Consider the following 57,671-nt stretch of genomic DNA (forward strand, 5'->3'; position numbering starts at 1 on the left):
GTACCGGATGGGCCTCGCGCTCACCCCGGCTGCCGGGAGGGCAGTCGTCAGGCGCGCGAAGCGCGTCAAGCCCGCTGCCGCAAGGTAAGCAGGAATCTCCCGGCTTCAGCCGGGAGAGCACTTCAATCCTGCGAAATACTGACCGAGCTGCGGCAATGGACGCTGGTGAAAGAAATCTTCAGGGTGAGGAAAGCGCGCAATGAGTTCTGACGTGCACGGAAACGGAAGAGCGGATGACGGGCGCACGCCGGAGGCGAGTGGTGTGGACCACGAATTCCTCGCGCTGGAACGAGAATTGGCGCTCTTTCTGCGCCGGGCCCGCGCGTCCTCCGGCGACATGGCCCGCGAAGTCCACCCCGATCTGGAGCCGGCGGCGTACGGGCTGCTCGTACGGCTCGACGAGGTGGACAGGCAGCGGGCCACGGAACTGGCCGCGTGGTTCGGTGTGGGCAAGGCGACGATGAGCCGGCAGCTGCGGGCCCTGGAAAGCCTCGGCCTCGTCACGCGCGAGCCGGACCCGGCTGACGGCCGGGCTTCGCTGGTCGCGCTCACCGACGAGGGGCGGGCTCGCTTCCGGCGGGTACGGGACGCGCGGCGCGCCCGGTACGTACGCAAGCTGGCCGGCTGGGACCGGGCGGAGGTGGCGGAACTGGCGCGGCTGCTGCACCAGTTGAATGAGCGGGCGGAGGGGTAGCGGGCTGAGGGTGCGGGTGGCCGCCGCGCGGGGCCTTTCCCTACCCGCCCCTTCCCAGTCCTCAAGCGCCGGACGGGCTGAAGTCGCCGGGGCTAGCGGGGGCTCCGCCCCAGACCCCGCTCCTCATACGCCGGAGGGGCTGGATGGTGCCGGACGGGCCGAGAAGGCGCCCAGGGCCTCCCTCACACCTCCGCGAAAATCACCGCCGCGTCATCATGCCGCTTCCAGCGGCGCACCAGCGGTGTAGTCGTCTCCTCGTGCTCCAGCGCCCGCACGCGGTCGATCAGGCCCTGCGCGCCCTCCTTGCGCAGTACGCCCACGCACTCCGCCCAGTCCCCCGCGCCGAACATGTCCACCCACCGCGTCACCCCGTCGCTCAGTGCCGCCAGCGCCCGCACCTCCGCCCGGGCGGTCACTCCCGTCACCGCCCGCGCCGCCACCGCCGGATCCGCGGCGGCCGTGAAGAAGCCGCCCTCGGTGTTGCGCAGGGCGTCGGTCGCGGCGAGCGAGGAGAGCACCTCCGGGGGGACGAGGTCCAGGCGGTCGTCGAGCACCGCGCGCACCGTGCCGTCCGGGGACTCCAGCAGCAGTGCCGAGTCCGACAGCACCAGGTGTTCGATCTCGTCCGCGCCCCAGCGTGCCAGGACCACCGTCGCCTGGGGCGTACGCACGTGAGAAAGGTCACATGTGTCGCGGTGGGCGTCGGCGGTGCGGCGAATTGCCTCCGCCAGGACCTCGGCAAGGGTCAAATCCGGCCGTGAAGCGGACAATTCGATCAGCGTGCCACCGAGCCCCGCCGTGAACCAGGGCACTGAATGGCGGCACCCGTAGTCGCCCGTCGGAGGCGTCACGCCGTCCAGCAGAACGAGCGCCCCGCCCTGGCCGGCGGCAGGCAGAGCGACAGACGCCCAGTCCTCGTTGGGGCGTTCGGGATCGCCGGGGGCCGTGGCCAGTTCGAAGCGCATGCGGCCAAGTCTGCCTGAGGGCGCGGCAAGGGCACCGGGTCCCGGCCGATGGCTTCCCCGCGGCGCCCAATTGGCCCGTACCAGCAGGTCGTAGACGGGTTTATGGGCGGAATGACACACTCCGCGAAGCTGCGGGGGCGCATCCTGCCAAAGGCCGGGCGGAACTTCCAACCGGCGCTCCGTACGTCCGCGAGAAGAATGAGATCGGGAGTTGTTCGCCAACTCCTGAGTGATGTTCACTCGTTCGGGTGGCGGAGCGCGTGCTGCGCGCCTTCTTCCCAAAAGCACTGGAATGGTCTGAAGCCATTCGAGCCGTTACTGGGGTGGTGCGGGGCGCTCTTGAGTGACCGGTCGTCACCTCGGCCACGTGAGCAGACGAGTCAAGCAAGAATGCGAGCACCGGTGCAGAAAAAGCGGCCTCGGGGCGATAGCGGTAATGGCGAGCGGACCGAACGCACCGTACGGGTACGCAGTCGGCTGGTCGCCGGCGTGGCCGTCGTCGGCGTCACCGTCCTCGCCGCCGGTACGCCCGCCATCCTCAGCGCCTCCTCCGAACTCTCCGAATCCCAGCGCCTGGTCACTCTCGCCGAGCTGAACCGGCAGGCAGTCACGCTCGCCCACTCCCTCGCTGACGAACGCGACGACGTCACCGCGTACATCGCGGCCGGACGCGGCGGCGAAGGCACAGGTGGCGAAGCCGACGGCAAGGGCGCCGCGGGGCTCTCACAGAGCCGCAGCGCCCGCGTCGACCGCCAGATGGACGAGATCGAGCTCGCAGCCCCCGCCGGCCTGCGCCGCGACCTGGCCAGGATTCCCGGCATCCGCAGGGACGCCCTGAGCGGCGAAGGCACCGCCCTGGAGGCACACAAGGCGTACAGCGGGGCGATCGAGAAGCTCCAGGACCTCGCCGACGAGCTCGCCGACAAGACGCCCCCGCGCGCCGCCGAGGCCACCCGCGCGCCCGCCGCGCTCGGCCAGGCCGTCGAGCAGGCCGCAGCCACCCGCGGACTGCTGCTCGCCGCGCTGTCCGTGCCGCGCGAGAACACCGGCAACCGCATCGACCCCATCACGGGACTCCTCGTCCCCGCCGAGGAAGATCCGAACTCCGAGAGCGTCCGGACCCGCAACGCCCTCAGCGCCGCGGCCCAGCAGTCGCGCGTACGCGAACTCGCCGCGCTCGCGGACTTCGACCAGGCGGCCGGGCACGCCGCCCGCGAGTCCCTCAAGACCACCGTCACGGGACCCGACGTCAAGACGGCCGAGCAGTTCCTCACGAGCCTCACCGACCAGCCCCAGCTCTCCGACGCCGAGCTCAGCACCGACCGCGCCAAGGCCGAGGCCGCACTGTCGGCCCGTATCAACCTGATGCGCGGCGTCGAGTCGTCCATCGGCTCGGCTCAGGTCGCCCGCCTCTCCCAGCTGCGCGACGACGACGTCACCGCGCTGGAGATCCGGATCGCGATGGCCGGCGCCTGCCTGCTGTTCGCCGTCGGCGTCAGCACCGCAGTCGCCCGTACGCTCACCCGCCCGCTGGCCGTGCTGCGCCTCGGCGCGGCGAGGCTGGCCGCCGAACCGGAGGCGCAGGCCGGAGACGAGGCCGTCGAGCCGGTCCGCTTCACCGGCCGCAACGACGAGTTCGCCCAGGTCGTACGGTCCCTGAACACGCTGCACGGCCGGCTCGCCGAGGTCGGCGCCCGCGCGGAGAAGCTCGCCGGTGACCGTACGCACCTGATCGGCCAGCGCGAGACCCTCGCCACCCAGCGCGCCGAACTCCAGGAGCAGGTCGCCGAGGCCGCCGCGCAGCTCGAGCGCATGCGCCACACGGTCAACTCCACCTTCGTCAACCTCTCGATGCGTACGCTCGGCGTCGTCGAGCGCCAGCTCAGCGTCATCGAGACCCTGGAAGAGCGCGAGCAGGACCCGGAGCGCCTCGCGACCCTCTTCAAGCTCGACCACATGGCGACCGTCATGCGCCGCCACGGCGAGAACCTGCTGGTCCTGGCCGGTACGGAGCACGGGCAGGGGCAGCAGGCCCCGGTGCCGCTCGTCGACGTACTGCGCGCTGCCGTCAGTGAGATCGAGCGGTACGAGCGGGTGGCCATCCAGTCGATCCCGCCGCACGCCCAGGTCGCCGGCTTCGCCGCCAACGACCTCAGCCACCTCCTCGCCGAACTCCTGGAGAACGCCACCTCGTTCTCCCCGCCGGACGCCAAGGTCGAGCTCTCCGGCTGGCTGCTGGAGAGCGGCGAGGTCATGCTCTCCGTCCAGGACGAGGGCATCGGCGTGCCGCCGGACCGGCTCACCGACCTGAACGCGCGGCTCGCCGCTCCGGGTTCGTACGAGCCGGGCGACGGCATCGACGGCGGCATCGGCCTGCACGTGGCCGCGCTGCTGGCGGCACGGCACGGCGTACGGGTGACGCTGCGGGAGCAGAAGCAGGGCGGCATCGCCGCTGTCGTCGTACTGCCTGACGCACTGCTGCCGTCCGCGCCGCCGATGGCCGCGCCGCCAGTGGTGCCGATGGCCGGGGACGCCCCCACGCTGAACCTCCCCGGGTCGGTCGCGGAGGCCAACTCCAACGCGCTGCCGGGGCGCTCCGATGCGCTTCCGGTGGTCGACCCGCTGGTGGTGGCGGCAGAGCGGACGATCCGCGAGGACGCGGAGAACTCGGAACAGCCGGAACAGGGCGCGGAGAACTCGGAGCTCGATACGCCCGCACCCGGCCCGTACGACATCGGCCCCGACACGCACGAGCGCGCCGCCGACGGGAACGCCGACACCCCGGCCCCTGTCGACGAAGAGACCTGGACCATGCGGCTGCCCCAGCAGGCCACCGCGCCCCAGAACGAGATGGACGCGCAGACGGCGGAAGCCGACGACGCCCCCGCCCCGACAAAGGTCGAGCCGGTCACCGACAAGGGACTGCCCAAGCGCACCCCCAAGGTCGTGCAGTCCGGCCCCGCAGAGCCCAAGGAGCGCTCCGGCAGCGTCGACGCGGATGCCCTGCGGCGTCGGCTCGGCGGCTTTCACCAGGGCTCGATCAAGGGCCGCCGCGACGTCGAGGCAGAGATAGCCAACACCGGAACAGAGACAGAGACGAAAACAGAGACAGAAAAAGAGACCGATACCGATTCCAAGGGGGACACAGTTGAGGAGGCACGCAGTTGACTGCGTCCAGCACGTTCGGGCTGAGTAGTGAAGCCCGTAATCTCCATTGGCTGTTGAGCAACCTCGTCGACGAGGTACCGGGTCTTCTCTCGGTCGCCGTCGTGTCGTCCGACGGGCTGCTCCTCCTGTCCTCCGACCCGGAGCAGAACGTCGGACCGACCGCCCCCGCCGTCCGCCAGGACGGCCCGAAGGGTTCGAGCGCCGACCTGGCGACCATCGTCTCCGGCCTCGCCAGCCTCACCCAGGGCGCGGCGAAGCTGATGGACGGCGGCGACGTCAAGCAGACGATGATCGCAATGGAGTCGGGCAGCGTCTTCGTCATGGCGATCAGCGACGGCTCGCTGCTCGGCGTGCACGGCTCGCCGGACTGCGACATGAGCGTCGTGGCGTACCACATGGCGCTCTTCGTCGGCCGCGCCGGCCACGTCCTCACCCCCGAACTCCGCAGTGAGCTGCGCAAATCGTTGGAGAGCGCCCTGTGACGCCGTCCACCACCGCCAAACTTCCGGTACGGGGCGACGGCCGCAGGCCCGCCCGCGTACGCCCGTACTCGCTCACCGGCGGTCGCACCCGCTTCACGCACGTCCTGCTCGTCGAGACGTTCGTCGCGGCGATCGAAGCGTCCGAGGAGCGGCGCGAGCTGACCAACGGCGGCCTCCAGACGCGCGTCATGCCGGAGATGCGGGCGATCGTCGAGCTGTGCCGCCGCATGCGTACGGTCGCGGAGATCTCCGCACTGCTGAAGATGCCGCTGGGCGTCGTCCGCGTGCTGCTCAGCGACTTGGCCGACCAGGGAAAGATCCGTGTGTACGGGACCGGGCACGCGCCCGGCCAGCCGAACCGCGCGCTGCTCGAAAGGGTGCTGAGTGGACTCCGCCGTCTCTGAAACCGAGACCGGGAACGGGACCGGGACCCAGCCTGAGACCTTCCATGCCCGCGCCACCGGGCACACACCGCCGGTCCCGCCCCAGCCTCAGGTGCCCCTGTCGACCCTCCCGCCCGAGGCGGACGAGGGCGCCCGGGACTGGCAGACCGACCGCACCCGTGCCCCGATAGCCACCAAGATCGTGGTCGCGGGCGGCTTCGGCGTCGGCAAGACCACGTTCGTCGGTTCGGTCTCCGAGATCACCCCGCTCAAGACCGAGGCGGTGATGACCACGGCGAGTGAGGAGACGGATGATCTCACCGCTACGCCGGACAAGACCCACACCACCGTGGCGATGGACTTCGGCCGTGTCACCCTCGACGACGACCTCGTGCTGTACGTCTTCGGGACGCCCGGGCAGCAGCGGTTCTGGTTCATGTGGGACGACCTGGTGCGCGGCGCGATCGGCGCGGTCGTCATGGCCGACACGCGCCGGCTGTCCGACTGCTTCCCGGCGCTCGACTACTTCGAGAGCTGCGGGCTGCCGTACATCGTCGCCGTAAACCACTTCGAGGGAACGGCGGCGTACGAGGCCGAGGACGTCAGGGAAGCCCTGACCGTGCCGCCGCACGTACCGGTCGTGATCATGGACGCACGCAAGCGGATCACGGTGGTCGAGTCGCTGCTCGCCCTCGTCGGCCACGCGCTCGCTGTCACGCCCGAATAGTGCCGTACCCCCGAATAGCTACTCAACGGAGAACCCCGCCATGCGGAAGATACTCATAGTCGGAGCCGGCCAGTCCGGTCTCCAGCTCGCCCTCGGACTCCAGACCCGCGGGTACGAGGTCACCCTGATGTCCAACCGCACGGCGGACGAGATCCGGTCGGGCCGGGTCATGTCGACGCAGTGCATGTTCCACACCGCCCTCCAGCACGAGCGCGACCTCCAGATCAACTTCTGGGAGTCCCAGGCGCCGAAGATCGAGGGCCTCGGCGTCTCGGTCGCGGCCCCCGACTCCTCCCGCGCGGTCGACTGGCTCGGAAAGCTCGACGGTTACGCCCAGTCCGTCGACCAGCGCGTGAAGATGGCCGGCTGGATGGAGACGTTCGCGCAGCGCGGCGGGCAGTTCGTCATCCACGGCGCGGCGGTCTCCGACCTCGACTACTTCTCCCGTACGTACGACCTGGTCATGGTGTCGGCGGGCAAGGGCGAGCTCGTCTCGATGTTCGGCCGCGACGCGTCCCGTTCGCCGTACGACGCCCCGCAGCGCGCACTGGCTGTGGCGTACGTCCACGGGCTCGGCCCGCGCCCCGAGCACCCGGAGTCCGAAGCCGTCCGCTGCAACCTGGTGCCGGGGGTCGGCGAGCTGTTCGTCATGCCGACGCTCACCACCTCAGGCCGCGCGGACATCCTCTTCTGGGAGGGCGTCCCGGGCGGTCCCGTGGACGCGTTCAAGGGGGTCAAGGACCCCTCCGAGCACCTCTCGCTCACCCTGGAACTGATGGAGAAGTTCCTGCCGTGGGAGTACGCGCGCGCGACGAAGGTCGAACTGACCGACGCGAACGGCACGCTGGCCGGCCGGTACGCACCGACGGTGCGCAACCCGATCGGCCGGCTGCCGGGCGGGGGCCTCGTCCTCGGTGTCGCGGACGTGGTTGTCGCGAACGACCCGATCACGGGCCAGGGCTCCAACTCCGCGTCGAAGTGCGCGGCGTCGTACCTCTCCTCCATCACGTCCCATGGCGACAAGCCCTTCGACGAGGCGTGGATGCGGTCGACGTTCGACCGCTACTGGGACACGGCGCAGCACGTCACCAAGTGGACGAACGCGATGCTCGGCGTTCCGCCGGAGCACGTCCTGAACCTGATCGGTGCGGCGGGCGGCCTCCAGCCGGTGGCCGACCGCTTCGCGAACGGCTTCAACGACCCGGCGGACTTCGAGAACTTCTTCTACGACCCGGAGAAGACGTCGGCGTACCTGGCCTCGGTCGCCGGAGCGTAACGGCCGCCGTCGACGTCAGATCTGGATATCGCGGACCCCCAGCCTGAATGGGCTGGGGGTCCGCCTCGTCGGATTCCTTCAACGGGAGTCGAGTGGCCCGCCGCAACCCACCGGAGAACAGCTACGCCCCCACCCCCGGCGCCGACTCCTCCCCGTACCCCCTGTCCTCGCCCGCAGAGGCGCCGCGCGGAAGCTTCGGCGGGGTGTAGGACGGGAGCGGCTTCAGCAGTGGGTCCGGGCGGACCGCGCCCAGCAGCGGGTTCGCCGCGATCGGGGAGACCTTGACCCGGGCCCCGGGGCGCGGCGCCTGCACGACCAGCCCCTTGCCGATGTAGATCGCCACATGCGTCGCCTTGGGGAAGTAGATCACGAGGTCACCGGGGCGCAGCTCCCGCAACGACACCTTCGGCAGCTGCCGCCACTGCTCCTGGCTCGTCCGGGGGATCTCCCGCCCGGCATGCGCCCAGGCCTGCGACGTGAGGCCCGAGCAGTCGAAGGACCCCGGCCCCTCCGCACCCCACACGTACGGCTTCCCGATCTGCCGTACGGCGTACTCCAGCGCCCGGCCGCCCAGCCGCGACGGTGCCCGTGTGGCGGCCGAGCCAGGGTTGCCGAGCGCGCCCGAGGCGAGCAGGTCGCGCTGCGCCACGCCGGTGTTCCGCTCCTCCAGCCGCGCCAGATCGGCGAGCTGTTCCTCGGTCAGCGAGGCCAGCAGCTCCTCGACCTCCCCCAGCCGCGCCCGTACCGCGTCGCGCTGCTTCTTCTGCTTTCTGGCGAGCGTCTGCTGCTTGTCCAGCGCGTACCGCGCCCTGGTCGCCAGCTCGTCCGCCCGCCGCTCGCCGCTCTCCAGCCGCGCGATCGTCGCCGCCCGGTCGTCGGCCGCCCGCCGGAGTACGTGGCCCTGGTCCAGCGCGTGCTGCGGGTCCTTCGCCAGCAGCAGCCGCAGGTAGGGGGAGAGGTCGCTACGGCCCTGGTACTGCTCGCGGGCCAGCCGGCCCGCCGCGTCCCGGCTCTCGGCAAGCGCGATCCGGGCCCTGGACAGGCCCTTGGTCACCTTCTTGACCTCACGCAGCTGCTTCTTGACGGACTCCTCCGTCGCTTTGTACGTCTCGCCGGCCTCTTCGGCCCGCTGGTACAGCTTCTGGAGCTCCGTCAGCAGCTTCGCGACGGTCGCCTTCCCGGGCGCCGGCGCCGGCGAGGGAAGCGGTGGGGAGGGAGGCCGAGGCGGCGTGGGAGCGCCCGGTGCCGCCGCGGTGGCTGGGGCCGGTAGTGCCGTGAGCACCGTGGCGGCGGCCAGCGCCACCGTACAGACGGACTGGGCGAGTCTGCCTGACACATCATCACCTCCGGTTTGCGGCCGGGCGGTCCGGCCCTTAGGTGATGATGTGCGGTGGTGTCGAGGCCGCGAGCGGGTTACTGGGCGGTTTGGGCCAACGCCGTCACCCGTCGAGGGGCAATCCGCAACGCCACCGGCGTGTCTCCCACGCTCCTGCCCCGCCCTCCGGACCTCACCCGCCGTGCGTACGGGTTCAGCCGTTGAGCGGCGCTCCCGCCAGCTTGGCCAGCTGCGCGTCGATGGCTTCCTTCGGCAGCTCCGTCTTGCCCGTGAGGCTCAGCGCGTAGAAGGACACGAGCGTGTTGCCCTTGCGCACCGCCACCAGCTGGGAGGTGCCGGATTCGCCGTCCAGTTCGCTCGTCAGGGTGAAGGCGACCGCCTCGTCACCAGTGGTGAACGTGCCCGGGGCGACCTTGGTCACCTTCGTCTTGTCCGAGCCGGCGATCATGGTGAAGCCGTCGGCGCATGCCTCACCCGCGGTGCGCAGCCCGGCGAGCGCTTCCTGGGCGCCCTTGCCGTCGTACGAGCCCAGTGTGTCGGACATGAGCACCATGTTGCCGAGGCCGGCCAGGCCTGCCTCCACCTTCTCCTCGGTCGAGGCGTCCTTGCCCGGCTTCGCGGGCACGCTGGAGATCCTGCGCGGCGCGGTCGCGGCGGGAGTTCCGACGGGCCGCAGCGCCATCGCGTCGACGAGCGGCTTGCACTCGGCCTTGTCGGCGGTGGCGGTCTTCGCCGCGGCGACGTCGGCCTTCGAGGGCATGGTGACCTTGTGGTTCTTCAGGTCACCCTCTGCCAGAACGAGCTTGTCCAGCTCGGCCTGCGACAGGGTCTTCGCTGCGGGCTCGGCGGCCGCGCTCTCCTTGCCCTTGCCCTCGGGGGCGGCATCGACGGGCTTGTCGGACCCGCAGGCGGTGACGAGCAGAGCCAGCGAGATCGCGGAGGCGGCGACGGCGGTACGGCGGACAGTGGTGCGACGCATGAGACAGCATTCCTCTGGTTCGGTGAGCTGCGGTGAACAACGGTCCCCCCGCGCGAGATTCACCCATCCCGGTGACACGCGGAATCTGTTGTGACCAGTGAATCTACGGCCTGCGTCGCCCTGATGATCAACGAATTTCGCCCATCCGCGCGATCGTGACGCCTGCGCAATCCCAGAGGGATTCAATCGAAACGCGTTCCCGTGCAACCCTTCAACGCTTCAGTCCAGGGGGAGCGCGTAGAAGTTGCGGCCACGCCACAGCACGGCTCCGCTGCCGGACGTCTGCGCCCGGTACGGGGCCCGGGTGTCCGGCGCCCCCGGCGCCGTGACACCGGAGTCCTGGAACTTCCACAGCCGCCGGCCGTCGCGCGCGCCGATCGCGGTGGCCTGCGTCGCGTTCAGCGCGAAGACGGTGCGGCCGCTGTCGCTGAGGGTGACCCGGGGGGTGGCCCGCCCGGGGTACTCCGTGGAGCGCTTCCACTGCTGGGTGCCGGATGTGGTGTCGACGGCGTACACGTCGTTGTAGCCGTTGGCGACGTACAGCGTCTTCTCGCGTACGACGCCGTGGCCGAAGCCGAAGGGGGCGGCGTCGGCGGGGCCCGAGTACCTGAGCTTCCAGAGCTTCTTGCCGCTGCGGGTGTCGTACGCCCGCAAGCGGCCGTCGTCCGCCGCATAGAGCCGGCCTGACGGGTCGTCGGTGGCTCCCGCGTCGGGGCGTACGCCGGGGAAGAACTTGCGCCACAGGGTCTTGCCGGTCCTGCGGTCGATGAGGACGAAGGCTGCCTTGCCCTTCGCCTTCTTCTTCTGGTCCGCGGTGAGGGAGTCGGTGTCCTGGCATACGAGCAGGCTGCCGGGGCGGATGCCGACCGCCTCGTAGCGGGGGACGGTGCCGGGGCGGCCGTTCGGCATCTCGGTGCGCCACAGTTCCTTGCGTGCGGCCATGTCGTACGCGAAGAGGTAGGTCCGTGTGCGCGTCACCTTGTCCTTCTTCCCGTCGAGGGTCTCGACCTTCCCGGAGAACCAGACGACGGGGCCGTCCGCGGCCACCTTCCCGCCCAGGGTGACCCGGGTGTCCTGCCGGCCCTCGGCGAGGAGGGGCTCGTACGGCGCACGGTGCTTGACCAGCCCGTCCTTCGCGGACAGCCAGAGGAAGTCGGACGCGGTGACGATGAAGCAGTGGCTGTCGTCGGCGGCCTCGGGGCCGTATCTCGTACCGGCGGCCTTCTGCTCCCAGAGCGGGCGGCCGGTACGCATATCCAGCGCGGTTGTCAGTTCCTTGCCGGGGATCAGGAGCACCTGGTCGCGCCAGATGCGGGGGGTGGGACCGCCGGGCGTGAGGGTGAGGGGGTGCTGGTAGTGCCAGAGGGGGTCGGGGGCAACACCGGGCAGCGGTTTGCGGCGGGCGGCCGGCTTGGCGTCGTCCCCGTCCACCGGCAGTGTGGGCGCGTTGTCCTCGTCGCCGCCGGAGAAGGCCAGGGCTCCGCCGCCGCCCACGACGAGCCCCGCGGCGCCGGCCGCGATGCCGGTGAACAGGCCACGCCGGGTCAGTCCGCCGGGGAGGGGGCGGGGGCCTGCGCCGGTGCGGGCGGGTGCGGTCGCCGGCATCGGTGCGAGTTGGGCAGGTTGTTGCTGCTGCTGCGTCGGCTGCGTGGGAGCTGGGGGTACGGCGGTCGCGGGGGGCAGGGCGAGGGCTGTGGCGGGGTGGGTGAGGGCGGGCGCGGGCGCGCGCCGCGGTGCGCGCAGGCGCCGGGTCAGTCCGCTGTCGACGTCTGCGGCGCCGGTGGGGCCTGCGGCGCTTTCCCCTACCCGCCCCTCCCCGGAACTGGGGGCAGGCCCCCAGACCCCCGGACCATACAGACGCCCTACGGACGTGTCCTCAATCGCCGGACGGGCTTGATTTGTCCCCGGCTCCAGCGCCGCCGCCTGTTCCGCCAGGGCTGCGGTCACGGGGGACGGCAGCCACCAGTGGCGGGCCAGTGCTGCCGCGCCCTCCAGGGCCAGCTCCGCTGCCAGCGCGCCAGGGGCCGGGCGGTCCGCCGGGGACTTGGCCAGGCAGCGGGCGATGAGCGTGCGCAGTTCCTCCGGCACGGCGGCCAGTTCGGGTTCCGCGTGCGCGATGCGGTCGGCGGCCGCGTCCTGCGGGCCCGCCGCCCACGGCGTCGCCCCGGTAGCGGCGTACGCCAGCAGCAGCCCGAGGACGAAGATGTCGGACGCGGGGCCCGGCTCCTGGCCCGCCAGCTGCTCCGGGGTGAGGTAGCCGAGGCGTACGGACAACTGGCCGCCGGGGCCCGCTTCGGCGGCCGCCGCCGCGCCCAGCGCGCCGAACGCCGTCAGGCGCGGCCCGTCGGCGGCCAGCAGCACGGTGTCGGCGGCGAGGCCGTGGAGTACGGCGCCGGTGGCGTGCACGCGGGACAGGGTTTCGGCGAGCGCGGCGCCCAGAATGCGTACGGCCCGCTCCGGCAGCGGCCCGGCGAGCGCGACCGCCTCGGCGAGGGTCAGCGCGGGGACGTAAGCGGTCGCCGTCCACAGTTCGGCGCCGTCGGGGCCATCGGTTCGCGACGCCAGCGGGGCCTGTACCCAGCCACCGGCCAGCCGTTCGGCCGTCTGTGCCTCCGCCTGGAAGCGGCGGCGGAACGCGGGCAGGCCCGCCAGCTCCGGCCGCGCCACCGCGACCACGGCCGTCGCACCGTCGTCAGGGGCCTGCGCCAGGTACTGCACGGCGCTCGCGGTCTCGCGCAGGCGCAACAGCAGGGCGTACGGCCCGACTCGGCGTGGATCGTCCTGACGCAGCGCCTCCAAGGCGCACCCCCCGTGGTCACCGTGATCACCGCGATCACCGTGCCGGAGCCGCTGGCGCTCTGCGGTCACAGTGGCAACGTCCGGCACAACCGCCGATCTTATGAGGTGCTGTCCGGTTTCGACCAGGGCCACCGGGGCCGGTGGCGCTCGCGCCCGTCCGGCGCGTACTCGTACTTCCAGCCGCGCTGAAGCCCCAGCCGCTTGCTGTACCCGGCGGGAACGCGCAGATAGGCGTGCACGGTCGGCGGCCCGCCGTCCTCGTCCGGCACGGGCACCTCGTACCACTTCGGCGGGTGTCCGGTCGGCCCGACCAGGACCGGCAGCACCCGCCCGTCCAGGGGGCCGCCGACGAAGGGCGTGTTCTCGCTTCTCACGTTGCCAGTGTTACAGGGTCACAGGAGGTGCGCCGCCTCCGCGATCACCGGGATCACGCGCCGTGCCAGCACCCCTGCCGGGCCGTCCGCCGTCTCCGTCGCCAGCGCCGCCTTCGTCACGGCCGCCGTCTGGGCGTCCGTCGCCGCGGTCACGGCCAGCAGGGCGATGAAGTGGTCGACCAGCCAGTCCCGCAGCTCGCCGGCCGGCGGCTGCTTGCCCTCGTCCAGCCAGATGAGGGAGGCCGCCTCGACGGCCGTGATCCAGGTGCGGACCATCATCCGCAGCCGCGGCCCGGCCGTACCCGCGACGCCGAGGTGCGTCAGGATCTGCTCGGCCGCAGCGCGCCGGACCCCGTCGACGGTCGCGGTCGTACGGGACGTCTCAGCGACGCTGCCGCCCTGGAGCAGCGCGCTGAACCCCGTGTCGTGCTGGCCGACGAAGGTCAGGTAGCGGTCGAGGGCGCGGGTGAGGCGCCGGGTGAGCGGGCCCGTCTGCGGCTCGGCGAAGCACAGCTTCAGCTCGTCGGCGGCGGAGCCGAGCGCGGCCTCGTACAACTGCTGCTTGCCGCCCGGGAAGTAGCGGTACACGAGCGGCCGCGACACCCCGGCGGCCTCCGCCACGTCGTCCAGCGAGACCTCCTCGGGCGCCCGGTGCGCGAAGAGCGACAGGGCGGCGCCGAGGAGCTGACTGCGACGCTCCTCGACGCTGAGTCTGCGGTACGCGGGGGTGGCTGGGGTGGTCGCTGCCGGGGTCATGTGGGCAGCGTAACTCCACATTTCACCGTTTACGCGAGGAGTCCCGAGCTCTTCCAGAGCCTGCGGCCGACGCCCTGGAGCACACCGATGTCGTCCAGGAAGTCGGTGAGCCGCCTGGCGCCGTTCTGCATGACCTCCGTGCGGTGGCCGCTCGCCTTCACCTGGGCGACGGCCTCGCGGCGGTCGAGGCCGACGTTCTCGTACACCTTCGGATTGACGAAGCAGGTGGAGAAGACACGGGCCGCCTCGCCGCAGCTCACGCGGGTGAGTTCGCGCTCCCAGGCGGGCGCGGTCACCATCTGGCGGCGCAGCTCCTCGCGGGCGTACCGGACATGGCGCGCCTCCTCGACCACGTGGATGCGGGTCACGCCGCGCACGAGGGTCTGGACGCGCTCGTCGGGAAACGTCAGCCGCTGCATCCAGTCGAGGATCTCCTCGCCGAGGAGGGTGGCCGCGAAGGATCCGGGGGTTGTCGAGACGGTCTTCAGGACGCGCGCCAGGTTGTGGTAGAAGCGCGGCACCGGGTACGCGGGTGCGCCGCCCTTCTGGATCATCTTGGCGAACATCATCGAGTGCCGGCATTCGTCGGCGATCTCGGTGAGCGCGTAGCGCACGTGATTGCTGGTCAGGGACTTGTCGTAGATGTGCCGGACCAGCAGCTGCATCAGGATGATCTCGAACCAGATGCCGAGGGACGCGAGCGACGCGGCCTCGTGCCTGGCCAGGTCCATGCGCTGCTCCTCGGACATCTTCCGCCAGAGCGGAGTGTCGTAGAGCGAAACGAGCTCGGGCGGCCAGAACCACTTGCCTTCCTCGGCCGGGGCGTTCCAGTCGAGTTCCGTCTCAGGGTCGAAGGAGTGCTTGGCGGACGACTCCAGCAGGCGCTCGGCGACCTGCTCACGGTCTTTGAGGAGGCCGAGTGCGTCCCTGAGTACGTCGCGTTCGGTCACTGTCGTCATGGCGGGGGCACCTCACGGGTGGGTTACCGGCGGTCACGGCTGCGTTCGCTCTTATGAGACTGCTTGTCAGCAAGACAGTCAATCCCCTGTGCGCGACTTGTTGACCCGTCGTCTATCAACGTGTGAGTCTGCCAACTGTCCAGTGCGTTATGGGATATGAGGCAAGGAGGCGTCAGTGTCGACGCACGAGCTCTACACCAAGGCCCCCTCGGACCCGCTGTGGCAGGTGCCGGCCTCCGGCGCGGCGCGCTTCAGCTGGGAGTACGACGAAGGGCGCGCCCGCCTCCTCGCCCTCTACCAGAAGGGCAAGGACAAGCAGTGGGACGGCGCGACCCGCATCGACTGGGACGTCGAGGTCGACCCGTACGATCCGCTCGGCACCCCCGACGAGTCGCTCAGCCTCTACGGCACCCGCCACTGGGCGAAGATGACCGAGAAGGACAAGGGCGAACTGCGCCGCCACTATTCCTCCTGGCAGTTCAGTCAGTTCCTGCACGGCGAGCAGGGCGCGATGGTGTGCGCGGCCCGGATCGTCGAGTCCGTCCCCGACCTCGACGCGAAGCTGTACTCCGCGACCCAGACCATGGACGAGGCCAGGCACGCGGAGATCTACAGCCGCTTCCTGCACGAGAAGGTCGGGATGCTCTACCCGGTCAACGACAGCCTCCAGGGACTGCTGGGCGACACCCTCCGCGACTCCCGCTGGGACATGCCGTACCTGGGCATGCAGGTCCTCATCGAGGGTCTCGCCCTCGCCGCCTTCGGCATGATCCGCGACACCACGGACAAACCCCTGCCCAAGCAGATCCTCGCGTACGTCATGCAGGACGAGGCCCGGCATGTGGCCTTCGGCCGGATGGCGCTGCGCGACTACTACAAGCAGCTTTCCGACGCCGAACTGCGCGAGCGCGAGGAGTTCGTCATCGAGGGCTGTTACTTGATGCGCGACCGGCTGCGCGGCGTCGAAGTCCTGGAGAACTTCGGCATCTCCAAGCAGGAGGCGCAGGAGTACTCCGAACAGTCCGAGTTCCTGCACCTCTTCCGCAAGCTCCTCTTCAGCCGCATCGTGCCGTGCGTCAAGGACATCGGCCTGTGGGGGCCGCGCCTTCAGAAGGCCTACCTCGACATGGGCGTCTTCGAGATGGGTGATTCGAATCTGGACCTCCTCATGACCCAGGACGAGGAGATCGCCGAAGCACTCGACAAGCAGCGTTTCGAGGCGGAGGACGCGGAACGGGTGGCGGAGATCGAGGCGGCGATCGCGGCCGGGGCGGACGAGGAGCGCTTGAACGGTTCGTAGCGGGCCGTCCGGCTCAAAAGAGGTGTACGGCCGGGCGCCTCGCCCGGCACGATGGCGGCCATGACCACGAACGCGAACGTGCCCGCAGCCCGCCGGAGCCTCGAAGCGCTCGCCCTCGGTGACGCCTTCGGCGAGCGCTGGTTCCCCCTCTTCCGCGATCGGCAGCAGGCGTTCGAGGAGATCCGGGACCGGCGCGTCCCCGAAGAGCCCCTCTGGCACTGGACCGACGACACCGCGATGGCGCGCGCCGTCATGCGGGTGCTCGACGAGCACGGTGAGATCCGCCAGACGCCGCTGGCGAGGTCGTACGCCCATACCTTCATGGCCGACCAGGCGCGCGGCTACGGCAGCGGAATGCACGAGCTGCTCCCGCAGCTCATCGAGGACCCCCCGGCCGGACGCTCAGTCGTCCAGCGCCGCCCGCATCACCGCCCGCGCGATCGGCGCCGCGCTGCCCCCGCCGCTGATGTCGGCGCGGTCCGCCGACGCGTCCTCCACGACGACCGCCACCGCGACCGCCGGCTGGCCGTCGCCGTGCTCCTGCGCCCAGGAGATGAACCAGGCGTACGGCGTCCCGGTGTTGTCGATGCCGTGCTGCGCCGTGCCCGTCTTGCCGCCGACCCTGACCCCGGGGATGGCGGCGTTCGTGCCTGTCCCGTTCTGTACGACGTCGACCATCATCTGCTGGAGCTGCAGGGCGGTGGCCGGGTTCATCGCCTGGTGCAGGGACTTCTGGCTGTTCTGCGCGACGACGTCGCCGTCCGACTGCGTCACCTTGTCCACCAGGTACGGGGACTTGAGCTCGCCGCCGTTGGCGACCGCCGCCGCGACCATCGCCATCTGGAGCGGCGTCGCCCTGGTGTTGTACTGGCCGATGGAGGACAGGGCGAGCTGGTCGGCGGTCATGCTGGTGTCGAAGTTGCTCCTGGACACCCCGGACGGGATCTTCAGCCCGCCGTCGTTGAACCCGAACTTCCGTACGGTGTCGAGCATTCCGGCCAGCCCCACCCGCACGCCCAGATTCGCCATCACCGTGTTGCAGGAGACCCGGATCGCGTACTCCAGCGACGCGTTGCGGCAGCCGCGCGCCTCGTTGGGGAGTGTGGTGCTGGTGCCGGGCAGGACGTACGGCTCCGGTGTCTTCGTCGGCGCGTCGATGTCCGTCACCACCTCGGTGTCGAGCGCCGCCGCAGCCGTCACGACCTTGAAGGTGGAGCCGGGCGGGTACGTCTGCCGGATGGCCCGGTTGAGCATCGGCTGACTCGGCGAGCCGTTCAGCCGCGCCCACGCGTCGGTGACCCGCTTCCCGGTCCCGGAGAGCTCCTGCGGATCGTACGACGGGCTGCTGACCAGCCCCAGGATCTTCCCCGTGGAGGGCTGGATCGCCGCGACTGCGCCCTTCCTGCCGCCCAGCCCCCTGTACGCCGCCCGCTGGACCGCGCCCTTGATGGTGGTGACGGCGTGGCCGCCGGGCTGGCGCGAGCGCGTGATCTCGTTCCACAGGGGGAGCGGGGCGAGCATCGAGTCGGTGCCCGAGAGGACGTCGTCCTCGGCGTTCTCGATGAAGGTCGTGCCGTACGTCTGGGAGGCGTAGCCGGTGACGGGCGCGTACAACGGCCCGTGGAGGTACGTTCTTTCGTACCGCAGCTGCTCACCGCTGTCCCTGGACCCGGTGACCGGCTTCCCGTCGACGATGATGTTGCCGCGCTCCTGCTGGTAACGGCCGATCGTCTTGCGCCGGTTGGCGGGATTGTCGTCGAGCGACTCAGCCTGGAAGACCTGGATACGGGCGGCGTTCAGCAGCAGCGCGACGAGCAGCAGCAGGCAGAACCCGGCCGCTCGCCTGATGTAGCGGATCACTGGTCGTCCTCCACGACGGGGGCGATGATGCCGGTCTCGACGTGCTCCGGATGCGGACTCCGGGCCGAGTCGCTGACCCGGATCAGCAGCGCCACGATGATCCAGTTGGTGACGACGGACGAGCCGCCCTGCGCGAGGAACGGCATCGCCATGCCGGTCAGCGGGATCAGTCCCATCACGCCGCCCGCGATGACGAACACCTGGAGCGCGAGGATCGAGGCGAGGCCGATCGAGAGCAGCCGCCCGAACGGGTCGCGCAGCGCCAGGCCCGCGCGGTAGCCGCGGGCGACGAGCAGGGCGTAGAGCAGGAAGATCGCGGTGAGGCCCGACAGGCCGAGTTCCTCGCCCGCCGTCGCCAGGATGAAGTCGGACTTGGCGGCGAAGCCGATGAGGACGGATTCCCCGGCGCCGAGCCCCGCACCGAGCATGCCGCCCGCCGCGAAGGCGAAGAGCGACTGGGCGAGCTGGCTGGGGCCCTGGCCGGCGTCGATGGAGGCGAAGGGGTTCAGCCAGTCCTCGACGCGGCTGTTGACGTGCGGTTCGAGCGATCCGACGACGAAGGCGCCGACCGCCGCGAGCAGCAGGCCGACGGCGATCCAGCCGGTGCGGCCGGTCGCGACGTACAGCAGGATCACGAAGAGGCCGAAGAAGAGGAGTGACGTGCCGAGGTCGCGTTCCAGGACGAGTACGCCGACGCTGAGCAGCCAGATGGCGACGATCGGTCCGAGCACGCGGCCGGTGGGGAGCTGGAGCTTCCAGATCTTGCGGCCGGTGTAGGCGAGGGCGTTGCGGTTGGCGGCGAGGTAGGCGGCGAAGAAGACGGCGAGCAGGATCTTCGCGAACTCGCCGGGCTGGAAGGAGAAGCCGCCGACGCGGATCCAGATCTTCGCGCCGTTGATGGCCGGGAAGAAGATCGGCACGGTCATCAGGACGAGGGCGGCGGCGACCGAGATGTACGCGTACCGCTGGAGGACGCGGTGGTCGCGGAGCAGGATCACGACGCCGATGAAGAGCGCGACACCGAGGGTGGACCAGACGAGCTGGGTGGGGGCCGCCTGGTCCCTGGGCGTTTCGAGGTCGAGGCGGTAGATCAGCACCAGGCCGAGGCCGTTGAGGAGGACCGCGATGGGGAGGAGGAGCGGGTCGGCGTACGGGGCGCGGAAGCGGACGGCGAGGTGGGCGAGGAGCGCGAGGACGCCGAGGCCCGCGCCGTAGCCGGCGGCGTCTGGGGGTACGGCGCCGTCCTTGGTGAGGCCCACGTCGATGTACCCGTACACGGCGATGAGGACGGCGCCGACGAGGAGCGAGAGTTCGACGCCGCGCCGCTTGGGGAGGCGTACGTCGGGCGGGGGCGCGTCCACCGTCGTTGCGGTCATGTCAGGCAACGTAGCAAGCCGGCAGGCCGTATCTCCGTATATGTCCGCTCACGCCCGGGGGGTGCGCGCGGCGGGGGCCGAACTCTCCGGGCGTGAGCGGGGGGCTAACGGCGCGTCAGCACCAGCGCGGGGCGGCGCCGATGTTCGCGATGTAGTGCGCCGAGCCCCAGGCCCAGGTGCCGTCGGTCAGCAGATACCAGCGGTTGTTCCCCTGCACGTTGTCGCCGCGGGTCTTGCAGAAGATGTGAACGATAGCCCCGTAGGGCTTGCTGCCGATGACCCGGCTGCTGCGGGTGGGCTTGTCGCGCAGCAGCAGCCCGGACCTGGCTGTGACGCGGCCCTTGTACAGGCGGGCACTCTGGCTCTCGGCGCTCTGGGTACTCTCGGCGCGCTCGGCCGGGGGCTTGACGGGGTCCGCTGCGGCGAACGAGGGGCCCGCGGCGGTGAGGGCGGCGACGGCGCCGGCGGCGACGTACAGGCCGAGCCTGGGGAGCGGAGACCGGGGGAGCAGGGGCATGTTGGCTCCTGACAAGTGAGAGGCCTTCGCCGCGGCGAAGGGCGGCGGGGGACTCCGGTCCGTAACGAACCGGTCCCCGACTCGCGCGATTCACACTAATTTCGACACCTACTGATCGCAAACTGTCACTCTGCGTGCGCGGTGCCGCTGGCCGGCTACGGGGCCTCCGGGACCTCCGGCAGCTTCAGCGTCGCCACCGCCCCGCCGTCCGGCGCGTTCGCGAAGGTCAGTTCGGCGCCGATGGCCTCCGCCTGCCCCACGGCGATCGTCAGGCCGAGACCGTGCCCCTTGCCGCCGGCGCGCGGCTCCGTCCTGAAGCGCTGCGGGCCGTGCTCCACCAGGTATGCGGGGAAGCCATCGCCGTGATCGCGCACGGTCACCACGGGTCCGTCCACGGTCAGTTCGACCGGCTCGCGGCCGTGCTGGTGCGCGTTGCCGATCAGGTTGCCCAGCACGCGCTCCAGCCGCCGCCGGTCGGTCTCGACGCAGGCATCCCGTACGATCCGGAACTCGGTCGGCGTCCCCGGCCCGCGCGCCACGCGCTCCGCCAGTGGCCCGATCCGGTGCACATCGAGGCTGATCTGCTCACTGCCCGCGTCGAGCCGGGAGATCTCCAGCAGGTCCTCGGTCAGCAGCCGCATCGCGCGCACCCGGTCCTGTACGAGCTGGGTCGGCCGGCCGGGTGGCAGCAGCTCCGCCGCCGCGTGCAGACCGGTCAGCGGGGTGCGCAGTTCGTGGGCCACATCGGCGGTGAAACGCTGCTCGCTCTGCAGCTTGCCCTGGAGGGTGGAGGCCATCGCGTCCAGCGCGCCGGCGACCGTGGCCACCTCGTCCTGCGGGCGCGAAGAGGCCTTCGTACGCGGGTCGTTGACACGGGCGTCGAGGTCACCCGCGCTGATCCGGCGCGCCACCGAGGCGGTCTGGTGCAGGCGGCGCGTCACGCGGGTGACGGCGAAGACGCCGACGAGCAGCGTCGCGGAGATGGCGAGGAAGGACGAGCCGACGATGGCCCGGTCCAGGCCCATGATCGTACTGACGCCCTGGGTGTAGTCGATCTCGGCGGCCATGGCGCGCCGGCCGGCCGGGGCCGCCGCCCACATGGTGGGGCGGCCGTCGTGCTCGCTGACGAGCGTGCCGTGCCGGCCGGAGAGGGCGAGCTCGCGCAGCTGGGCGGGCAGTCCGTCCGGGTCGAGGCCGGTGTCCGGCGGCAGCGGATCGCCGGCTTCGTACGCCCGTGTCGCCTCCTCCAGCCTGGTGAGCGCCTTCTCGCGGGCCTGGTTGAGCGTCTGGTGCGTCACGGAGACGTGCACGAGTGCGCCGAGCAGCGCTGCGAGCGCGCAGCACATCACGGTGATGAAGGCCGCGGCCTTCCAGGTGAGGCGCCCGGTCCAGGCGGGCAGACGAGGTCTCATGGGCGACCGCCCGGCCCGTTGAGGGGTGTCGTGGGGGTGGCTGCGGGGTGCGGAGTGGCTGTCGGGGTCGGCGTGGGGGTCGTGTGTGAGTGGGTGTGGGACGGCAGCGGGTCGCCTCCGTCCTTGTGCACCCGCAGGATCTCGTCGCGGGTGGGCAGCATGGCGTGCTGGTGGCCGTCCCAGGACCAGGCCGTCCTGTACTCGTACCCCGGCAGGTTCGAAGGCGCCCGGATGATGAGGTCCCGGCCCGCCAGCGAGACCCCGATCACGGCGTCGCTGGTGCCCATGATGCGGGTCAGCCGGCCCTTCTCGGCCAGGTAGCAGCGCACCGCGAGCTGGCCCCTGGGCATGGAGACGCCGAGGATCAGCTCGGCTTTGCCGTCGCCGGTGAGGTCGCGGTAGTACGCCTTGAGTACCGGGCAGGACTTCGGTCGCGTGTCGCACTCCCGGAGCTGCCTGACCGTCTGCTCGTACCTCCCGTCAGGCCCGCTGAGAGCGTCGGGATGCGCCGCCTGCTCCGCCTGGGCGACGGCCACCGGCCTCACCCTGCGCACATCGTCACCCGGCACCTTGATCCCGCGAACCGTCTCCGTCTCGCCCTCGCCGTAGTCCATCGGAGGGACCGTGGCGGCCGGCCGCTCCGGCCACAGGCGGGTGGGTCCGACGGCGGTGGGCGTGGGTCCGGCGCTTTCGAGCTCCCCCGCGTCGGCGCAGCCGGACAACGCGGCTGCCACTGCTGCCGCGGCGGCGGTCAGCAGCAGTGCCGCTCGGGCGGTGCGGTGCGCGCTCAAGGCTCCCTCTCTGCGGAGTGGCTTTATTTACTTCACGACCGGCGGCTCAGCGCTGGTACGGATTCTGCCCCGGCTGCTGCTGGTGCGCCTGCCCGTAACCGCCGTCGGCCTGCTCCTGCGCCTGGAGCTGCTGCGCCTGCTCCTGGGTCACCTTCTGCTCGGCGCCGCAGAAGGTGCACTGGGTCGTGTACTTCGTGGAGTACGGGAACAGCGGAACGAAGAACAGCGTGAACTTGGCTACGCGCTTCCTGAGCGTGTGCGCCGCCGGATTCCCGCAGCTTCCGCACACCAGTGTGAGTATGGCCAGTTGGTAGAGGTAGCTCTTGCTGCCAAAGATGATCATTAGGTGGTCCCGTCCGTCCGTACGCGATCGCTTGTTGCCGAGTCTGCACCAACCGGGCCGGGGCAGGACTCACGCACCCTCCGGCGGGGCCAGGTCGGGGCGCAGCCGGTGCCACGACGGCTGGCGCAGGAGCCCCGCCTTCGTCCGGGTGTTGTACGCGACTTCGCCGACCAGGCGCGGCAGCACCCACCGCGCCCCCGCGACGGGCGGCGCCTCGGCGAACGGGCACTCGTCGACGGCGGCTACGCGCAACAGCTCGGCGAGCAGCGCCCGTTCGCGGTCGTTCCACCCCGTCCCCACGCTCCCGATGAACCGCAGGACCCCACCCTCGTACTCGCCAAGGAGCAGCGCTCCCGGAAGCCCGGAGAGGCGGCCCCGGCCGGGTACCCAGCCACCGACGATCGCGTCCACCGTCCGGACGTTGCGGATCTTGATCCAGTCGCGGGATCGCACCCCCGGTGTGTACACGGAGTCGAGCCGCTTGCAGACCACGCCCTCCAGGCCCCCCTCCTTGGTCGCGCGGAGCGCCTCCTCACCGTGCCCGACGATCACGCCGGGCGTCGACCAGTGCGATCCCCGCAGACCGAGGCTCTCCAGCTCCCGCCGGCGCTCGCGGTACGGCAGCCTGATGAGGCTGCGGCCCCGCAGGTGCAGGGCGTCGAACAGCATCAGATGGGCCGGTACGTCCGGCGCCAGGCGGGCGGCCTTCGCAGGCGATCCGGACAGCCCCATCCGGGCCTGCAGACGCTCGAAGTCCGGACGGCCGTCGTCGTCGAGCGCGACGATCTCGCCGTCCAGTACGGCCGGAACCCCCGCGCTGAGGGCGGTGCCCAGCGGCAGCAGCTCGGGGTAGGCGGGCGTGATGTCCGCACCGGATCTGGCCCGCAGCATCAGTGAGCCGTCACCCGGCAGATAGACAACAGCCCGCTGACCGTCGTGCTTGCTCTCGAACGCCCACCGCCCCTGCTCCCGCGCCGGCGGCAGCGTGCCCGGTGTCGCGAGCATGGGCTCGATCCGGGGCAGCGTGACCATGGCCGATCACGCCCGGGGCAGCGGCCCGGCCCGGCCCGGATCGAGCAGCGGGCCGAGCAGGTCGCCGTACCGCTCCAGCCGTACGCCGATGTCCGCCGCCCGGAAGACCAGCCGCCCGGGCTCCGCCCGCCCCTCCTCGACCTCCTCCCAGGTCACCGGCGCCGACACGGTCGGCTCCTCCCTGGCCCGGAGCGTGTACGGCGCGGCAGTCGTCTTCGCGGCGGCGTTCTGGCTGAAGTCGACAAAGACCTTCCCCGGTCGCAGCGCCCGCGTCATCCGGTGCACGACCAGCTCCCCGAGCGCCTGCTGCGCCTGGACCGCGAGCCCTTTCGCGTACGCCGAGACGTCCTCCGACGGCGTCGGCTCCAGCGCCGCGCACAGATGCATCCCCTTGGACCCCGAGGTCTTCGCGTACGCCTTGATACCGTCCGCCGCCAGGCGCTCCCGCAGCCACAGCGCGACCTCGCAGCACTCCGCGACGCCCGCCGGCGGCCCGGGGTCGAGGTCGATGACCAGCCGGTCCGCAATGCCGGGATCCGGGGCCAGCCACTGCGGCGTATGGAACTCCACCACCAGGTTCGCCGCCCAGATCAGCGTCGGCAGGTCCTGGATGAGGACCTGGCGCGCCATCTCGCCCTCCGAGCGCTCCACCTCCACCGTCCGCACCCAGTCGGGCGTACTTTGCGGCGGATTCTTGGTGAAGAACAGCTGCCCGCCCGGCCCGTCCGGATAGCGCAGGAAGGAGATGGGCCGGTCGTAAAGGTGTGGGAGGAACGCGTCCGCGATCGTGGCGTAGTAGTGCAGCACCTCGGCCTTGGTGGTCCCGGTGGCGGGATAGAGGACCTTGTCCAGATTGCTGAGCGCCAGGCGCCGCCCCTCTACCTCTGTGATAGGCGACATACGATGAGAATCCCATGGATATGTGATGAGAGACGCCTAAGGGGGCGAAACGTGCGACCCATCTGGAACGGTGCCATCTCCTTCGGCCTGGTCAGCATCCCGATCAAGCTGGTGAACGCCACCGAGCACCACTCGGTCTCGTTCCGCCAGATCCACACCGCCGACGGCGGACGCATCCGCTACCGGAAGGTCTGCGAACTCGACGGCGAGGAGATCCCGGCGTCCGAGATCGGCAAGGGGTACGAGGAGCCGGGCGGCGGAATCATGCCGATCACCGACGAAGACCTGGCCGCACTCCCGCTGCCGACGGCCAAGACGATCGAGATCGTCACCTTCGTGCCGGCGTCCGAGATCGACCCCCTCCAGATGGACTCGGCGTACTACCTGTCCGCGAACGGCGTGCCCGCGGCCAAGCCGTACGTCCTGCTGCGCGAGGCACTCAAGCGCAGCGACAAGGTGGCCGTGGCGAAGTTCGCGCTGCGGGGGCGCGAGCGGCTCGGGATGCTGCGGGTGGTGGACGACGTCATCGTCATGCACGGTCTGCTCTGGCCCGACGAGGTACGTGAGCCGGAGGGCGTCGCACCGGAGACGAAGGTGACGGTGCGCGACACCGAACTCGACCTGGCGGACGCGCTGATGAACACCCTGGGCGACGTAGACCTCGAATCGCTGCACGACGACTACCGCGAGGCGGTCGAGGAGATGATCGCCGCGAAGGCCTCCGGCGGTGAGCTCGTGGAGCGGCCGCCGGCCGGCGGTGGCGGCCAGGTGATCGACCTGATGGCGGCGCTGGAGAAGAGCGTGCGGGCGGCGAAGGAGTCGCGCGGCGAGGCGGAGGGGGAAGAGGCCGAGGTCACGTCGATGGCCGGTCGCAAGACGGCGGCGGCGTCTTCCGCGCACGCGAAGAAGTCCAAGCCGGCGGCGAAGAAGACGGCCACCGCGAAGAAGAGCACCGCGGCGAAGAAGGCGGCTTCAGCGACCGAGAAGCAGCCGTCCGGGGCGAAGAAGACCACCGCCAAAAAGGCCACCCCGAGGAAGCGCACGTCCGCCTGACCGACGATCGCCGTCTCGCGCACCCGCGTTGGCGACCTATACCGCGACATTTCACCGGGACGGCACGCGCCCTTCCCTTCCACTCGGTCCTCTTGGAACATTCTGATTGCTTCTGTCTCCTCACACTCCAAGAGGCCCCACACTCATGCCAGAACTCAATAGGCGCCGCTTCCTCCAGATCGCCGGCGCGACCGCGGGCTTCGCCGCCCTGTCGGGCAGCATCGACCGCGCCGCCGCCATCCCGGCCAACCGCGTCGCCGGCACGATCCAGGACGTCGACCACATCGTCGTACTGATGCAGGAGAATCGTTCATTCGACCACTACTTCGGCGCGATGAAGGGCGTACGGGGCTTCGGAGACCCGCGCCCGGTGACGCTGCCGAGCGGAAAGTCGGTCTGGCACCAGGCGGACGGCAACAAGAAGGTGACGCTGCCGTTCCACCCGACGGCCGACGACCTGGGCATGCAGTTCCTCCAGGGCCTCAACCACGACTGGGCGGGCGGCCACAAGGCGATCAACAAGGGCAAGTACGACCAGTGGGTGCCCGCGAAGACGCCGACGACGATGGCGTATCTCACGCGGGAGGACATCCCCTTCCACTACGCGCTCGCCGACAAGTTCACGGTGTGCGACGCGTACCACTGCTCGTTCATCGGAGCCACCGACCCGAACCGCTACTACATGTGGACGGGGTACACGGGCAACGACGGCACCGGCGGCGGCCCGGTCCTCGGCAACGAGGAGCAGGGATACGGCTGGACGACGTACCCCGAGCGGCTGGAGAAGGCCGGGGTCTCCTGGAAGATCTACCAGGACACCGGCGACGGCCTGGACGCCGCCGGCCACTGGGGCTGGATAAACGACGCCTACCGGGGCAACTACGGCGACAACTCGCTCCTCTACTTCAACCAGTACCGCAACGCCAAGCCCGGCGACCCGCTCTACGACAAGGCCCGCACCGGCACCAGCGTCAAGAACGGCGACGGCTACTTCGACGACCTCAAGGCCGACGTCCAGGCGGGCAACCTCCCGCAGATCTCCTGGATCGCCGCCCCGGAAGCCTTCACCGAGCACTCCAACTTCCCCTCGAACTACGGCGCCTGGTACATCGCGCAGGTGCTGGACGCGCTGACGTCCAATCCGCAGGTGTGGAGCAGGACGGCCCTGTTCATCACGTACGACGAGAACGACGGCTTCTTCGACCACGTCGTGCCGCCGTACCCGCCGGCCTCCGCCGCGCAGGGCAAGTCCACCGTCGACACCTCCACCGAGCAGTACGCGGGCGGCACGTCGTACGCGGCGGGCAACTACGGGCTCGGCCCGCGCGTACCGATGCTCGTCGTCTCGCCCTGGAGCAAGGGCGGTTACGTCTGCTCCGAGGTCTTCGACCACACCTCGATCATCCGCTTCATGGAGCGCCGCTTCGGCGTGAACGAGCCCAACATCTCCCCGTGGCGGCGCGCGATCTGCGGCGACCTGACGTCGGCTTTCGACTTCGGTACGTCGGACCCGGAGCCCGCCGCGCTGCCCGACACGGCCGCGTACGAGCCGCCGGACCACGAGCGCCACCCGGACTACCGGCCCACGCCGCCGGCGGTGGGCAGCCTGCCCAAGCAGGAGCCGGGCGCGCGCCCGGCGCGTGCGCTGCCGTACGCCCCGTACGTGGACGGCGCCCTGAACGCGGCCGACGGCCGTATCGCCCTCACCTTCAGCCCGGGCGCGGCGGCGGGCGCGCAGTTCTACGTCACGTCGGCGAACCGCACCGACGCGCCGTGGACGTACACCGCCGAGGCGGGCAAGAAGATCACGGACACCTGGAACTCGGCGTATTCCAAGGGCACGCACGACCTCACGGTCCACGGCCCGAACGGCTTCCTGCGCACCTTCCGCAGCCCCGCCAAGACCGCGGGCCCCGAGGCGACGGCCCGCCACAACGCGAGCACCGGAAACCTCGATCTGACCCTGACCAACCCGGGCACCACCACCGCCAACCTCACCGTCAGCAACGCCTACGGCGGCCAGCGGCAGACGTTCACGGTGCGCGCGGGCGCCACGGTGACGCACACGGTGGACCTGCGCGCCACCAAGCGCTGGTACGACGTGTCCGTGGTCTCCGACACGAACAGCACCTTCCTGCGCCGCTTCGCCGGGCACGTGGAAACGGGAGCGCCGGGCGTGAGCGACCCGGCCACGATCACCACCTGACGGGGCTCTGCGGAGGTAGGGCAGGCCATACCCCTGCCCTACCTCTGGGGGGATGGTCCGGGCGAAGATCCACTCCTACGGTGAAGCCATGCGCCCAATCAACGTGTGGCAGGCCCTGGCCCGGCCCGGCTACCTGCTGTCGTCCTGGCCCTGGCGGTCGGCCGGCTACCTGCTCAGCAGCGCGCCGGTCGGCATCGCGGCGCTGGTGACGATCGTCGTAGGGGCGACGGTCGGCACGGTACTGGCCGTCGTGCTGATAGGCCTGCCGCTCCTGGCCCTGCTGGCGCTCTCCGGGGTGCCGGTGGCCGCGACGGAGCGGCTGCGGCTGCGGTTGGTCGACAACCGCCCCGCTCCGACACCGCATCAGGTTCCGGCGGAGCCCGGGCTGCTGGCCTGGGCGCGGACCCGGTTCTGGGAGCAGGCGACCTGGCGGGAGCTCGGCTACGCGCTGGTGTTCGCGACGGTGCTGTGGCCGCTGGACCTGATCGTGGTGGGCACGGTGCTGGCTGTGCCGCTGGGCCTGCTGGTGACTCCGGTGCTGATGATGACGGTCGGGGACGGCGAGGAGGCGCGCGTACTGAAGATGTGGACGGCGACCTCGATGCCGGAGGCGATCGCCACCGCCGTCGTCGGTCTCCTCATGTTCACCGTGTGCGGTTATGTGCTCGGCATCGCGGCCGTGGCGCGGGCGGAGCTGACCCGGCTCCTGATCGCCCCACTGGAGCCGAACCTGGGAGCGAGGGTCACCGAACTCGTACGCTCGCGGGCCCGGTTGGTCGACGCCTTCGAGGCGGAGCGCCGCCGCATCGAACGCGACCTCCACGACGGCGCCCAGCAGCGCATCGTCGCCCTCACCATGGCCCTGGGCCTGGCCCGACTCGACGCGCCCCCCGGGCCACTCGCCGACCAGCTCGCCAAGGCGCACGACGAGGCGGGCAAGGCGCTGGCCGAACTGCGCGAACTGATCCAGGGCATCCACCCCAAGGTGCTCGCCGACTTCGGCGTCGCGGCGGCCGTGGCCGACGCGGCCGACCGGTCGGTGGTCCCCGTAGACGTGACGCTCGACCTGCCGGAGCGGCTGCCCGAAGCCGTCGAGGCGGCGGCGTACTTCGTGGTCTGCGAGGCACTGGCGAACGTCGGGAAGCACAGCGGGGCGCGGCGCGCCGAGGTGAGCGGCCGGCACGCCGACGGCCGGCTCGTCGTCGAAATACGCGACGACGGAAGGGGCGGAGCGGACGCGGAGAACGGCAGCGGCCTGACCGGCCTCGCTGACCGGGTGTCAGTGCTGGATGGCAGACTCGCACTGTCCAGCCCACCTGGTGGCCCAACTCTGTTGCGTGTGGAGATCCCGTGCGAGCCGATCGATCACTGCGCGTAGTCCTGGCCGAGGACAGCGTGCTGCTCAGGGAAGGGCTGATGGCTCTGCTGGCCCGCTTCGGCCACGAGGTGGCGGCGGCGGTGGGCGACGCGGAGGCCCTCCTGACCGCCGTGGCCGAACACGCCCCGGACATCGTGGTCACGGACGTCCGTATGCCTCCCGGCTTCCAGGACGAGGGCCTCCGAGCGGCGGTAGAACTCCGCAAGGCACAGCCTTCCCTCCCGGTCCTCGTCCTCAGCCAGTACGTCCAGCGCACCTACGCGTCGGAGCTCCTGGACTCCGGCGACGGCACGGGCATCGGCTACCTGCTCAAGGACCGGGTCGGCCAGGTCGAGGAGTTCCAGACGGCGCTCCAGGAGGTCGCAGCGGGCGGTACGGTCGTCGACCCCGAGGTGGTACGCCAGCTCCTGCGCCGCCGCCGCGACCCCCTGGAGCGCCTGACGCCGCGCGAACGGGAGGTGCTGGCGCTGGTGGCGGAGGGCAAGTCGAACACGGCGGTCGCCCGCCAACTGGTCGTGTCGGAGGCGGCGGTGGGCAAACACATCGGCAACATTCTCGCCAAGCTGGACCTGCCCCCGGCAGACGAAACGCACCGCAGGGTACTGGCGGTGCTCACGTTCCTACGGGCCTGACAGCCGACCGCCTTCCTTCTCCTCCGGAGAACGGCCACCCGCCACCTGCCCGGCCAGCTCCACCACGCACTCGCGGACAACTGACCCCAAGTCCCCGTCCCCGTCCCCCATCCGTGATCCGACGATGAGGCGGGAAAGCTGCGGTACGGCGCTCGGCCAGGCGGCCAGGCCGATGAGCGACAGCAGCATCACGGCGGCTTCCAGCCCCGACTCGATACCCAGCCGCTCGGCCAGCGCGTCCACCTTCAGCGAGTAGCCCTCGGCGCGGTCCTGCTCGCCGGAGGTCGCCGGCTCGCGCTGGTGCAGTGCCTCCCACAGCAGCAGCCGCAGCAGCTCGGGCCGCTCGCGGTGGAAGTCGTACACCGAGCCGACCCACTCCGCGACGTCGTCGCCGGGTTTGCCCACGGCTTCGGTGAGCTCGTCCATCGCGGCGCCGACGGTGGCAGCGAACAGACCGTCCTTGCTGCCGAAGTGCCCGTAAACCCGCTCCTTGTTGACCCCGGCGAGCTTGGCGATGCGGTCGACCCGGGCCCCGGCCACGCCCAGGGCGGCGAATTCCTCGCGGGCAGCCGCCAAGAGCTTCTGCTTAGTCACTGCGGTGTCTCGTGCCATGACCCCAACAGTACCAACCAACCAGTTGGCCAGCATTGACATCCAACTAGTTGGTTGGTTCCATGGCCGCCATGCCCTTTGCGACGAAGCCGCCGAGCGAGACCAGACCACCCGAAACACCTGAAGCCGCACCCGAGTCGGCCTCCTTCCTCAGGACTGTGCCGGCCCTGTGCGCGGTGGGCGTCCTGATCGTCGGCCAGCTCTACACAGTGCTTCCGGTACTCGGCCTGCTCGCCGACTCGTGGTCCACGACGGCGGCCGCCGCAGGCTGGACGACAACAGCCTTCGTCGTCGGATACGCCGCCGGATTCCTCTTCTGGGGCCCACTGTCGGACCGCTTGGGCCGCCGAAACCTGATGATCCTCGGCCTACTCCTCACCGCGCTCACGACGGCGGCCGTGGCCGCCGCGCCCAACTTGGCGGTGGGCTGCACCATCCGCGTCGTACAAGGACTGAGCGCGGCCACCTTCGCGCCACCCGCCTTCGCGTACATCGCCGAGCGCATCGAGCCCGCCCGGCGCGTGGCAGCCATGACCTGGCTGACGAGTTCGTTCCTCGCCGCGGGCGTGCTGGGCCAGGTGTACGCGCAGTCGGTGGCCGACGCCGCCGGCTGGCGCACGGTGTTCGTGATCTGCGCGGCGGCGATGATCGGCGGCGCGCTGCTGCTGCGCGGCGTCCTGGCCCCGGACCGGACCTCCGCCGCCACCTCCTCCCTCGACGCCTACCGCGCCATGGGCAGACTCCTCACCAAGCCCTCCTTGGTCCTCCTCCTGCTGACGACGGTCACACTGCTGTGCGGCTTCGTAGCCGTCTACACGGGCCTGCAGGTGGCGGGCCCCGCCAACCTCGCGGGCGACCCGGACACGATGCTCCTGCTGCGCGCCGGCTCGCTGCCCGCCATGGTGCTCGTACCGCTGGTCACCCCATTCCTGGTCCGGCTGCCCGCCGTACACCGGGTGGTGACCGCCCTCCTGCTGGCCGCTCTGGTCAGCGCCGCATCGGCGCTCCTGTCACGCGGCGGCGACATCGACGTCGTACTGCTGGCCGCGCTGCTGTTCGTCTTCGTCTTCGCCATCGCGGTGACGGCGCCCGCGCTGGTGGAAGCGATCGGCGCGCAGGCAGCCGGGGCACGCGGCGCCGCGGTAGCCCTCTACACCTTCGCCCTGTTCATCGGCGCCAGCGTCGGCCCGCTGCTGGCGACGGCGGCGGGGGACTGCTCCACCGTCTTCGCGGTGATCGCCGGCGTGCTCGGGACGGGCGCGGTACTGGCCGCCCTGGGCCACCGCGTACGCCGCTGACCCGCCCCCGTCCGTACCCGCACCACAAGGAAGGGAACCGATCAGCCATGCGATACGGCATCCTCACCGCGGCTCTGGCCCTTGGCGGAGCCTGCGTGCTCGGCACGGCGGTATTGGTCACCGCCGACGACGGCGACCCGGGCGCGGCGCCCACCGCGACGTACAAGAGCGCTCCGAAGGAGAAGAACGTGAAGCCGGTAGCCAAGGACAGCGACAAGGCCAAGGCCGCCACGAAGCAGTCGAAGGACGCCCTGGCCGGGGCGGGCCTGGCGATCCCCGAGGGCTGGCACCCGGCCCAGATCCGCGACGAACGCCACGAGGACCGCCCCGTGACCGTGGTCCGCTACGAGAAGGACACCACCCGCGACTTGGGCGGCGAGCACATCACCACCGTCGTTGACGCCGAGGGCACGCTGTACGGCTACACCCGGATGACGGTGGCGGGCCAAGAAGCCCGTACCGGCCGACGACAAGGCGGAGAAGACGGCCTTCGACTGGCTGCGCGTCTTCGCTCCCGACCACGCGGACGGCCTGTCGGTCCAGTGGGTGGACCAACACGACGAAGAGGTACGCGACAAGGGGCGCCGTGCACACGGTCTCCGCGCCAAGGTGAAGACCCACCACGACAACGGCCTCTAGCGCACCTGGCGGCCGCCCCGGGGACGCCCTCCGAGCATGATGCAGGACCATTTTCGGCAAACGGGGGAGTCCGTTGTTACACGTGACCCGTGAACCTCACGGGTTCGCGAATCGCCGCCGCGGCTCCTCCGAGGTCCGCCAGGCGGGCGGCGAGTGTCGCCTCGGCCAGGCGTGGGGGAAGAGCCGCGCTGAACTTCAGCCCGTTCAGGGCGCGGGAATCCACCGCAGGAAGGCAGAGTTGCTCCGCACCATCAGCCTTTGCCTGCGTCCATTCCTGAAGCGTGAGATTTTCACGGAGCCGGACGTACGTGTCCGTAGGGCGCTGTAACGGGTCGGCGACCGAACTGAGTGTGGCCGCCAGTGTGGCGTTGGCCTTGTATCCGGCCCAGGTCCACCAGCGCACGTTCGTGTCGCGCCCGCCCCGCAGGAGGACCGTGGCGTCGGGATGCACCAACTCGGCCCCCTCCTCGCGCACCTGATCGAGGGCGCTGTTGGCACGCCGGGTGAGGCCGACGGGAGGCGTCTCACCAAGGAGCACCTCTCGTGCCGCGCGGGTCAGCGCGTAGGACGCGGTGCGGGACAGGCCGGCCCCACCCCATCGGGCCTTTCCGCCCCCGTCCACCGGCTCGACGAAACAGCGACGACGTGACCAGTCGATGTAAGTCACCTGCCAGCTGCGGCCGGCGAGCAACAGCCGCCGTGGCCCGGCGACTTTCTCGGTGAGCAGAGCTGGGTCCGTCGTGCCGATTTCGGTACGGCCCGACAGAACGGTGAACTCCGGGGCCGCGGTGAACACGGCTGTGAGATCCATGAAGTGCCGGTAGCCGAAGCGGCGTTCGGCCTCGGGTCCGATGAACATCAGTCCACCGTCCCGGTCCAGGTAGCCCTCGGCGATCAGATGGCGCACGAGCGGCTCGGCGGAAGGGCCGAACGGTCCGAATCCGCCCCACCACTCCTGCCACAGCCGGTCCCCGACCCGGTGCTCCTGAAGGCAGAGCGCGAGCACTTGCTGAGCGACGATGTGCCGTGGCTCGGGCGGCGCGACGACCGGTTCGACCCAGCCGCGCGACCAGAGCAGCAGAAGTGCGGCGGCCGACAACAGACCGGCCTCGTCAAGTGCCAGGAACAAGCAATGGCGCACCGACCCAGAACGCCGTCCGGTGCGCCCGAGGCGCTGCAGGAACGAAGCCACGGTGCCGGGGGCGTCGATTTGGATGACTCGGTCGAGGTCCCCGACGTCGATACCGAGTTCCAGGGTGCTGGTAGAGACGATCACGCAGTCACGGGCCTCCGCGAAGGCTTCCTCCGCCCGCCGACGCTCGTCCACTGACAATGACGCATGGGACAGGAACGTGACCACGCCCTTCGCCCGCAGCGCCTCGCCCAGCTCTTCGACCTGTTTGCGCGACTCGCAGAAAACCAGTCGCTTTTCACCCCTGTGCAGGGCCGCGATCACTATGGCCGCGTTGGCCAGCGAACCTACATAGTCGAGCTGGACGTTCCCGGGCGGAGGCACATCCGGAATGCTCGGCACCGAAGGATCACGATCCGCCGACGCCTGGGTACGCAGATGGGGAGCGACCACGCGCGCGCCGTGTTCCCGTGAGCCGCCACGGGCCCCCTGCAGCCAGGTCAGCAACTGCTCCGGATTCCCGACAGTCGCCGAGAGCCCCACCCGTTGGACCGGTCGTCCGGCGACGCGCTCCAGCCGCTCCAGTACGGCGAGCAGGTGCCAGCCCCGGTCATCCCCGGCAAAGGCGTGCACCTCGTCCACCACGATGGCGCGCAGCCCGGAAAAGAATGCCGTGTGGTCGACATTCACGCTGACCAGCATGGCTTCCAAGGACTCCGGAGTAGTCAGCAACACGTCCGGACGCTCGCGCAGGATGCGCTTGCGGCGGGCTTGCGGTACGTCGCCGTGCCAGATCGCTGCCGTGCGCCCCAGCCAGGAGGCGTACGTCTCCAGCCGGGGGAGCAGGTTGTTCAGCAGCGCCTTGAGAGGGCAGACGTAGAGAATCGAGGTGCCCGTCCAGTTCTCCCGCGCCATCCGGGACAGCAGCGGGAAGCACGCGGCTTCCGTCTTTCCGCCGGCTGTCGGGGCCAACAGTACGGAGTCCGAGCCGTCCATCAAGGGGGCGATTGCTTCTTGCTGCAGGGGCCGTAGATCCGGCCATCCCAGGGTGTTGACGACGTGGTGCACAACGATCGGATGGAGGCGGTCCACTGCGGATTGTGTCATGGCGGTGTCACAGGTCGAGGGCGATGTCGTCCGCCGACTCGGGAGCCGGTGCCGCCGCGTTCCGCTCCACCGCATTCAGCTCCGACGGCGAAACGGTCAGTGCGTAGTGCTCGCGGGGATCAAAGTCATCGAACTGGTCCACCCGGTCCAGCACATCGCTCACCAGCTTCTTCAGGAACAAACGTGGCGCGACTCCCACCTTGCCGCCGAGCCGGCCGGCCACCGCTCGGGCGAGATCGCCCACATAGCCGTTGTCCACGACCGTATGGAGGCGCTGTGCGTCGCCGGCCCCGGAGGCGTAGATGTCCCGCACGCGGGTGCCGAGTTCGGTGAGGGCATCCACCGTGAATCCAGGAAGCCGCACCTGCACGGCGCGCGGGTTGTCGAACCGGGCATCGGTGGAGAAGTCGGTGGCGAGGCGCTGCGCCAAGGGGGCCAGCCGCTGGACTCCTTGAGCGCCGTCGTAGAAGGCGGGCGTACCGGTGATCACCAAGTAGAGCCCGGGGAAGCGCCCCGAGTGGACTTCGTCGATCAACTGCCGCAATGAGTTGAGCGCTTTGTCCCGGGCGTCCGAGCGGACCCGCTGCAGCGTCTCCACCTCGTCCAGTACGAGCAGCAGCCCCGGGTGGCCCGAGTCCCTGAGCACGGTGAGCAAGCCCTGCAAGAAACCCAGCGCGCCGAAATGATCGAGGTCGCCGCGGACCCCGGCGGTGCGCCTGGCCGTCGCCGCCACATGAGGCTGTCCGCCCAGCCACGCGACGAGGGAATCGGCTGTCGCGGTGTCCGACGATTCCTGCGCCCGGTGATAGCCGCGCAGCGCGGCCGCGAACATCGGGGCTGTACGGGACACTTCGGTGAGCCTGCTCGCCATGAACTCCCCAACGGCAGAGGGGATTTCTCCGTCCGCCGCACCGGCGGCCAGAGCGTCCTCCTCCAGCGCGTAGAACCAGGCATCGATCACTGGGCGGAAAGCACTGGGCGGAAAGCTGGATGTGGCGAGCCGTTCGGTCAGCCGCCGGTACACCGTTTCCAGCTTGTGCAACGGGGTCTCGTTCTCGGACACCTGCACTTCGGCCACGGCGAAGTTCCGCTGCTTGGCACGCTCACCGATCCAGCGGGTGAAGAAGGTCTTCCCGGACCCGTACTCGCCCCGTACAGCCTTGAAGACCGAGGCCCCCGCCGCCACCGCGTCGAGTTCGGCATCGACGGCCGCCTCGAAACGCCCGAGCCCGACGGCGAGCGGACCGAGCCCGGACTCGGGGACCGCGCCGCGCCGCAGAGCATCGATCAGCTGGCTGCGGCGGGCGGGGCTGAGGCTGCTCAGGTCCGTCGTCACTTCGGTGTTCCCGGGGTGTCACGCAGGCCGAACTGCTGCCGGAGCTGTTCCAGGTCAAGCCTCAGCGAGCGCCCGCTGTCCACCAGCGTCAGCACCTCCACCTGGTCGTAGTTGAGCACCCGCTGAAGGGTGGCCGCGAAGCCGGCGGCACGGGCCGGACGCTTCCCGGCCTCCTCGGCCACGGCCGAGACAGGCAAAATCCCGTGCGCCTCGACCAGGGCACGGACCGCGGCGCCGATACTGGCGAAATCCTCCTTGCGCGGCAATGCGTTGAGCTGCGCCTGAAGGATGTCGGAGGACCGGAGAGACTCGATCAGCTGATCCGTACGAGACGCAACGGAACTTTCGGAGGCGGGCGACGGCGGGGACTCGACAGCCGTTACGGGGACCAGGGCGCCCTGCCCCGAAGCGATTTCGGCGGCTTCGAGCTGCTCGGCCTGACGGCGCAGAACCGCTGCGGACGCACGGCGTTTTGCGGGCGTTGCCTTGACGGACGGTCGCCGCTCAGCGAGGGCCGTGACATAGCCGTCCGCTTCGAGCGACCACCACTGGGGCCGCTGGGGGCCCAGCTCACGCCAGCCCTTCGGCGCGGTGGCACCCCGGGGGACGAACGCGAGCACAGGGATGGCCACCTCTGCCAGAGCCGCGCCACCGTGATAACCGGCCTGCCGGTTTCCGTAGCGCGCCGTGCTGTCCCACAGCGCCACGATCCGCTGCCCAGGGGCGACGACCCGACGCCCGGCGAGAGCGACCTCGCCCGCCTTAGTCGGGGTGGAGCCCGTACGGTGCCGGGCCGACAGTGCGTCCGGCGCGGCCACCTTGGCCGACTCGCGGTCGATGATGTGCCCGTGGTCGGAAGTGATCACCACGGCACGCCCGTTGATACGCGCCGAAGCCAGCAGCTCCGCCACGCCGAGCAGCTCGTCGAGCTGCCAGTTCGACACGGGCCGGTCTTCCCGCAGCCGGTCGTCGATGGTGTTCACCACCACCGCGACATGGGTGCCGGGGTCGGCGAGGGCCTCGGTGAGCTCCGTGCCCAGCGGCGTCCCGGCCTCGCCCCGCAGCCCGGCCTTGTGGAACAGCCGGACCGCGGCGCCGTTCCAGAACTGGTGGCCGACAAAACGGCTGCGCTCCTCGCCCTGACCCAGCTCCACGAGTTCGCCGGCGAACAGCGACCCGCGGGAAACCGTGGTGAGGCTGGGCAGCGCGGACGTCATGGCGCGGCGGTGCGGCGGCCCGGGGACATCGATGACGGGGTCGTGCTCCACCCAGGCACGGGCCCGCAGCTGCTCGGCGAGATCGGCCGCTATGGCCGCGCTCGCTCCGTCGAGCAGCAGAAACAGCAGCGGATGGGCCCCGTTCCTGGACGCCTTGACCACGGGCGCGAGCACCCTGCGGGCAAACGACTCGACCACCAGGGCTTCGGCGGGCTCGGAGTCGGACGCGACCTCATCGGCCAGACGCGCCGCGAAGGCCTCGTCGACGGCGTGCCGTCGCGCATGCACCGCGGCGTGCAACGCGGAGTAAGCGCTGGAGAGTTCGGGGTGGGCGCTGTCGCCGTCATGAATGTGGCCGGTTGCGAGATCGACCCATCCGTACTCGCCGATATGCAGGTTGACAGCCTGCGCCGCCGTGGCGAAACAGGCTTCCTCTCCCTGGGCCAGCCACTGGACAAGGCGCTGCGCCATCCTGATGCGGACGACGGAATCGCGAGAGCTTCCCCACCCTGTCAGCACATGGTCGTCGAGTCGCCGCACCGCATCGGCCAGCGCGTGGATGCGCGGCTCGGAAGGCGGTTTCGAGGCATCGGCGGGAACACACCGCGTCAGTGCCTGGGCGACAGCCCCGAAGCGCGCCTGAAGCCCCGACGGCAGCAAGGTGCTGGAGCCGGCCGCTTCCTCGGCGCCGAACTGCCGGATCAGCGTTTCGGCCCGGTCCAGTACGGCATACGGGTCGGCTCCGTCAGGGGAGTCCACAGCCGCAGTCCTGCTGAGGAGGAGGGCTCGTACGTAACTCTGCGTCTGCGTGCCGAATACGGCGAAGGCGCTGTCGTCGAGCCAGGTGGCGTTGAACACCTGCTCGGCACGGCCCCGTGCACGGTCCGCGGAGGACGGAGCGTCCGGCCCCCACAGCGCGGAACACACCAGTCCCATCGGTGCGGTGTCGGTGCCCCGACCGGCGTCGAACAGCGCGAACAGCGCGGACAGTGCTCCCGCCGATTCCCCGGCACGATCCGGATCGGTGAGCCACTTGGTCAGCCCTCGGCGCTCCTGGCCGCCCAGCACGGCCAGGCGCTCCGAAGCCCCGGGCGCGAGCGACCACGCAAGGAACGCGTGCAGGTCGAGAGAGTCGACGTTCAGACGGTGCGCCGAGGTCGACAGCCTGGTCACCGCCAGACGGGCCAGGGCCGTGTCACGGGAGAGCATGGCGCCCGGCACCTTGGGCCAGTCGCCCTGGCCCGCGGCATCGATGAGCGCCTCTGCCGCCCACCCCTCGGCGGTCAGCCGGGGATCGATCTCCCGGGCGCCGAAGAGCTGCCGGACGACGGACCACGGCTCTATGGGGTAGACGCGGTTCTGGTACACGCGGGCGAGCAGCCCCGACCCCAGCTCCGCCTCCTCGGCGTCCGTCAGCACGACCAGCAGCTCGTCGGACCCGGCCTGCGACTCCCGGTGACCTGTCACCGCTTCCAGTACCGCGAGCGGCGAGACGGCAGTCGCGATACGGACCGTGCGCCCCCGGTCGAGCGGCAGCCGCTCGGGCCCCTCCCAGACCGGTTCGGCACGGATGAGCATCACGCGGGGCTTTCCGGCGGAGAACGTACGGCGCTGGACGAGCTGCACAATCGCGGCGGGGTGCGCCGGGCGGGCCCGCCCCCGGGGGGAGCGGGCCTCGTGAGGTGCGGCGGTGCTGGACGTGGTCACGGCTGCTCAACCGTCTGCCAGATCACCCGGATACGGGCCCCGGGAGTGTCCTTCGCGATCGCGGCCAGCTCTTCCCTCAGCTGCTCGGCCGCCCCGGCGGCCCCCGTCTCGAACCGGCCACCGTGAACCGTCTCGGAGTCCTCGCCCGCAGCGCCCCGCGGGCCGCCCTCGTCGTCGCCCATCGGGAAACGCAGCGGTCCCGGCAGGGGGGCAAGGTCCGTAGGTACAGTCGTGCCGCTTCCTGTACCGGTCCCGCCCCCCTGACGGGTCTCCGGCTGCGCGGCGTTGGACTGGCCGATGAGGTCGGTGATCTCCTTACGGGTTCTCGCCAGCGCAGGCGGCAGAGAGACGCTGTTCTCATCGGCGCGGGCGGCGCCGTGCAGCGAATCGAAGATGGTACGGGCCTGTGTCGCGTACGGCTCGCGCAGCGTGCCGGCCATGGCGAAGACATCCCAGGTGGCCAGCTTCAGAGCCTCGGTGACCTTCCTGGCCGTGGTGATCGACGTGGCCATCCGCGCCTGGTCGGCGACCGGCCCCACTTCGGCAGAGGCGAGCGCGCGGACGACGGCGAGCGGCCCCTCGGCCTGGACGAGATCGCGGAGCAGATCATGCGCCCGGCGCGCGGTGCCGAGCCTGCCCTCGTCGTTGCCCAGGTCGATACCAAGCGCGTCGGCGCGCAGCTCCAGCGCCGTCCTCAGCTCGTACGAGTTCTCCATTCCGGCCTTCGCCTTGGCCTGCACCCGCCGGGCGAACTCCGCGATCAGCCGGGCCCGGCGCAGCCGCGTCGTCACTGGGACGACGAGAATGTTCTCGGCCCGGTCGAGTGCCTCGTTCCAGGTCTCCTCGTCCGGCCGCTCCTGGGCGCGCAGCAGATAGCCGGGCTTGAGCGCAGTCGGGTCCGCGACCTCGACCGTCCCACCACCGTGCGGAGTCCACACCCGGTCGGTGCGCTCGGCGTACGCGCAGAGCACCAGGTTGGCCAGGGGAGCGTCGAGACCGTACGGAGACGGCTCGTCGATCCAGCTCAGCAGCGCGGGTACGGGAATGTCCTTGTCGGCGTACTTCTGGGCGGCCTTCACATTGAAGTGCTCGATCCAGTGGCGGCCCAGCTCGAAGCGGGCCTCATGCATGACGCCGAGCTTGAGCCCCTTCTGGCCCGCGATCCGGCCCATCATCTCCCGGTGCCTCGGCTCGATGTCGACGATGTCCTCGCCGGCGTCGGCGGCCCTGCGGAGATATTCGAAGACCGTCTTCACATCGCCGGTCTTCACCGACAGCCGCTCACGCTTCGGGTCGAAGTCGGGGTGCGCCGGGAACTGGTGGGCGAGCGCCCGGTCCGCGATCAACCGCACGGCGTCGTGCAGCGACTGGTTGTACTGGAGCACGATCTGCGGCATGTCGGGCAGCGGCATCACATGGTCGTCGTAGGCGCTGACCTGCGACGGCTCCTTGGGGGCAAGACCGTACGCCTGCTTCAGCGCGTCCTTGACGGTCTTGGTCAGTTGGCGGTGCTGGTTCTCCAGGGTGCCCTTGGCGCGTTCGCGGTCGTTCGGGCTCAGATGGGCCGCGAAGCTGTCGAAGCGCTGGCCGTTCAGGACGTAGTCGATGATGACGAGCCGCTGGAACTTGGCGTACAGGTCGTGGGTGAAGTGCCCGGGGATCCAGCACACGGTGCGCGCCGGGTTGTCCGAGGCCGCCCTGAGGCGCACAACCCGGTCGCGGTCCTCGGCGGTCCCGTACAGGTCGTCGAACGGCATGTCGATGACGAGTCGCCAGTTGCCTTCCTGGCGGGGCGAGAACTGGTCGTCCGAGAGGGAGTTGGGGTCGGCGATGTTCCCGAAGGCGACTTCGAGGGAGCGCCTGGAGCCCCGCCATACCAGATTCAGCTGGTCGTCCATCTGACCCTGGCTGATGTTCAGCTCCTCCCACAGCAGGCGCTTGAGGAGCGTGCGGCGGTTGGGGCCGTTGTTGTTGCTGGCTGCACGGGTGACGATCGACTCGTAGTCGACGTCGACCAATTCGAGGGAGATACCGGCGTCGGGACCGTCGATGTACTCGATCTCGGCGATGGCGTCGGCCCACTCCTTGGCCTTCTTGGAGACGGCCTTGGCCTCGAAACCGGGCACCGGCGCGGTGATCACACCATGGTTGAGCGCGGTGAGCCGCTTGATGGTGAGGTTCTGGAAGGCCGGCACGCTCGGCGCCAGAGCGGAGAGCAGCAGGGTGCCCATCAGACGGTTGTCCGCGATGAACGACTGGACGTTCTTGGCAAGCTGCCCCTCGACGCTCTCGGGGTGCTTGAGGTACGCCTCGACGTCGTCGTCGGTGATCTCGTACGTGGTGAGCAGGTGCGGCCGCAGCTTGTTGCGGTACAGCTTCAGGGCGGTCTGGAACTGCGCCCGCAGCTGCTGGGTGAACGGGTCGCCGCCGCCGCGATTGAGTACTTCGAAGAGATCGCCGAGCGGCACCAGCTGGCCGAGCGGCAGCGTCTCCCGGTTGTCGGAGAGCATCTGCCCCATGAGCCGTAGACCGCTGCGGGAGCGGGACAGCGCCTCGGCGACCCGTACCAGAGTGTCCATGAATGCAGGGGAGAAGGGGAACGCCTTACGGAAGGCGGCCTCGTTGGCGTCCGTGATGTCGGTGGACGTGCCGAGGAGGGCGTTCCAGACCTCGGGCCGCACGCGCTTGATATTGGCGAAGGCCTGGTCGATCCGGGCCTTCGCGTCGGGCACGTCCGCGCGCGGGTGCAGCAGCCGCTTGTGGGCGATCTCCGGCAGATCGCTGTCCGGCAGCGAGATGATCCGGAACCGGTCGTTGGCAAGGGACAAGGTGTCCTGGATGGTGACCTCGGACGCACCGGCGACCGCCTCTTCACCGACCAGGTGGCGCAGATCGCGCTGGCGGGCGATGAAGGAGATCACGGGAATGGGGCGACGGACGTCGCTGCCCTCGACGAAGTTGGTGATCTTGGCGGCTTCCTGGGCGACGAATTCCTCGTCGCCGACGATCCGGCTCGCCAGCCACAGGATGAGCTCGTCGAGAAAGAGCACCAAGCCGTCGTAGCCGAGAGACTTGGCATGCCCGGCGATGACGGAGAGGCCGCGGTCGAGCGAGATGAAGGCCTGACGGTCCTCGGTCGCGTTGGTGAAGAACCCCTTGAACCAGGAGCTGAGCGCATCGGAAACGAGCTTGGCCCGCAGCCCACCGGGGGTGGTGGGGTGGTGAATCCAGTTCTCGTCGGTGTCGTTGAGGATCTTCACGTCGACCTGCGCGGCGGCCAGCGCACTGTCCAGCTTGGCGGAGTCCCAGAAGGCGCCGTCGTCGCCCCACTCGTCCTCCGTGCCGGCCGGGCTGCTCGGAAGCCCGGCGATGAAGGCCTCGTCGGTCATCCGGGCCCGGTGCTCCCGGATGTTCTCGAAGAGCGCGTCCGTGCGGTAGACCTGCGGAATCGACGCGTCGGGATGGCGGCGCCTGATGTGCTCCACATAGCCACCGAGGACCCGCTGCTCGATCGATTTGGCATCCAGCATGTGGTACGGCAGGAGCAGGAGATTCTTCTCATGCATCCAACTGTGATCACGCACCAGCGGCGCGAACTCGTCGATGCCGCGTGCGATGCGGGCACCCTCGGGGAGCACACCGAGGAGGGCGCTGAGCACCATCATGAAGTGGGACTTACCCGAACCGAAGGAGCCGTGCAGGTACGCAGCCTTGGAGCTGCCGCTCGACAGCGCGGACCGAACGAGGGTGAGCGCTTCGTTGAAGTGCTCGACCAGGGGGTCCGTGATGACGTACTCGGCGAGATGCTTGGCGAGGGTCTCCTCGTTCTCCAGTGCCTCGACAAGTTTGAGTACGTACTCGTTCTGATCGAGCTCTTCCGGGATGTCGATGACCTCACGCAGCAGGGGCTGTGTGGGGTTTGCCATCGCGTACTCCTCGTATGTCCGCTATGCGCGGTCTATGACCGCAGAATCCGCTCGCTACCTGCCCAAACGCCCCCAGCGTAACGCGCTGGGGGCGGGGCGGGTCGGGGGTTTACGGAGGTAGCGGGCGGGGAGCGCGCCGCACCCCCGCCCCGACCGTCAGTCGCTCGCTGCCTCCGCGGCCGCGTTACTTCTTCTTGGGCTTGCGCGGGCGCCAGTCGCGCAGGGCCTCGTCGGTCAGCTCGCGGTCCCGCTGATAGTCGGCGACGACCTCTTCGTAGAAATCGGCCTGGTCGGGGTGCCACTGGCGCACCCAGGGGAGCAGCTCAAGCAGTCCCGCCAGGTAGGGCGTCAACCCGGCCTCCTCCCAGCTCGCTGCCGCGAGGCGGGCCTCGATGGCGAGGACGAGCGCGAGTGCCTGCTCCTGGTGGTCCCAGCCGCCCCAGCCGAGGAACTCGGTCGGGTTGGAGAGCGTGCGGCTGTAGGAGATGAACCGCTCCTTGGGCACATCGAGCCCGCCGCGCTGGGCGGCGTACGAAGGCTTGACGAAGTCGCCGGTCACGTACTTGGGCGGTACGGGGATGCTGTCCCGGATCTTGAGGGACTCCTCCAGATCCCCGGCGGCCGCCGCGGCGTCCTCGGCGCGCTGCTGTTCCCAGACCTGCTCCCACACGGCGCGCTTCTTCTTGATGGCGCTCTCCTTGTAGCGGAGGGCGGCCAGGAACGGCACGTGCTGATTGGAGACCAGCTCGGGGATGACTTCGGTGAGGTCCTTGCCGTCGGCGTAGAGCGCGGCGACGTCGACGAAGTCCGCGTCGGCGTTCAGTACGTCGACGAGTTCGGCGATGGTACGGGTGCGGGGCCGCTCGACGCCGTCGTCACCCATTTCGTACCAGAGCTCACGCCGCTCCATCCGGGCCAGCAGCCATTCGCGCAGGGCGGTGTGCTGCTGAGCTTCCCAGCCGTCGGTCAGCCAGCGCCGCTTGTACTCGGGGCGCTCGACGAGCCCGATCACGGCGGAGTTCCGAATCGCTTCGAGACGCCGCTCGACGGTGAGCTTGTACTCCTCCGGCCAGTCGGCCGGGATGGAGCTGATCATGGTCGAGTTGTGCCGCCGGAACCACTCGGTCTTCGCCTCGCCGGCATCGGCCTTGCGCCCGAGATCGATCTCGAATGCGCGCTGCCCGAGTTCCAGCCCGGAGGTGGGGAGTGAGTCGACGGGCGCGGTGAGGTCCTGGTGCAGCCCGTAGATCCCGTACACCTCCCAGTCCAGCTCCTCCTGCACAGCGATCATCCGGCCCCGGATCCGGAGCCACTCGTCCCGGGCGAAGTCGAGGGCTTCGGCGGTCGGGGGCTTTTCGGGGTCAGAGGCGATGGCGGTGGGACTGGTGGCGGAGAGCTGCTGGGCGAGGGCGTCCAGTTCGGTGGCGCGGGTGAGGGGGTAGCGGGCGGGGAGGGGGAATTCTTGGACGTTGGTTCCGTTGAACTGATAACGAACGGTCCATTTTTCGGATTCTAGGCCACGCTTGACGCCGTTACTCGGTTTGTCTTGACACATTTGCTTGAGCCAGAACCCTGCAGTCGAAGAATTCAATACACCGAGGAGCTCCAGGTGCTCCGATTTAGTGGCCCCCTCGGGGAGTTTGATTACAGGTGCGGAATCTTTGTATACTTCGTCACCCTGGAGCAGCGTAAAGTGATTGTGGCTTGAAATAATTGCGTAGCTGATAGCTAGAGGGGTCTTGTACCTATCGGCGACCCACCTGTACCAGGTCCACCATGGAGTGCCAGTGTCGCCCTGGGTTTGGCCATTGAATCCAGTGGTGCTTCTCAGAACCTGACGAGATGGCCACAGGAATCTCCCCCATTTTGACGATTCATCATACGGGAGAGGCTTGGTCTTCTCGGAGTAGGGAGTGACTGCGGCCTGATCGGTCGAGTACCCCCAGTCGCGCAAAGCGTCTCCTGTGACCAAGGGGGGGGATGTATTCCATGGAATCCCGAGTCGATTGAATGCGTGACGCGCCCCCATGAAAGCGTCATCTTGACCAGGGAAGCTAGCGAACCCGATATCCCGTTGGAGGGAATTTCGAACAGTTGATCTCGATTTCTCTCCGATTAGCTCAACTGTTTCCAGGCCGCCATCCATGAGAATCCATGGGTGCTTGCCGAAGTACCGTTTCCGGTTGAGGTTTTCTGCGGAGACCCAGACGCCCGAACTTTTACCAGGAGAGTCAATCTGATGAACAATATCGCGCCACACAAGACCTTGCGCTGCGTCTTCCGGGATTTGAGGCTCGCCTTGAACGCTTCGTACGGTGCGGATTGTTTGCGCGCCGAGATGGGCCTTTCGGCGTCGCCCGATCATGATCACAGTTGGCGTGCCGTGACCGGGGATGAACGCACCGGAAGCATCGATCACCTCCGTCAGGTCAACCTCTGTCGCGAGGTAGTGCTGGATTAGCTTTTCGCCAAACTCTCGCTTCATGAAGCCGTTTCCAGTGATTTGCCCAACGTACCCTCCTCCCTTTCCATTAGCATCGGCTGGCTTTACCAGGTGAAAAAATCGCTCGGTGAATGGAACCGTGAGCTGATATTTTTGATAGCAGGTCTTGTATAGCTGCTTGTAGCGATCTTTGGGTGAATCTTTTCCGGGGACAATGTACGGCGGGTTTCCTACGACGACATGATAGGACCCCTGTTCAAGGATCCCTGGGTAGTCGTCGAGGTCTTCGGTTGAGTAGAGGTGGTTGACCAAAATGCCAGAGGCTGCCTCCTTGAATCCACTGATCTCTTCATCGGGGTTAAAGATCAGTGAATCCCCCGTGGCGAGGTTTAGTGGCCAATCGTGATTCGCCGCGTCCCGCAGCCTGCTGACCCCTGATGCTTTTAGTGCTGCGACGAAGAGGCGGAATCTCGCAATGGCCACTGCGAACGGATTGATATCAACTCCGTGCACGGCTGAGAGGGCGCTTGATACGCGCTCATGGATGTCGACGCTTGGAGCTTTCTCTTCCCACTCTCTGAGGATTTGATAGAAAGCCCCAAGTACAAAGTGTCCTGATCCGCAAGTCGGGTCTATCACCTTAACGGAGTCGTAACCGAACTCGTTGATTGCATGTTTTAGAGTGCGGCCGAGGATGAATTTTTCGACGAACTCCGGGGTTTGGAGTAGCGCATACTTCTCTCGTGCAGCTGATGACAGGTGCTCGTATAGATCGCCGAGGAATCGAGTATCCCATTCGGGGTCGCGAAAACTATGGGCTTGTACGGTGGAGGTACCCTGCTCCTCGCGTTTGCGCCAGAAGTCAATCAAAGCCTTCGCGGCATCATGAGAAATGTCGATCTGGTAGAGCGGGTTGTGCTGTGGATCGAACAGAAGCCTGCCCGCTTGACCAGATCCAATGTCGTTGAAGGCTTCCAGGAGCCAGTCGCGGTGGGTCCTGGCGGCGTCCTCTGTCATGAACTGCTCATGGAGTTCTTCTGCGTGTGCCTGGCGGGCGGGTGATGGCCCAGCAAGGTAGGGGGTTGTGAGCAGTCCGTTGTCCTCGCAGAAGCGTACGAACACTGTGGCCAGGACCCACGCCACAGCCGACTGCGTGATGCGCTCGCCCATCCACTGGGTTGCAGAGGCAGTCGTTCGCTTCGCAAGGAATGCAGCCTTGTGCTCCTCTCGCAAGCGCTGCTCGAGCTCCGGGAGTGCGCCGAGCTGCGCTTGGAGATCGGCTTCGACCTGGGCGACCTGCGTCTGCAGGTCGGTACGCAGGCGCGTGCGGTTGATCACTGAGCCACCAACATCCTGGTTGTTTGGTCATTGGAGTGCGCCCGATAGCGCGAGATGTCCATTTCACCATGACGAAGCCCCGTCTCTCGGGTGAGCGACGGGGCTGGGCGGATGGGCGTGAGGTCAGAGCGCTCCGGCTTTGACTGCTGTGAGGAAGGACACCCAGCCCTCCGTCGGAAAGACGAGAGCGGGACCTGTGGGGCGCTTGCTGTCACGCACGGGCAGGATGCCGGGGAATCCTTCCGCGACCTCGACGCAGTTGCCCCCATCCGAATTTGTGTAGGAAGACTTGCGCCAGACGGCTGTGCTCAGATCGTGTGCGGTGGTCATGGGGTTGAGTGTTCCTCCGCCGCCGATTCGATCAAGGCGAGGGATGCTGCCGGCGACAACGCAGCGGCCCTGGCCAGATCGTATGACGCCTGGTGGCGTTCAACCAGTGCTGGTTCGTCGACGAGTTGGCCGGTGTACGGCCCCTCGACGTAGGCAACGGGTGGGGCATCGGTGAATGTCATCAGCGAGACCATCCCCATCATGAAGATGTGCGGTCCGGCGGAGTTCGGCAGCACCTGGATGACAACGCGGCGCGTGCGAGCAACCTGCGCGAGGTGCTCCAGCTGCTTGCGCATCACGTCGGGGCCGCCGACCTGCATGTGCAGCGCGGCCTCGTGAATGATCTCCCACAACTGGGGTGTCGCAGGGTCGTTAAGCAGCTGGGCGCGCTCCATACGAGCGCCGACCCGTTCCTCGATCTCCGCATCGGACAAATATGGTTCTGTGGCCTGCATTTGCGCCCGAGCGTACGCCTCAGTCTGGAGTAGCCCCGGCACCAGCATCGAGGAGTACTCGCTGATCGTCTTCGCCAGTTTCTCCAGCTCCGCCGCATCCGCGAAGTACTCCGCATGCTTCGACTTCCGCGCCAGCGTGCACAGCCGCTGAAGGTGCTCGCCCGACCCCAGCACCCCATCCAGTTGCTTCGACAGATCAGGCTGCGGCCGTCTCGTCGCCGACTCGAACTGCCCGATGTACGTCCCCGAGCAGAAGACGCGCTCGCCGAGCTGCTCCTGCGACCAGGTCGCTTCCTCCCGCAGGCGGCGCAGTTCCGCGCCGTAGAACGTCCTCGGTGAGGCGTACGGGTCCAGGTGTTTGGGCTGGGTCATGGCCAAGGCCCCTTCGGCGCAAAGGTGTTGCTGGGTGGATCTCCCTGTTCAGCGTAGCTCCGTACGGTCACGCTTCAACTGCGAACAGTGACATTCCCTCCGAAAGGAAGGCGCTGCCCCCATGAGCGCATCCCAGGAACATGGCCAGGACCAGACCCCCGACCCCCTCACCGCCACCACCGAAGCCGTACAGGACCTGAAACAGGCTCTCGCCGGCCTCGGTATCACCCTGCCCTCCCTCGGTATCGACCTCGCCTCCTGCGCGGTCACCACGCTCACGCCGCGCCCCCTCGTCGAGCTGGGCCGCTGCAACCTGGCCACGGCCCGGCGGCTCACGGCCGCGCTCCGGAAGGCGGCGCCGTGAACGACGTACCGCCGCACCCAAACCCAAACCCGCAACCGCATCCGCGCCTCACCCCCGGCACCGTCGTCCGCGACGAGCTGCGGGACCGTATCGGCGAAGTGATGGGGGCCGAGGGACCGTACCTCCACCTGCGCCCCCTCGGCGGGGGCCGCGAATGGGACGCCGAGCCCGGCCGGGTGCGGCCCGCGACGGCCGCCGAGCGGCTCAGTGCCGCGGTGGCCGCCGCCAACGCGGTCAGCCGGGGCGAGCGGGCGTAGCCGATCGCACCCGACCGGAACCGCGCAGCCGGAGCCCGCCCCGCCCCGGCTAAGCGGCGCGGCCGCCGCCGTTCCGGTCGGTCCGGTGCTGGTTGGTGACCCAGGCGTCCACGAGCCTGACCCACTCCTCCGGATCCTGAAGCGGAACAGCCGTACTGTCCAGCTTCGGCGCCGCGGTCGGGTCGACCACCGAGCACAGCAGCCACAGGCCACGCTGCCCTCGCCCGCCGGCCCTCGCGGCGTCCGAGAGCCGTTGCAGGACGCCCATGCCGCCGTACCGGGCCATGACCGCCGCATCGTGGAGCAGCAGCGGACGGCGCCCCCCGGGCTCACCCGCCTCACCGGAGGTCAGCGTGGCCGTCAGCTGCTGCTCGACCGCGCCCCACGCCGCCGCCGTGTACTCGGCGAACTTCAGCGCCCCCCGTGAACCAGGCTCGGCGATGTCCGCCTTGAGCAGGGTTTCCCAGGTCGGCTTGGGCCGGGCGGACACCAGGTGGTGCAGCGAGCGCAGATAGAGCACGCTCACATTCACCGGCTCAGCGAAGAGACGTCCCCGCTGCTCCTCCGGCCGGACCAGCTCGTCCAGCGCCAGCTGGTAGCGGTCCATGCTCACCGTCAGCACTCGGAAGCCGGAGCGCTCCTTGGCGAGGAGCAGTTGATCCTCGGCCCGCTGGGCGGCCTGGATTTCCGGCGTCTGGGCACCCCAGCGGCCCACCCGGGTGCCCCGGGTAGGGCTGCGCTGGGTGATGACGGACGTCGGGTCCGCCGAGCCCGCATGGCGCTTCGGGTAGAACTTGCCGCGCTTGGACTTCGGGTCCGTACGCCACTGCACATCGAAACCGGCCTGGCGCAGCAGCTTGCCCAGCGGGTTGTAGTGATCGGGGAGTGGTGTGCGCAGCTCGGGGAAGCGGGCCGTGACCCGGTCGTGGACGTTCTCTATGGTCAGCCCGGGCTGCTGGTCGTCCGGTGCGCCCGCCAGGGGAAGGATGAGTCCGGCCTGGGTGAGGCGCAGTGCACGTACGGGCGACAGATCCCGGGAGTAGATCTCCAGCCGAGCGTTTGCTGCCGCGTTACGGGCGGCAGCGGCGGCCAGGGTGACCATACGGGCCTCGTCCAGGGCGATACGCAGGCCGGGGTGCCGGGCATGGAAGGCGTCGTCCGCCGCCATCACCTGCTCCAGCACAGTGCTCGGGCTGGCCAGCGTCCCGCGACCGGCCAGGCTCTCCGCGGCCTTGCCGAGCCGGTCGGCGTAATCGAGGAGAGAGGGGCCGGAGGGGGTGTCCGGGCTGTCGGTGTCCTCGTCGACCTCCAGTGCGATCAGCATCACATTGTCGCCGGAGTCGCCGTGCCGCCGCCCGCGCAGCCGCCGCGGGGTCAGCGCCCAGTCGACCTCGTACGCCGCGCGTGCGGCCGCCATGCCCAGGGCCGTACGCACCACAGGGTCGGCCTGCATGGTGCCGCGCTTGGCGACCAGGGTTTCGGCCAGCTCGGCAGCGGATGCGACCCGGCCGAGCTCGGCGAGCACCTCGATGACCTCGTTGCGCAGCTCGACCAGGGCCTCTTCTTTGACCCATCGCTTGCGCTGGTCGCCGAGGATCTGGGTGATGCGGCTCTCCGTGACCTGCTCGCTGGTGAGCGGGGCGACCGGCTTGTTCAGGGTCCAGCTCGGCAGCCCGTCCGGGAGGCCGCCGTGTTCGTCGGGGAGCCGCAGCAGCAGCCGGGTGGCCTCGACCTCGGTGGCGTTGCGCCCCTTGGGCGCGGTCTTCGGCACGAGCAGAGTGACCAGGGCGTCCAGGCTGAGGCGGCGCAGCGGGAGTGTGCTGCCGGCCTCCTGCTGCTCGGCCCTGGCCTCCGCGACCTCGTCCGCCGAGTCACTGCGCTCGGCCGGGGACAGCGGGGAGGGCTGCCGGGCGTTGAAGGCGATACGCCACTGCTTCAGGCGGGCGTTGATCTCGTCGCGGGTCCGGGCCCCCAGACCAGGCTGGTTGACCAGGCGCCGCGTCGAGTAGTCGAGCAGATCGCCGACGGTGTTGAGGCTCAGGTTGTTGAGAAAGGAGACGGCCCGCTGGGAGAGCCCGGAGACAGCGAGGCTGGTCTCCCGCTTCGCCTGTGCGGCGGCTTCCTCCCGCTGGGCGGCTTCGTCGGCGCCTTCGTCGGCCGGTAGTTCCCCGACCGCCTCGGCGTGCTTCGAAGGCCGGCCGACCGCAGGCTGGTCGGCGAGCAGAAGGACCCGCTGCCACTCCTTCTGCATTTCCTGCAGATCAGGGAAACGCTGCTGTACGTCCCGGTGCAGCGCCCGCCGGAAGAACTTCACCAGGCCGTCACGGAGGGACGGATCGAAAGCCTCCGCAGCGACCAGGGGGTAGGGCCACTCCTTGGGATCGGTCTGGCGCGGGATGCTCTTGCCGTCGCCCCACACGGGCAGCTCGCCCGAAGCCATCTCGTGCAGGGTGACGGCCAGTGCGTACCACTCGGCATGGGCGTCGTACCGGCCGCGGGTGATGATGCCGACGAAGGGGTCGAGATAGCCGTCTGTACCCGAAGTGATCTGATCAATAGGGGCGTTGGCGAGCGAGAAGTCGAAAAGCACCAGCTGTTTGGTGCCATTGGGGCGGACCCGGATGGCGATGTTGTCCGGCTTGACGTCGCGGTGCCAGACGCCCTCGCCGTCGAGGAAGTCCACGGCGGCGAACAGATAGGTGGAGTACGTCCTCAGCTGGTCCGGCAGCAGCCGGCCTTCCTCACGCAGCTGGCGGGCCACCGTGCGGTCGCCCGCGTGGTCCAGTACCAGCACGGTGCGGGGACCGATGACGACGGGCTCGGGCAGGGCGAGCCGGATCACCTTGGAGTCATTGCGGAGCTGGGCGAGAACATCGGCCTCGCGCCGCAGCACCTTCGCGTAGTCGTCCTTGCGGGCAATCTTCAGGACGACCGGGGCCCCGTCGCGCTCGGTGTCGTCGGCGAGCAGGGCGCGGCTGGTCGAGCCCTGACCGAGGCTGCGCTTGATCAGAAAACGGCCGCCGACCAGATCGCCGGGGCGGCCGTCAAGCGGGTCGCTCTCCTCGGCAGGGGCATCCGCAGTCTCGGATTCGACAGGTGCCGCCAGATCGAGATCGACGGAGTCGAGCATCTCCAGGAACTCGGCGACCGTGCGGGTCCGGCGAGCCGGACCGTAGGCGGTGGCGGACTGGATGAGCTCGTCGACGTACGTGGAAAGGCCGTCGACCAGGGAAGACGGGGCCAGGCCGTTGCCGTGCTCCAGCCGGGCGGTCAGCTCTGCCTGGCTGGACGCGGGTGCCCTGCCCGTGAAGAGCAGATAGCCGAGCACGCCGAGACCGAAGACGTCCAGCGCCACCGGGTCGGGGGCCCGGGCGGTCAGCTCGGGGGCCAGATACGGGTCGGCGGCCTCGGAGACGTACGCGGCGACATTGTGCGAAGGGACGATCTCGTGCCCGCTGGTCGGCGCCCCGCCGGAGCCGCCGGTGCCCGAGTCCGACCCGCGCCGCACCGCCGTCTGCCACTCGGCGATCTGCAGCCGCGGGCGCAGCCAGCGCTGCTCTTCGCTCTCCCCGCGGCTACGCGCGCCGGGACGCACATGCACGGCGCGGGCACAGAGGGTGCGGTGGTAGAGCCGGTGCCGGTGCGCGAAGTTCAGGGTTTCCGCGAGCTGGCGCAGCAGGCCCGCACGGCCTTGCGCGTCCAGCTTGTCGCCGTACTGAACGAGATAGTCGTCAAGGCGAAGCGTGCGCGGGTCGTACGTGTAGACCAGCGCAGGTCCGGCACTGTGGCCGCTCTCGTCGAAGTTCTCCAGCGTGACGAGCCCCGGATGCTCCAGGCCTTGCAGGACCTGGGCCTCCCGCTCCGCGGTATGGCTGATGGACTGCCGGGTCTGCTGGTCCCCGCCGCGCTCGCGCAGATAGAGCCGCACCCGGCGGACCTTGCGCATCGAGTCGTGATGCCCCAGATAGTCGGCCCAGTTCGGTCCGGTGTCGAAGGGCTTCCGGTCCAGCCGATACGTTCCGACGTGGAATTCCGCGTCGGAACGGCCGATGCCCACACTCTCCAGGAGCCTGCCGAGGTGCTTGGAGAGCTGCGGGTCGACCCCGCTCTTCACATCGTGGGCCGGTCGCTGAAGCTCGGCGAGAACACTGGGGAGCGTGCCGTGGCCGTCCTTGCCGAAGACGCCAGCGAGGTCGTTGGCGGAGAGGTTGATGCGCAGCCCCGGCGAGGTGAAGACGACAAGCTCTTGGACGTAGGGCACCGGGCGGCGGATATTCGCCCGCTGCATGGCGTCCTTGAGCAGTCCCTTGAGCTCCTTGGCCTTCTGATTCGCCAGATGGCGAGGGTTGCGGTGCACCCGGTGGTGGCCCTCGGATGTCGTCTGGATCCAGCTGGCTCCAGAGGAGGTGACGGCGCCCTGCCAGGCCTTCAGCTCGATCAGAAAGAGCCCTGCGGGGGCGGCGACCAGCAGATCGACTTCGCGGACGTGGCCGCTGTTCGCGGTGAAGGTGAAGTTGGACCAGGCACGGTAGGGCTCGCTGTCAGGGAGCCGCTCCTTGAGGTACAGCAAACCGCTGCGCTCGTGCTGGAACTGCGACTCGGTGATCGTTACCCACCGGCCGTCGCGCATGGTCGCCATCCTTCCCTTCCTGCCGCAGGCTTTCGCCTGGCTTGCCTGGTCAGCGCTCCAGCGTATCCGGATGCGGTGACAGGAGGCTCACAGCCGGGCTTCCGGCGTGGATCCAGGGCAGACGGTAGGCAACAGGCCGGTTGCTGTCACGGCCTGAGAGGCAAGCCGAGCCGCTCCGCATAGGGTGAAGTCATGCCTTTCAAGCTCTCAGAGGTGTTCATCGAAGGGTTCGCCTCGCTCCGTTCCGCCACGCTCACCCTTGGTGATGTGACTGTGCTGGTCGGTGCCAATGGTGCGGGCAAGAGCAATGTGGTCGGGGCTCTGGAGCTGCTCGGGCGGATGGCGGACGAGCAGCTGGCGCTGGAGGTGGGGCTGCAGGGTGGGGCAGGGGCAATGCAGTACGCAGGGCCGCGAGCCGAGGAAGGCATCCGGCTGAGGGTGACTGCCTCTCCGTATCGCTATGAGGCGCATCTGGTGCCTGCCGCCAACGACTCCTTCGTCTTCGCGGCGGAGAAGGGGCACTTCCACGAGCGGGGCCATGGCCGGCCTCTGGACGAGAGCTTCGGACAGGGGCACCGGGAGTCCCTCCTGCGGGAGAAAGAGCTGGAACAGCTGTCGCGGCTGGCGGGGCCGATGCGTGCGATCCTCGCCGGCTGCCGGGTCTTCCACTTCCAGGACACCAGCAGCAACGCCCCCGTCAAGAAACTCGGGTACACCGCGGACAACGAGGCACTGCGACCGGACGCGAAGAATCTCGCGGCTTTCCTGCTGCGCCTGCGCGAGAGTGAACCGAAGGCATACCGCAGGATTGTGCGGGCGGTGCGGACGGTGGCTCCGTTCTTCCGGGACTTCCTCCTGGCCGAGGAGCCGGGAGGAAACATCCGCCTACGCTGGCTGCAAGAGGGCGTCGATGCGATCTTCCCGGCAGAAGCGCTCTCGGACGGAACCCTCCGTTACATCTGCCTGTGTGTGCTGCTGCTCCAGCCGGATCCACCGGCCCTCCTCACCCTGGACGAGCCGGAATTGGGGCTCCATCCCTACGCCGTCGTGCAACTGGCGGACATGCTGCGCTCCACAGCGACGCGCAGCCAAGTCGTCATCGCCACACAGTCGGTGACTCTGCTCAACCAGTTCTCGCTGGACGACATTGTGGTGGTGGAGAGGGAAGACGGGGCGACGACGCTGCACCGCCCCAAGCGTGAGGAACTCCGGGACTGGCTGGATGACTACTCTCTCGGCGAGCTGTGGGAGAAGAACGTTCTGGGCGGCCGCCCGGTCCCCGAGCTGCCACTGCGAGGGCGCACGGCATGATCACGGTGGGGGTGCTGTGTGAGGGGCAGACAGAAGAGACCATGGTCAGGGATTTCCTGTCTCCTGAACTCTTCGCTGCGGGAATTGTTCTCGTACCCACCATCCTGCTGACCGGGACGACCGCCGGGGGGCGGTCCGGACGGGGTGGCGTGAGCAAGTGGTCGAAAATCGAGAAAGACCTTCGGAACCGGCTGTCCAGCACGCCGCACTGGGCTGCCGTGACGATGCTGCTCGACTACTACGGACTGCCACAGGACAGCCCCGGCATGGCGAACCGGCCGAACGGTTCGGCGAGGCAGCGTGCGGAGCATGTGGAGCAGCAGATCGCAGAGCGGATCGAGGATCCGCGGTTCATCCCCTATCTCGTCCTTCATGAGACTGAGGCATGGGTCTTCGCGGCGGCGGAGCAGCTGGCGGACTGGTACGACGATGCCTCGCTGGGGGGCGAGCTCAAGCGACAGGCTGATGCGGCAGGCGGCCCCGAGTACGTGAACGATGGGCCGGATACCGCGCCGTCGAAGCGGCTGTTGCGCTTGTGCCCGGCGTACACCAAGACCCAGGACGGCCCGGTGGTAGTTGCCGACCTCGGCTTGCAGGCGTTGAGAGCGGCCTGCCCGCACTTTGACGCTTGGATCGGCCGACTGCTGGCTCTGGCGGGCCAGTGACGAGGCGACGCACCGAGTGTGATTCGTGAGTCGTGAACCCGTGGAACAAAAAAATCGGGCGTCCGCACCGAAGTGCTGACACCCGATCTTGGCACCCGTGGTCACGTTACCGGCGGCGATGGCCGAACTCGCTCCCATGTTTGGGTGCCCCCGGCAGGATTCGAACCTGCGCACACGGCTCCGGAGGCCGTCCGATTCCCGTGTGTTTCCGCAGGTCAGAGGGTTACCTGACGGACCGTTAGGCTCGCCGTCCCGCGCATGTCCCGCGAAGATGAAATGTACTGTTTGGGCGCTTTGCCCTGCCCGGTGACTGGTGCTCGTCGGTCGCTTCCTGCGGCGGAGGTCATGACTTCCTCGGGTAAGCGTAGGGGGTGTAGGGTGCCGCCTTCAATCGAACGGGGAGGCGTTCTGGGGCGCGTGAGTGAGTGAAGTGCGCCGGGGGCGCCCCCGACTCTCTGGGGGGCGACAGTGCGGTGCCTCGGGCGAACGTGAGTGGCGGGCGTGCACCCGCGTTGAGCTTCCGGCTTCCGGCGCCGGCGGGTGAGAGGCACATCGTCGGTGCTGTGCCGGAGCGCTGGCACCGCGGCCTCTGCTCCACGCGATGGGTTGCGTCGGCCGGAGGGCAGGACTTGGTCGGGCTCCGACGGCGAACATCGAGCGGAACGTCGGGAGGGCTTGCCGGCGGCTGCCGGAGCGGGCGAAGGTCGGCTCGGGCGGCCAGCGCGTACCAAGACTAGGACGGCGCCGTTCTTCCTTGCCCGGCATGTGCTCGGCGTAGGGGCTGCGATGCTCTGGAGTCAAAGCCCTGCGCATGCGGACCAGTAGTGAGTCGACTGGGTCCTGGAGTAGTTGCGCGGGGGACCGGCCGCACCTGGTCGTGAATGCAGACGGCTGTCGTGTGACGTTGTGGGCTTGGTTTTGGGCGCGGCCTTTCGACGTGCGGGCAGGTGGTGGCGGTGGACTATCCATGATGCGCGGGATTGCCGGTTTGGCCAACCGGCGATCCCACGCTATGTTGCGCTGCCGGAAGCGGAGAACGTGAACCAGAAAGATCTCCCGAATTCTTGGTTCAGAGCGGGCGCCGTTTGTGAATGGGCAGGATGCTCAGGGCCATGACGGTGCCGTCGTCGTGGAACGAGATCGGGCCGTTCCATTTCTTCCCGGCTTCGCGGGTGTTGTGCCATTTGGGGCGTAGTTCGTAGGCTGCTTGCCGGTACTCTTCCAGGCGGCCGTCTGCGATCAGTTCGTACAGTCTCGAATCCATGCCGGAGAACGCCTCGATGCGTACGGTCTCCATGCGGAAGACGTGGTCTGTGCCGACGAATTTCGTGTCGCCGATATCGATGTCCGCGTCGTGGTAGCTGGATGTGGCGGCGAACGTAGGCGCGGCGTAGTGCGCTTGTCCTTGGTGTGCGGTGAGGTACCGGGCTGTTGTCGGTCCGCCGCCCGAGAATGCGGTCAGGCCGGCGGCTCCGGTGCGGGCCAGGAGCTGGCCGAACCAGCCGAGGTCTTTCTCGGGCACCTGGAAGCCGTCGACGGTCCGTGCCCGTTTTCCTTCGCGTGCGGGTATGTGAATGGCGTTGGGGTAGGGGATACCGGTCTTGTCCCTGATTTCCTCGTCTGCGCTGCCCGGGCCGTCGGGCGTGCGGAGGGGGAGGAGCATTTCGCCGGGGGATTGCAGGGCATTGACCACGACGCCGCCCTGCCCCATGAGCTCGGTGGACAGCATCAGGCACGGTGTTGTGTTCCACGGGCCGATCTGTATGCCTTCGGTCAGTTCGGAGCCTTTGACCAGTTGCTGGAGAGTGGTGCTGCGGGTGCGGCCGGTCCGCTTGTTCGGCTTCTGGTGGTTTCCCCGGCAGACCACGAACGTGACTTTCGACGGCTCTCCGGGCTTCCACGCCTCGACGAGGTAGTCGGGGCGGGGCCGTGCTCCCTTGCCGCGCTGCGAGCCGCCCAGGGCCCAGCCGGCCCGCAGCACCGTGCTCGCGTCGACGACCGAGACGATGTGGTCCGGGTAGCGCTGCTGCACGATGTGTTCTGCCGAGGCGAGTCCGAAGCCGACGGCCAGTTCCCGGGCCTGCATGGCCTTGTACCAGCGCTCGGAAGAGCGGCCCTTCTCGGTCAGGTCCATGGAGCCGGCGCGATTGCTGTGCAGTGTCTCGCAGTACTTCAGGCTCAGCCAGTGTTCCGCGAGTCCGCGTCCCATTCCCTGGCTGGGCAGCACGAAGCCGCGCGCCAGGGCGTGCAGCACCTGCCACGGCGTCAGCTCGATCGATCGTCCGCACTCGGCCCGCGCGACGGGATGCAGTTCGGGTTTCCGGCGTACTGCTTCCTGGCCCTTTTCCCGGCGTTGCTTGTCGATGGCCGCCGCTGCGGAGTCGACAAGAGCTCCGAGTTCTGCCGTCGACCGGATGTGAATGGTCCTCTGGTGGCTGAGTCCGTTCAGGATCTGTCGCGCGGTTCTTGCCATGCATCCCCCCACGGTGTCCGCGTGCTCTGGCCGGCCGGGAACGGTAGTTCGGAGTATTGGGGCGCATACAAGTGCGCATGGTGAGCCATGGTGCAGAACCGGTCACACAGGGACCGGATGTAACCAGAGGTGGCGGGAGCCATGCCGAACGTCCGACAATCCGCACTCGTCAACCGGGAGCCGCCCGAGTGCCCTCTTGCCGGGGGATGTTCGAGCGGATGTGCCGGGCAGTCATGCCTCCGCCGATCAGAAGGAGGCGGGCATGGACTTGAACGAGCATCACGACGGTGCTGCACCGGGCCCCGAACAGATGGCGGACCGATGCCCGGCACAGCCGCATGGTGGCGGACGGCAGGACCCT

Annotated in this window: 42 protein-coding genes and 1 pseudogene; 18 read left to right on the top strand and 25 right to left on the bottom strand. The window is 69.2% G+C overall.

Going from position 1 to position 57,671, the window contains the following annotated elements:
• Window positions 1-199 precede the first annotated feature (199 nt).
• Window positions 200-694: a MarR family winged helix-turn-helix transcriptional regulator gene (locus J7E89_RS10570; protein ID WP_214971762.1), complete on the top strand. Its 495-nt coding sequence runs from the start codon at window positions 200-202 to the stop codon at window positions 692-694.
• A 182-nt stretch (window positions 695-876) separates the two neighbouring features.
• Here the strand turns inward: J7E89_RS10570 and J7E89_RS10575 are convergent, their stop codons facing one another.
• Window positions 877-1,659 carry a protein phosphatase 2C domain-containing protein gene (locus J7E89_RS10575; RefSeq protein WP_214971765.1) on the bottom strand — a complete coding sequence of 261 codons (783 nt, stop codon included), beginning with the start codon at window positions 1,657-1,659 and terminating at the stop codon, window positions 877-879.
• A 402-nt stretch (window positions 1,660-2,061) separates the two neighbouring features.
• Here J7E89_RS10575 and J7E89_RS10580 point away from each other — a divergent pair, with 402 nt between their 5' ends.
• From J7E89_RS10580 to J7E89_RS10600, 5 genes are all read left to right on the top strand, one after another.
• A complete protein-coding gene (locus tag J7E89_RS10580; RefSeq protein WP_374196805.1) occupies window positions 2,062-4,827 on the top strand; it encodes a nitrate- and nitrite sensing domain-containing protein in 2,766 nt (921 codons plus the stop codon).
• Window positions 4,824-5,309 carry a roadblock/LC7 domain-containing protein gene (locus J7E89_RS10585; RefSeq protein WP_214971771.1) on the top strand — a complete coding sequence of 162 codons (486 nt, stop codon included), beginning with the start codon at window positions 4,824-4,826 and terminating at the stop codon, window positions 5,307-5,309. The genes J7E89_RS10580 and J7E89_RS10585 overlap by 4 nt, the downstream gene beginning before the upstream one ends.
• On the top strand, window positions 5,306-5,713 hold the full coding sequence (locus J7E89_RS10590) for a DUF742 domain-containing protein (protein WP_214971774.1): 408 nt from the start codon (window positions 5,306-5,308) through the stop codon (window positions 5,711-5,713). Before J7E89_RS10585 ends, J7E89_RS10590 begins: the two co-directional genes overlap by 4 nt.
• Window positions 5,714-5,804: 91 nt before the next feature.
• The gene (locus J7E89_RS10595) at window positions 5,805-6,419 is read left to right on the top strand and encodes an ATP/GTP-binding protein (RefSeq protein ID WP_214971777.1); all 615 of its coding nucleotides are present in this window, start codon (window positions 5,805-5,807) and stop codon (window positions 6,417-6,419) included.
• A 40-nt stretch (window positions 6,420-6,459) separates the two neighbouring features.
• On the top strand, window positions 6,460-7,695 hold the full coding sequence (locus tag J7E89_RS10600) for a styrene monooxygenase/indole monooxygenase family protein (protein WP_214971780.1): 1,236 nt from the start codon (window positions 6,460-6,462) through the stop codon (window positions 7,693-7,695).
• Between the two features lie 121 nt (window positions 7,696-7,816).
• Here the strand turns inward: J7E89_RS10600 and J7E89_RS10605 are convergent, their stop codons facing one another.
• From J7E89_RS10605 to J7E89_RS10630, 6 genes are all read right to left on the bottom strand, one after another.
• The gene (locus tag J7E89_RS10605; RefSeq protein ID WP_214971783.1) at window positions 7,817-9,031 is read right to left on the bottom strand and encodes a C40 family peptidase; all 1,215 of its coding nucleotides are present in this window, start codon (window positions 9,029-9,031) and stop codon (window positions 7,817-7,819) included.
• 193 nt (window positions 9,032-9,224) lie between these two features.
• Window positions 9,225-10,010, bottom strand: a complete 786-nt coding sequence (locus J7E89_RS10610) for a hypothetical protein (RefSeq protein WP_214971786.1) — start codon at window positions 10,008-10,010, stop codon at window positions 9,225-9,227.
• Window positions 10,011-10,229: 219 nt separating this feature from the next.
• A complete protein-coding gene (locus J7E89_RS10615) occupies window positions 10,230-12,878 on the bottom strand; it encodes a PQQ-binding-like beta-propeller repeat protein (RefSeq protein ID WP_308315427.1) in 2,649 nt (882 codons plus the stop codon).
• A gap of 29 nt (window positions 12,879-12,907) precedes the next feature.
• Window positions 12,908-13,183, bottom strand: a complete 276-nt coding sequence (locus tag J7E89_RS10620) for a hypothetical protein (RefSeq protein WP_214971789.1) — start codon at window positions 13,181-13,183, stop codon at window positions 12,908-12,910.
• An 18-nt stretch (window positions 13,184-13,201) separates the two neighbouring features.
• On the bottom strand, window positions 13,202-13,939 hold the full coding sequence (locus tag J7E89_RS10625; RefSeq protein WP_214971797.1) for a TetR/AcrR family transcriptional regulator: 738 nt from the start codon (window positions 13,937-13,939) through the stop codon (window positions 13,202-13,204).
• Between the two features lie 29 nt (window positions 13,940-13,968).
• A complete protein-coding gene (locus J7E89_RS10630; protein WP_214971800.1) occupies window positions 13,969-14,898 on the bottom strand; it encodes a diiron oxygenase in 930 nt (309 codons plus the stop codon).
• Between the two features lie 175 nt (window positions 14,899-15,073).
• Here J7E89_RS10630 and J7E89_RS10635 point away from each other — a divergent pair, with 175 nt between their 5' ends.
• Together J7E89_RS10635 and J7E89_RS10640 are read left to right on the top strand one after the other, a co-directional pair.
• Complete coding sequence (locus J7E89_RS10635) at window positions 15,074-16,198, top strand: ferritin-like domain-containing protein (RefSeq protein ID WP_214971803.1); 1,125 nt, start codon at window positions 15,074-15,076, stop codon at window positions 16,196-16,198.
• A gap of 60 nt (window positions 16,199-16,258) precedes the next feature.
• A pseudogene (locus tag J7E89_RS10640) lies at window positions 16,259-16,591 on the top strand (ADP-ribosylglycohydrolase family protein); the annotation flags it as partial.
• A gap of 9 nt (window positions 16,592-16,600) precedes the next feature.
• Here the strand turns inward: J7E89_RS10640 and J7E89_RS10645 are convergent.
• The 8 genes from J7E89_RS10645 to ligD form a co-directional block, all read right to left on the bottom strand.
• A complete protein-coding gene (locus J7E89_RS10645) occupies window positions 16,601-18,058 on the bottom strand; it encodes a penicillin-binding transpeptidase domain-containing protein (protein WP_214971816.1) in 1,458 nt (485 codons plus the stop codon).
• Window positions 18,055-19,434, bottom strand: coding sequence for an FtsW/RodA/SpoVE family cell cycle protein (locus tag J7E89_RS10650; protein WP_214971819.1), 1,380 nt, complete (start codon window positions 19,432-19,434; stop codon window positions 18,055-18,057). Before J7E89_RS10650 ends, J7E89_RS10645 begins: the two co-directional genes overlap by 4 nt.
• Before the next feature lie 115 nt (window positions 19,435-19,549).
• On the bottom strand, window positions 19,550-19,951 hold the full coding sequence (locus tag J7E89_RS10655; protein ID WP_214971822.1) for an SH3 domain-containing protein: 402 nt from the start codon (window positions 19,949-19,951) through the stop codon (window positions 19,550-19,552).
• Between the two features lie 155 nt (window positions 19,952-20,106).
• Window positions 20,107-21,363 (bottom strand): HAMP domain-containing sensor histidine kinase, encoded by a 1,257-nt coding sequence (locus tag J7E89_RS10660; protein WP_214971824.1) that lies wholly within the window; start codon window positions 21,361-21,363, stop codon window positions 20,107-20,109.
• Window positions 21,360-22,154, bottom strand: coding sequence for a hypothetical protein (locus tag J7E89_RS10665; RefSeq protein WP_251060362.1), 795 nt, complete (start codon window positions 22,152-22,154; stop codon window positions 21,360-21,362). The genes J7E89_RS10660 and J7E89_RS10665 overlap by 4 nt, the downstream gene beginning before the upstream one ends.
• Before the next feature lie 46 nt (window positions 22,155-22,200).
• A complete protein-coding gene (locus J7E89_RS10670; protein ID WP_214971827.1) occupies window positions 22,201-22,497 on the bottom strand; it encodes a zinc-ribbon domain-containing protein in 297 nt (98 codons plus the stop codon).
• Window positions 22,498-22,566: 69 nt separating this feature from the next.
• On the bottom strand, window positions 22,567-23,529 hold the full coding sequence (locus J7E89_RS10675) for an RNA ligase family protein (RefSeq protein ID WP_214971831.1): 963 nt from the start codon (window positions 23,527-23,529) through the stop codon (window positions 22,567-22,569).
• Window positions 23,530-23,535: 6 nt separating this feature from the next.
• Window positions 23,536-24,429 (bottom strand): non-homologous end-joining DNA ligase, encoded by an 894-nt coding sequence (gene ligD, locus J7E89_RS10680; RefSeq protein ID WP_214971834.1) that lies wholly within the window; start codon window positions 24,427-24,429, stop codon window positions 23,536-23,538.
• Window positions 24,430-24,480: 51 nt separating this feature from the next.
• Here ligD and J7E89_RS10685 point away from each other — a divergent pair, with 51 nt between their 5' ends.
• The 4 genes from J7E89_RS10685 to J7E89_RS10700 all read left to right on the top strand — a co-directional run bounded on the left by J7E89_RS10685 (window position 24,481) and on the right by J7E89_RS10700 (window position 29,698).
• Window positions 24,481-25,482 (top strand): Ku protein, encoded by a 1,002-nt coding sequence (locus J7E89_RS10685; protein ID WP_214971837.1) that lies wholly within the window; start codon window positions 24,481-24,483, stop codon window positions 25,480-25,482.
• A 145-nt stretch (window positions 25,483-25,627) separates the two neighbouring features.
• Window positions 25,628-27,688, top strand: coding sequence for a phosphocholine-specific phospholipase C (locus tag J7E89_RS10690; RefSeq protein ID WP_214971840.1), 2,061 nt, complete (start codon window positions 25,628-25,630; stop codon window positions 27,686-27,688).
• Window positions 27,689-27,776: 88 nt separating this feature from the next.
• Entirely contained in the window at window positions 27,777-29,066 is a 1,290-nt protein-coding gene (locus tag J7E89_RS10695) for a sensor histidine kinase (RefSeq protein WP_214971849.1), read from the top strand.
• A 38-nt stretch (window positions 29,067-29,104) separates the two neighbouring features.
• A complete protein-coding gene (locus tag J7E89_RS10700; protein ID WP_251060375.1) occupies window positions 29,105-29,698 on the top strand; it encodes a response regulator transcription factor in 594 nt (197 codons plus the stop codon).
• On the opposite strand, the gene J7E89_RS10705 is transcribed toward J7E89_RS10700, so the two are convergent.
• Window positions 29,687-30,310 carry a TetR/AcrR family transcriptional regulator gene (locus J7E89_RS10705; RefSeq protein ID WP_214971855.1) on the bottom strand — a complete coding sequence of 208 codons (624 nt, stop codon included), beginning with the start codon at window positions 30,308-30,310 and terminating at the stop codon, window positions 29,687-29,689. The two genes, J7E89_RS10700 and J7E89_RS10705, sit on opposite strands and share 12 nt — an antisense overlap.
• Window positions 30,311-30,381: 71 nt before the next feature.
• Here J7E89_RS10705 and J7E89_RS10710 point away from each other — a divergent pair, with 71 nt between their 5' ends.
• Window positions 30,382-31,608, top strand: coding sequence for an MFS transporter (locus J7E89_RS10710; RefSeq protein ID WP_214971858.1), 1,227 nt, complete (start codon window positions 30,382-30,384; stop codon window positions 31,606-31,608).
• A 47-nt stretch (window positions 31,609-31,655) separates the two neighbouring features.
• Complete coding sequence (locus J7E89_RS10715; RefSeq protein WP_214971861.1) at window positions 31,656-32,333, top strand: hypothetical protein; 678 nt, start codon at window positions 31,656-31,658, stop codon at window positions 32,331-32,333.
• Here J7E89_RS10715 and J7E89_RS10720 read toward each other — a convergent pair.
• From J7E89_RS10720 to J7E89_RS10750, 7 genes are all read right to left on the bottom strand, one after another.
• Entirely contained in the window at window positions 32,324-34,486 is a 2,163-nt protein-coding gene (locus J7E89_RS10720; protein WP_214971871.1) for a DEAD/DEAH box helicase, read from the bottom strand. The two genes, J7E89_RS10715 and J7E89_RS10720, sit on opposite strands and share 10 nt — an antisense overlap.
• A 7-nt stretch (window positions 34,487-34,493) precedes the next feature.
• Window positions 34,494-35,822, bottom strand: a complete 1,329-nt coding sequence (brxD, locus tag J7E89_RS10725; protein ID WP_214971874.1) for a BREX system ATP-binding protein BrxD — start codon at window positions 35,820-35,822, stop codon at window positions 34,494-34,496.
• Window positions 35,819-38,746: a BREX-2 system phosphatase PglZ gene (gene pglZ, locus J7E89_RS10730; protein ID WP_214971882.1), complete on the bottom strand. Its 2,928-nt coding sequence runs from the start codon at window positions 38,744-38,746 to the stop codon at window positions 35,819-35,821. Before pglZ ends, brxD begins: the two co-directional genes overlap by 4 nt.
• Window positions 38,743-42,672: a DUF6079 family protein gene (locus tag J7E89_RS10735; protein WP_214971885.1), complete on the bottom strand. Its 3,930-nt coding sequence runs from the start codon at window positions 42,670-42,672 to the stop codon at window positions 38,743-38,745. Before J7E89_RS10735 ends, pglZ begins: the two co-directional genes overlap by 4 nt.
• A gap of 184 nt (window positions 42,673-42,856) precedes the next feature.
• Complete coding sequence (gene pglX, locus J7E89_RS10740) at window positions 42,857-46,453, bottom strand: BREX-2 system adenine-specific DNA-methyltransferase PglX (RefSeq protein ID WP_214971896.1); 3,597 nt, start codon at window positions 46,451-46,453, stop codon at window positions 42,857-42,859.
• Between the two features lie 123 nt (window positions 46,454-46,576).
• Window positions 46,577-46,783: a DUF397 domain-containing protein gene (locus J7E89_RS10745; RefSeq protein ID WP_214971898.1), complete on the bottom strand. Its 207-nt coding sequence runs from the start codon at window positions 46,781-46,783 to the stop codon at window positions 46,577-46,579.
• On the bottom strand, window positions 46,780-47,610 hold the full coding sequence (locus J7E89_RS10750) for a helix-turn-helix transcriptional regulator (RefSeq protein WP_214971900.1): 831 nt from the start codon (window positions 47,608-47,610) through the stop codon (window positions 46,780-46,782). Before J7E89_RS10750 ends, J7E89_RS10745 begins: the two co-directional genes overlap by 4 nt.
• A gap of 121 nt (window positions 47,611-47,731) precedes the next feature.
• Between J7E89_RS10750 and J7E89_RS10755 the strand changes: the two genes are divergently transcribed.
• Entirely contained in the window at window positions 47,732-47,974 is a 243-nt protein-coding gene (locus J7E89_RS10755; protein ID WP_214972019.1) for a hypothetical protein, read from the top strand.
• Window positions 47,971-48,231 (top strand): hypothetical protein, encoded by a 261-nt coding sequence (locus tag J7E89_RS10760; RefSeq protein WP_214972022.1) that lies wholly within the window; start codon window positions 47,971-47,973, stop codon window positions 48,229-48,231. The genes J7E89_RS10755 and J7E89_RS10760 overlap by 4 nt, the downstream gene beginning before the upstream one ends.
• 49 nt (window positions 48,232-48,280) lie before the next feature.
• On the opposite strand, the gene pglW is transcribed toward J7E89_RS10760, so the two are convergent.
• Window positions 48,281-52,870 carry a BREX system serine/threonine kinase PglW gene (gene pglW, locus J7E89_RS10765; RefSeq protein ID WP_251060364.1) on the bottom strand — a complete coding sequence of 1,530 codons (4,590 nt, stop codon included), beginning with the start codon at window positions 52,868-52,870 and terminating at the stop codon, window positions 48,281-48,283.
• Window positions 52,871-53,053: 183 nt separating this feature from the next.
• Here pglW and J7E89_RS10770 point away from each other — a divergent pair, with 183 nt between their 5' ends.
• Window positions 53,054-54,172, top strand: coding sequence for an AAA family ATPase (locus tag J7E89_RS10770; protein WP_214971903.1), 1,119 nt, complete (start codon window positions 53,054-53,056; stop codon window positions 54,170-54,172).
• Complete coding sequence (locus J7E89_RS10775; RefSeq protein ID WP_214971905.1) at window positions 54,169-54,837, top strand: DUF4276 family protein; 669 nt, start codon at window positions 54,169-54,171, stop codon at window positions 54,835-54,837. Before J7E89_RS10770 ends, J7E89_RS10775 begins: the two co-directional genes overlap by 4 nt.
• 1,069 nt (window positions 54,838-55,906) lie before the next feature.
• Here the strand turns inward: J7E89_RS10775 and J7E89_RS10780 are convergent.
• Window positions 55,907-57,310, bottom strand: coding sequence for a hypothetical protein (locus J7E89_RS10780; protein WP_214971908.1), 1,404 nt, complete (start codon window positions 57,308-57,310; stop codon window positions 55,907-55,909).
• Between the last annotated feature and the right edge of the window lie 361 nt (window positions 57,311-57,671).

This window comes from Streptomyces sp. ISL-100 (genome assembly GCF_018614615.1).
GTDB lineage: Bacteria > Actinomycetota > Actinomycetes > Streptomycetales > Streptomycetaceae > Streptomyces.

Coding starts and splice junctions, on each gene's coding strand:
- J7E89_RS10775 (WP_214971905.1), top strand. CDS start 54,169: ATGATCACGGTGGGGGTGCTGTGTGAGGGGCAGACAGAAGAGACCATG.
- J7E89_RS10745 (WP_214971898.1), bottom strand. CDS start 46,783: ATGACCACCGCACACGATCTGAGCACAGCCGTCTGGCGCAAGTCTTCC.
- J7E89_RS10670 (WP_214971827.1), bottom strand. CDS start 22,497: ATGATCATCTTTGGCAGCAAGAGCTACCTCTACCAACTGGCCATACTC.
- ligD (WP_214971834.1), bottom strand. CDS start 24,429: ATGTCGCCTATCACAGAGGTAGAGGGGCGGCGCCTGGCGCTCAGCAAT.
- J7E89_RS10610 (WP_214971786.1), bottom strand. CDS start 10,010: ATGCGTCGCACCACTGTCCGCCGTACCGCCGTCGCCGCCTCCGCGATC.
- J7E89_RS10720 (WP_214971871.1), bottom strand. CDS start 34,486: ATGACACAATCCGCAGTGGACCGCCTCCATCCGATCGTTGTGCACCAC.
- J7E89_RS10600 (WP_214971780.1), top strand. CDS start 6,460: ATGCGGAAGATACTCATAGTCGGAGCCGGCCAGTCCGGTCTCCAGCTC.
- J7E89_RS10715 (WP_214971861.1), top strand. CDS start 31,656: ATGCGATACGGCATCCTCACCGCGGCTCTGGCCCTTGGCGGAGCCTGC.
- J7E89_RS10655 (WP_214971822.1), bottom strand. CDS start 19,951: ATGCCCCTGCTCCCCCGGTCTCCGCTCCCCAGGCTCGGCCTGTACGTC.
- J7E89_RS10630 (WP_214971800.1), bottom strand. CDS start 14,898: ATGACGACAGTGACCGAACGCGACGTACTCAGGGACGCACTCGGCCTC.
- J7E89_RS10710 (WP_214971858.1), top strand. CDS start 30,382: ATGCCCTTTGCGACGAAGCCGCCGAGCGAGACCAGACCACCCGAAACA.
- J7E89_RS10695 (WP_214971849.1), top strand. CDS start 27,777: ATGCGCCCAATCAACGTGTGGCAGGCCCTGGCCCGGCCCGGCTACCTG.
- J7E89_RS10750 (WP_214971900.1), bottom strand. CDS start 47,610: ATGACCCAGCCCAAACACCTGGACCCGTACGCCTCACCGAGGACGTTC.
- J7E89_RS10650 (WP_214971819.1), bottom strand. CDS start 19,434: ATGACCGCAACGACGGTGGACGCGCCCCCGCCCGACGTACGCCTCCCC.
- J7E89_RS10675 (WP_214971831.1), bottom strand. CDS start 23,529: ATGGTCACGCTGCCCCGGATCGAGCCCATGCTCGCGACACCGGGCACG.
- J7E89_RS10770 (WP_214971903.1), top strand. CDS start 53,054: ATGCCTTTCAAGCTCTCAGAGGTGTTCATCGAAGGGTTCGCCTCGCTC.
- J7E89_RS10575 (WP_214971765.1), bottom strand. CDS start 1,659: ATGCGCTTCGAACTGGCCACGGCCCCCGGCGATCCCGAACGCCCCAAC.
- J7E89_RS10755 (WP_214972019.1), top strand. CDS start 47,732: ATGAGCGCATCCCAGGAACATGGCCAGGACCAGACCCCCGACCCCCTC.
- J7E89_RS10625 (WP_214971797.1), bottom strand. CDS start 13,939: ATGACCCCGGCAGCGACCACCCCAGCCACCCCCGCGTACCGCAGACTC.
- J7E89_RS10690 (WP_214971840.1), top strand. CDS start 25,628: ATGCCAGAACTCAATAGGCGCCGCTTCCTCCAGATCGCCGGCGCGACC.
- J7E89_RS10660 (WP_214971824.1), bottom strand. CDS start 21,363: ATGAGACCTCGTCTGCCCGCCTGGACCGGGCGCCTCACCTGGAAGGCC.
- J7E89_RS10735 (WP_214971885.1), bottom strand. CDS start 42,672: ATGGCAAACCCCACACAGCCCCTGCTGCGTGAGGTCATCGACATCCCG.
- J7E89_RS10780 (WP_214971908.1), bottom strand. CDS start 57,310: ATGGCAAGAACCGCGCGACAGATCCTGAACGGACTCAGCCACCAGAGG.
- J7E89_RS10570 (WP_214971762.1), top strand. CDS start 200: ATGAGTTCTGACGTGCACGGAAACGGAAGAGCGGATGACGGGCGCACG.
- J7E89_RS10705 (WP_214971855.1), bottom strand. CDS start 30,310: ATGGCACGAGACACCGCAGTGACTAAGCAGAAGCTCTTGGCGGCTGCC.
- pglW (WP_251060364.1), bottom strand. CDS start 52,870: ATGGCGACCATGCGCGACGGCCGGTGGGTAACGATCACCGAGTCGCAG.
- J7E89_RS10700 (WP_251060375.1), top strand. CDS start 29,105: ATGGCTCTGCTGGCCCGCTTCGGCCACGAGGTGGCGGCGGCGGTGGGC.